Source organism: Flavobacterium crocinum, from assembly GCF_003122385.1.
Lineage (GTDB): Bacteria > Bacteroidota > Bacteroidia > Flavobacteriales > Flavobacteriaceae > Flavobacterium > Flavobacterium crocinum.
Map to the genome: position 1 here is coordinate 5,248,100 of NZ_CP029255.1, position 57,671 is coordinate 5,305,770.

Annotated in this window: 38 protein-coding genes, 2 tRNA genes and 3 rRNA genes (2 of these 43 running past the window's edge); 4 read left to right on the forward strand and 39 right to left on the reverse strand. The window is 34.2% G+C overall.

Annotated elements, in window-relative coordinates:
* From HYN56_RS22250 to HYN56_RS22365, 24 genes are all read right to left on the reverse strand, one after another.
* On the reverse strand, positions 1–1,028 hold the 5' portion of the coding sequence (locus HYN56_RS22250; protein WP_146194628.1) for an exopolysaccharide biosynthesis polyprenyl glycosylphosphotransferase. 373 nt of this gene lie to the left of the window's left edge; 1,028 of the gene's 1,401 nt are visible here — the first part of the coding sequence; it begins with the start codon at positions 1,026–1,028; its stop codon lies off the left edge, out of view.
* Positions 1,012–1,428, reverse strand: coding sequence for a hypothetical protein (locus tag HYN56_RS22255; RefSeq protein ID WP_109194208.1), 417 nt, complete (start codon positions 1,426–1,428; stop codon positions 1,012–1,014). Before HYN56_RS22255 ends, HYN56_RS22250 begins: the two co-directional genes overlap by 17 nt.
* Positions 1,429–1,466: 38 nt before the next feature.
* The gene (locus tag HYN56_RS22260) at positions 1,467–3,806 is read right to left on the reverse strand and encodes a polysaccharide biosynthesis tyrosine autokinase (protein WP_109194209.1); all 2,340 of its coding nucleotides are present in this window, start codon (positions 3,804–3,806) and stop codon (positions 1,467–1,469) included.
* A gap of 87 nt (positions 3,807–3,893) precedes the next feature.
* Positions 3,894–4,661 (reverse strand): polysaccharide biosynthesis/export family protein, encoded by a 768-nt coding sequence (locus tag HYN56_RS22265; protein WP_109194210.1) that lies wholly within the window; start codon positions 4,659–4,661, stop codon positions 3,894–3,896.
* Positions 4,662–4,894: 233 nt separating this feature from the next.
* On the reverse strand, positions 4,895–5,641 hold the full coding sequence (locus tag HYN56_RS22270) for a glycosyltransferase family 2 protein (protein WP_109194211.1): 747 nt from the start codon (positions 5,639–5,641) through the stop codon (positions 4,895–4,897).
* A gap of 239 nt (positions 5,642–5,880) precedes the next feature.
* The gene (locus HYN56_RS22275; RefSeq protein ID WP_109194212.1) at positions 5,881–6,825 is read right to left on the reverse strand and encodes a UDP-glucuronic acid decarboxylase family protein; all 945 of its coding nucleotides are present in this window, start codon (positions 6,823–6,825) and stop codon (positions 5,881–5,883) included.
* Positions 6,826–6,827: 2 nt separating this feature from the next.
* Positions 6,828–7,652, reverse strand: coding sequence for a glycosyltransferase family 2 protein (locus HYN56_RS22280; protein ID WP_109194213.1), 825 nt, complete (start codon positions 7,650–7,652; stop codon positions 6,828–6,830).
* A 49-nt stretch (positions 7,653–7,701) separates the two neighbouring features.
* The gene (locus tag HYN56_RS22285) at positions 7,702–8,730 is read right to left on the reverse strand and encodes a glycosyltransferase (protein ID WP_109194214.1); all 1,029 of its coding nucleotides are present in this window, start codon (positions 8,728–8,730) and stop codon (positions 7,702–7,704) included.
* 21 nt (positions 8,731–8,751) lie between these two features.
* A complete protein-coding gene (locus HYN56_RS22290) occupies positions 8,752–9,318 on the reverse strand; it encodes a putative colanic acid biosynthesis acetyltransferase (protein WP_240622616.1) in 567 nt (188 codons plus the stop codon).
* Between the two features lie 7 nt (positions 9,319–9,325).
* Positions 9,326–10,405, reverse strand: a complete 1,080-nt coding sequence (locus HYN56_RS22295) for a glycosyltransferase (protein WP_109194216.1) — start codon at positions 10,403–10,405, stop codon at positions 9,326–9,328.
* The gene (locus tag HYN56_RS22300; RefSeq protein ID WP_109194217.1) at positions 10,402–11,568 is read right to left on the reverse strand and encodes a glycosyltransferase; all 1,167 of its coding nucleotides are present in this window, start codon (positions 11,566–11,568) and stop codon (positions 10,402–10,404) included. Before HYN56_RS22300 ends, HYN56_RS22295 begins: the two co-directional genes overlap by 4 nt.
* Complete coding sequence (locus HYN56_RS22305; protein ID WP_109194218.1) at positions 11,568–12,860, reverse strand: hypothetical protein; 1,293 nt, start codon at positions 12,858–12,860, stop codon at positions 11,568–11,570. The genes HYN56_RS22300 and HYN56_RS22305 overlap by 1 nt, the downstream gene beginning before the upstream one ends.
* A gap of 22 nt (positions 12,861–12,882) precedes the next feature.
* A complete protein-coding gene (locus tag HYN56_RS22310) occupies positions 12,883–14,127 on the reverse strand; it encodes a glycosyltransferase family 4 protein (RefSeq protein WP_109194219.1) in 1,245 nt (414 codons plus the stop codon).
* Complete coding sequence (locus HYN56_RS22315; protein WP_109194220.1) at positions 14,124–15,206, reverse strand: glycosyltransferase family protein; 1,083 nt, start codon at positions 15,204–15,206, stop codon at positions 14,124–14,126. Before HYN56_RS22315 ends, HYN56_RS22310 begins: the two co-directional genes overlap by 4 nt.
* Positions 15,207–15,263: 57 nt before the next feature.
* Positions 15,264–16,355, reverse strand: coding sequence for an exostosin domain-containing protein (locus tag HYN56_RS22320; RefSeq protein WP_109194221.1), 1,092 nt, complete (start codon positions 16,353–16,355; stop codon positions 15,264–15,266).
* Positions 16,356–16,451: 96 nt separating this feature from the next.
* Positions 16,452–17,423, reverse strand: coding sequence for a hypothetical protein (locus HYN56_RS22325; protein WP_109194222.1), 972 nt, complete (start codon positions 17,421–17,423; stop codon positions 16,452–16,454).
* Between the two features lie 19 nt (positions 17,424–17,442).
* Positions 17,443–18,441 (reverse strand): alpha-mannosyltransferase, encoded by a 999-nt coding sequence (locus HYN56_RS22330; RefSeq protein WP_146194629.1) that lies wholly within the window; start codon positions 18,439–18,441, stop codon positions 17,443–17,445.
* 46 nt (positions 18,442–18,487) lie between these two features.
* Positions 18,488–19,276, reverse strand: a complete 789-nt coding sequence (locus HYN56_RS22335) for a glycosyltransferase family 2 protein (RefSeq protein ID WP_109194224.1) — start codon at positions 19,274–19,276, stop codon at positions 18,488–18,490.
* Positions 19,277–19,377: 101 nt separating this feature from the next.
* A complete protein-coding gene (locus HYN56_RS22340) occupies positions 19,378–20,667 on the reverse strand; it encodes an MATE family efflux transporter (protein WP_109194225.1) in 1,290 nt (429 codons plus the stop codon).
* 78 nt (positions 20,668–20,745) lie between these two features.
* Positions 20,746–22,158, reverse strand: coding sequence for a UDP-glucose 6-dehydrogenase (locus HYN56_RS22345; protein ID WP_109194226.1), 1,413 nt, complete (start codon positions 22,156–22,158; stop codon positions 20,746–20,748).
* 65 nt (positions 22,159–22,223) lie between these two features.
* Positions 22,224–23,351 (reverse strand): GDP-mannose 4,6-dehydratase, encoded by a 1,128-nt coding sequence (gene gmd, locus HYN56_RS22350; RefSeq protein ID WP_109194227.1) that lies wholly within the window; start codon positions 23,349–23,351, stop codon positions 22,224–22,226.
* Between the two features lie 80 nt (positions 23,352–23,431).
* The gene (locus HYN56_RS22355; RefSeq protein WP_109194228.1) at positions 23,432–24,385 is read right to left on the reverse strand and encodes a GDP-L-fucose synthase family protein; all 954 of its coding nucleotides are present in this window, start codon (positions 24,383–24,385) and stop codon (positions 23,432–23,434) included.
* A 19-nt stretch (positions 24,386–24,404) separates the two neighbouring features.
* A complete protein-coding gene (locus tag HYN56_RS22360) occupies positions 24,405–25,406 on the reverse strand; it encodes a mannose-1-phosphate guanylyltransferase (RefSeq protein WP_109194229.1) in 1,002 nt (333 codons plus the stop codon).
* Positions 25,396–25,830: an adenylyltransferase/cytidyltransferase family protein gene (locus HYN56_RS22365; RefSeq protein ID WP_109194230.1), complete on the reverse strand. Its 435-nt coding sequence runs from the start codon at positions 25,828–25,830 to the stop codon at positions 25,396–25,398. Before HYN56_RS22365 ends, HYN56_RS22360 begins: the two co-directional genes overlap by 11 nt.
* 607 nt (positions 25,831–26,437) lie before the next feature.
* On the opposite strand from HYN56_RS22365, the gene HYN56_RS22370 reads away from it, so the two are divergent.
* Positions 26,438–26,905 (forward strand): UpxY family transcription antiterminator, encoded by a 468-nt coding sequence (locus tag HYN56_RS22370; RefSeq protein WP_109194231.1) that lies wholly within the window; start codon positions 26,438–26,440, stop codon positions 26,903–26,905.
* A gap of 94 nt (positions 26,906–26,999) precedes the next feature.
* On the opposite strand, the gene HYN56_RS22375 is transcribed toward HYN56_RS22370, so the two are convergent.
* The 5 genes from HYN56_RS22375 to HYN56_RS22395 form a co-directional block, all read right to left on the reverse strand.
* Positions 27,000–27,203 carry a helix-turn-helix domain-containing protein gene (locus tag HYN56_RS22375; protein ID WP_167398341.1) on the reverse strand — a complete coding sequence of 68 codons (204 nt, stop codon included), beginning with the start codon at positions 27,201–27,203 and terminating at the stop codon, positions 27,000–27,002.
* Positions 27,204–27,280: 77 nt separating this feature from the next.
* Complete coding sequence (locus HYN56_RS22380) at positions 27,281–27,511, reverse strand: helix-turn-helix transcriptional regulator (protein WP_167398342.1); 231 nt, start codon at positions 27,509–27,511, stop codon at positions 27,281–27,283.
* Between the two features lie 626 nt (positions 27,512–28,137).
* Positions 28,138–30,312 carry a hypothetical protein gene (locus tag HYN56_RS22385; RefSeq protein ID WP_109194234.1) on the reverse strand — a complete coding sequence of 725 codons (2,175 nt, stop codon included), beginning with the start codon at positions 30,310–30,312 and terminating at the stop codon, positions 28,138–28,140.
* Positions 30,309–31,037, reverse strand: coding sequence for a hypothetical protein (locus HYN56_RS22390; RefSeq protein WP_109194235.1), 729 nt, complete (start codon positions 31,035–31,037; stop codon positions 30,309–30,311). The genes HYN56_RS22385 and HYN56_RS22390 overlap by 4 nt, the downstream gene beginning before the upstream one ends.
* A 14-nt stretch (positions 31,038–31,051) precedes the next feature.
* Complete coding sequence (locus HYN56_RS22395; RefSeq protein ID WP_205727641.1) at positions 31,052–31,528, reverse strand: T9SS type A sorting domain-containing protein; 477 nt, start codon at positions 31,526–31,528, stop codon at positions 31,052–31,054.
* A gap of 954 nt (positions 31,529–32,482) precedes the next feature.
* Here HYN56_RS22395 and HYN56_RS22400 point away from each other — a divergent pair.
* The 3 genes from HYN56_RS22400 (at position 32,483) to HYN56_RS22410 (ending at position 42,693) form a co-directional block, all read left to right on the forward strand.
* The gene (locus tag HYN56_RS22400; protein ID WP_109194237.1) at positions 32,483–37,828 is read left to right on the forward strand and encodes a polyketide synthase; all 5,346 of its coding nucleotides are present in this window, start codon (positions 32,483–32,485) and stop codon (positions 37,826–37,828) included.
* Positions 37,829–37,910: 82 nt separating this feature from the next.
* Positions 37,911–41,915: a non-ribosomal peptide synthetase gene (locus tag HYN56_RS22405; protein ID WP_109194238.1), complete on the forward strand. Its 4,005-nt coding sequence runs from the start codon at positions 37,911–37,913 to the stop codon at positions 41,913–41,915.
* Positions 41,902–42,693, forward strand: a complete 792-nt coding sequence (locus HYN56_RS22410) for a 4'-phosphopantetheinyl transferase family protein (protein ID WP_167398343.1) — start codon at positions 41,902–41,904, stop codon at positions 42,691–42,693. Before HYN56_RS22405 ends, HYN56_RS22410 begins: the two co-directional genes overlap by 14 nt.
* A gap of 311 nt (positions 42,694–43,004) precedes the next feature.
* Here the strand turns inward: HYN56_RS22410 and rrf are convergent.
* The 10 genes from rrf to HYN56_RS22470 all read right to left on the reverse strand — a co-directional run.
* A 5S ribosomal RNA gene (rrf, locus tag HYN56_RS22415) occupies positions 43,005–43,114 on the reverse strand.
* Between the two features lie 179 nt (positions 43,115–43,293).
* A 23S ribosomal RNA gene (locus HYN56_RS22420) occupies positions 43,294–46,174 on the reverse strand.
* A gap of 136 nt (positions 46,175–46,310) precedes the next feature.
* Positions 46,311–46,384 (reverse strand) — tRNA-Ala (locus tag HYN56_RS22425).
* 92 nt (positions 46,385–46,476) lie between these two features.
* Positions 46,477–46,550 (reverse strand) — tRNA-Ile (locus HYN56_RS22430).
* Positions 46,551–46,676: 126 nt separating this feature from the next.
* Positions 46,677–48,190, reverse strand: a 16S ribosomal RNA gene (locus tag HYN56_RS22435).
* The 16S, 23S and 5S rRNA genes sit together here with 2 tRNA genes alongside, the layout of an rRNA operon.
* Before the next feature lie 1,036 nt (positions 48,191–49,226).
* Positions 49,227–49,385, reverse strand: a complete 159-nt coding sequence (locus HYN56_RS22450; protein ID WP_240622617.1) for a hypothetical protein — start codon at positions 49,383–49,385, stop codon at positions 49,227–49,229.
* A gap of 10 nt (positions 49,386–49,395) precedes the next feature.
* A complete protein-coding gene (locus HYN56_RS22455) occupies positions 49,396–49,905 on the reverse strand; it encodes an ATP/GTP-binding protein (RefSeq protein WP_109194241.1) in 510 nt (169 codons plus the stop codon).
* A 188-nt stretch (positions 49,906–50,093) separates the two neighbouring features.
* A complete protein-coding gene (locus HYN56_RS22460; RefSeq protein ID WP_109194242.1) occupies positions 50,094–51,728 on the reverse strand; it encodes an OmpA family protein in 1,635 nt (544 codons plus the stop codon).
* Between the two features lie 14 nt (positions 51,729–51,742).
* Complete coding sequence (locus tag HYN56_RS22465) at positions 51,743–52,648, reverse strand: PorP/SprF family type IX secretion system membrane protein (protein WP_109194243.1); 906 nt, start codon at positions 52,646–52,648, stop codon at positions 51,743–51,745.
* Positions 52,649–52,713: 65 nt separating this feature from the next.
* A protein-coding gene (locus HYN56_RS22470) for a PKD domain-containing protein (RefSeq protein ID WP_109194244.1) crosses the window boundary here: on the reverse strand, positions 52,714–57,671 show its final stretch. Its footprint extends 8,086 nt past the window's final position; 4,958 of the gene's 13,044 nt are visible here — the last part of the coding sequence; its start codon lies off the right edge, out of view — the gene reads right to left on this strand; it ends in the stop codon at positions 52,714–52,716.

Sequence of the window (57,671 nt, forward strand, 5' to 3'; positions counted from 1 at the left end):
GCCTGTTGTGTTTCGTCACCCATATTTACGTACATGCTTCGAAACTTGTAGCACCAAAATTCCTGGTTCTTTTTTCCTGTTCGCATCTGTTTGTATAATACTGGTCCTTTGCTTTGTTTTTTAATTATAAAAGCCAATAAAGGATAAAGCCAGGACAAGACAAATACAATTACCAAAATGCTGAATGTAAGATCAAAAATTCTCTTTGCCAATCTATTATAAGCATTTTGCAATGGCTCAAAACGAGGCTTAATGACATGAAAATTATTTAAATGACTTGAGTTAAAATGCTTTTTTGATATGGATGAAAAATCGGGAACAAATTTCAAACGCATACAATGTTTATCGCCCAACTCAAAGAAATAATTCAGGTCTGAAATAAAGTCCGGTTTTGATACAATGTACAATTCGTTGATATCATTTCTTGACGCATCATTAATTGCTTCTGACAGTGCTAAAGTGAATTCCTCATTACTCCTATACTCTACAGAAGAATTCTCGTTAAGAATCCCCAGAAAGTTGATAAAAAAGGAATTACTTTCTAAATGAGAAGCCAACTCGATACTTGTTTTATTGAATCCCCAGATAGCAACTGTGTACTGTTTGAAAACCCAGCCCTTTATTTTTCCAATAACCAGCGTAAATAATATTCTGGATAACAGAAAATATGACAATAAAAAACTTAGTTGAAATAAATTTGCTTTACTTCCAAAGTTGTACAGCACATCATCCTGAAAAATAAAAATGTAACTGTGCCATAAAACTCTTTGTGTAAAAAAAGCTCTCCAGCTATTGCGGAAAAATTCATCCAGACTAAAAAGAACGTCTACTCTGTACAATTGAAAATAAGTAACTGAAAACAGCCAACTTAACATTGTAATTGGAATCATCTTATTGAGAAATAAACCATTCCAGCCAATACTTTCCTCAATAGCAAAATTCAAAAAAATCATTGTTCCTACTACCATTGCAATCATATCGGCAATGGCGCAACACATTATGAAAGTAAATTTATGTCTGTTTCGCATTTTTTATTTTTTTCAATAAATTGTAACCTAATGCTCCTATTAAACTTCCAACAATTCCATAAAAAATATCCATTAAATCCGGGCTTCTTCTCTGAATTAAAAACTGCCCTCCTTCGGCTACAGAAACTATTATCGCCGCAATAATTATGTTTTGTATGAAATTTAAATTTTTGTTATTATTTACTTCATTTATGTTATTCTGTTCTGTATACAATTCTAATAGAAAACCTACAGCGACAAAAGGAACAGCGGTACGCAAATTATAATAATGATTACTCCAGTTCAACAGCCATCCCGGTAAATAAGTCTCAGTAGATAAACTGGGATCTGAAAGCCAGGAAAAATAAAAGACCGCAGCAACGACAAAAAACAATAGCATCAGAACTATTTTATGAAACATTTTATATTATTTAATTAAAGTAAATGGCTTTGTATTTTTTAAGCTCCTTTTACAGCGAGGCCTTTTTTATACCAAGGTTTCTTTACTTTTTTTTCTTGATACTGGTAACCATAACTTACGCCATAACCATAGCCATATGCGTTTTTCATATTGACACCATTTATAACAATTCCAACGTTTTTAAGCTGTTCTTTTTTAATAAAATTACTTACCTGAACCAGATTGCTTTTATCTGTATAATCGTATTTTACAACAAACACTGTTACATCTGCCAAATGACTAAAATTCAATGTATCAGATACAATTTGTACCGGCGCCGTATCTAGTATGATAAAATCGTAGATTGTTTTTGCTTCTTCGATTAAGGCTTCAAAATTTGAATTAGTTATCAATTGAGAAGGATTTGGTGGCGCTTCTCCGGCAAACAATACATCCAGATTTTTAGAAAACTGATTGTCGTTTTGTAAAAATTCTTTCCAGTTGTCTGTTTTGTTAGCTAAGAAATCAGAAAGTCCAGATACATTTCGTTTTATATTAAAATAATCATGCAATTGCGGGTTTCTTAAATCAACACCAATAAGCAGTACTTTTTTATTAAGGTTGCTAATTGTTATGGCATTATGAAAGGCACAAAATGATTTTCCTTCTCCTTGGATAGAAGATGTAAACAAAATCACATTTCCTTTGCTTTCTTTCTTTCTAGGCAATAAATAGGATATGTTAGACATTAATGCTCGTGATGCTTCTGCAATTAATGATCGAGATGTTGCTGTATTATCCAACTTATCACTTACACTTATTTTAGGAATATGACCCAAAATTGGAACATCTGTAATTACTTTTTGGATATCTTCTTCGTTATGTATTTTAGTATCTAAAAACAAACGAACATAAGTGATTCCGAAAGGAAGTAATAAACCAAACAAAAATGCTCCTAACATAAATGCTTTTGGCTGTGGAAAAATTGCTGAATAATTGGTTTCTGGCGCATTCAAAGTTTTTAAGTTTGATTCTAGAATTGCACCGTTTAAAACCGCTTCTTCTTTCTTTTGCAATAATGCGACATAAGTTTCCTCTTTTGTAGTCAGATTACTGTTGATATTTCCTAGTATTTTATCTTTTGTAGGGATGCTTTTTACTTTTGCTTCGGCAATACTCTGCTCAGATCTATTGGCTTTACTTGTTTGAGTCAGAAAGTTTAAATAACCTTGCAGACTATTTAATATCTCTTGTTTTTGAGCTCTTAACTGGGTCATTAAACTAATGTAAGCCGGATTGTTACTTTGTGCTCTTTGTAAAATCATTTGGCTGTCCATCAATTTCGCGTTGTAGCTTACAAGCATTTGATTGACTGTTGTAGATTCCAAATTATAATCTGTACCCAAAGCTTGAGCCGGACCAGCTTGTTTAACATCATTAATGGCAAAGTTTGTCAGTGCAATTTGCTTGTCATTAAGCATTGAACTCTCCTTTTTTTGACTTCTATCGGCAGTTTGTTCTACAATGTAGTTTTCCATTACTCCGATATCATTACTCTGAAGATATTTCTCTTTTACACTTTCAATTGAATCCTTTTCTTTACTAAAGTTTTTAATTCTCTGATTCAAATAAGAAACCGTATTTCTATAAACTTTTTGTTTATTTATAACAATAGTTTTATCAAACTGATCAATAATCTCACTTAATATTTTTCTGGAACGATCAGGGCTTGAGCTTACGTGCTTCATCTCCAGGACCCCTTTTGCATTTTCATCAGACAAAACAACAAGAGATCCTTTTAAGTTTTTTAAAGCTACTCCAGTCGGTTCCAGATTTACTTTATATTCTTTTTCAAAATAAAACGATGGATTTTTCTTTGCTTTTGGAGATAGCTGGATTTTAAATGGTAAGCCTTCAATTGCTTCTTTTCCGTCGTATCCTTTGATATTATAAGTTTGCTCAGATTCTGGTTCTGTTATAAGAAACCCCTCTTGATTGACTTTAATTTCATAAGAAACAACAGGTAATGAATCTTTAGAAATAGTTGGTATTAAAACAAAAGGAACTTCATTTACGTTATTGTTTTTAACACTAAATACTTTTTCGTAGTAAGTAAAATTCAAATTCAATTTTTTAACAACTCCTAATAAAAATTCATTAGAGGTTATTAATCGAATTTCATCTTCTAATTTATCTTCACTGTTTTTTTTATCTGTGCTGATTGTAATGATTTTCGTTTGGTCTTCTTGTTTTTTGTCAATAAAGATCGAAGCAGAAGTTTCGTAAGTTGGCGGCGTTATTTTGATAAAAATAAAAGCTGCACCTACGAACACAATTAAGCTTAGCAAAAACCAAGGCCAATATTGAAAATACTTTAAAAATTCTTTTTTTAAATCCATAACTATTTAATTAATAAGATACAGTCACATTAATAACAATGAGTATATTTTTAAATCTAAGTGTAAAAACTTTTCTACTTCTTCAATTTATTTCGCAATTACAATAATCAGTGCAGCAACTGAAGCTACTATACCAATTAACTGTAATGGATCTTTAATTAATCCTCCACTATTAGCTTTTAATTTGTTTGGAGTTACTACAATTACATCGCCTTGTCTAATTCGGAAATTTGGATTAGACATCCAAGATGCGCTAGTTAAATCTATGTGATAAACCAAACGTTTTCCGTCAACTTCTCTAATCAATTTTATATCTGTACGAATTGCTGAGTAAGTCAAATCTCCCGCCAATCCGACAGCGTCAAGAAAACTGATTGATTCTTCGCTAAAATTTTTAACACCCGGCGCATTAACCTCTCCCAAAACGGTAAACTTATTATTAAGAACTCGAACTTGTACCGTAGGATTTACCAAGTAATTCTCGTTGATAAGACGTTCTTTTATTTTAGTTTCTACATTCGCAGGAGTTAAACCTCCAACTTTTACTTCATTTAAAATAGGCATCATAATAGTTCCCTGCGGATTAACCAAATAACCAGACAGACGCATCATATCTACCGAGCTTTGTGCAGCAGGATTCCCAGTCGAAATATTAAAAGGAGCAGCAACTAAAGGATTAAGATCGCCAACTTCAACTTTTAAGATGTCATTAGGCTGTATTTTTGGCGAAGTATAATTTATCGTCGAATTTGCATACTTATCTAAATCTTGTAGATACAACATTTGTTTTTTGGTCGTACAAGATTCCAGCATCAATAAAGGCAATAAAATTATCGAAAGGAAAATTTTCTTCATGTTAATTGTGGTATGTATTAGTATTCTATAATTACTCTAAATTTTATTGAAATAAAATGAAAACTATTTAGCGCTCCATAACTCCTCTACTATGTCTATCATCAAACTAAACCTGCATTCACTATATCTATTTATATTGGCTTTTCTTAAATTTTATCCTCTGTAGTTCTTTTGGAACTAAAATTTTACTGTTTTACTTATTTCAAAAATCAAAAGCTAAATGATCCTAATTCTTAATGAACGATATACTGTTTTAAAGCAATAGTTTTTTTTCTAAAAACAACTGAATAAGCAGTTAAACCATGATATTTATATATTCTGTAATCTTCTTTTAAAACTTCAAAAGCTCGTTTGAAACTGGTACTCATGCCGCCCATTCTCATTTTAACGATGTAGATATTGATATAACTCATCTTAATTTCATGTTTGTACAAATAGCGAAGTAAGAATTCCGTATCTGACGCAATTTTAAAATCAAGGTTGTATAATCCGTTTTTATCTATTACGCTTTTCTTCAAATATACCGTTGGATGTAATGGCAACCAGCCACTTTTAATTTTTTTAAGGTTGAAACCTCCTCCAATACGATTTCTAATCAAGCGCTCCTTTTGATCATTCGAAACATAGACTCCGTCGCCGTAAATTCCTTCTATATTGTGCGAATGCTTAAAACGCAAAGCTATTCTGGAAACTACATTATTATCATAAAACTCATCATCAGAATGCATTAATCCGATAACGTCTCCGGTTGCTAGTTTTAGTCCTTTGTTTATCGCATCGTACATTCCTTTATCAGGTTCAGAAATATAGTGGCTTATTCTGTCTTTATAAGACTCAATAATTTCTTTTGTGCCATCTTTTGAATTACCATCTATAACAATATATTCGATATCATCATAGTTTTGATCCAATACACTTTTGATCGCTTTTTCAATTGTGTTTTTGCGATTATAACACACTGTGATTATAGTAACTCTCATAATAATTATTTTTTTAACTTAAATATTCTTCAATAGTTAACTGCTTTCACAATTCTGAGTTAAAATTAAAACAAAGGCATTTTACTAAAAAAAGTTCTCGATGAAGCACCTCAAAACTCGTTAAAAGCACAAAAAAGCTAACTTGAAAATAAAGTGTGCCAAAATCTGTTTCCTGATTAAGGAAATCGAGAAAAAGCAGTTGATATAAATAATGGTGTTTTGTAAAAGAAAAAGTGCTTTTATTGATTTAATAAAAGCGTATCAAAATAACTTATAGTAGATAACAAACCTTCTCGAAGCTGTACTTTTGGTTCCCAGCCGTTCAGTTTATTCTTAGCCAAAGTGATATCTGGCTGTCTTTGTTTTGGATCATCCTGTGGTAAATCCATGTGAATGATTTTGGATTTTGAATCTGTCAGCTCAATAATTGCCTGTGCCAGCTCCAGCATTGTAAACTCATTTGGGTTTCCTAAATTGACCGGACCTAAAAATTGTGGATCTGAATTCATCATTCTTACCATACCTTCTACCAAATCATCTACATATTGAAAAGAACGCGTTTGTAAACCGTCTCCAAAAATGGTAATATCTTTACCTTGTAATGCTTGCACAATAAAGTTAGATACTACTCTTCCATCTGCCGGATTCATGTTTGGACCATAAGTATTAAAAATTCTGATGATTTTAATGGCTACTTTATTCTGATTGTGATAATCCATAAATAAAGTTTCTGCACAACGCTTTCCTTCATCATAACAAGAACGAATACCAATTGGATTTACATGTCCCCAATAATTTTCAGTTTGAGGGTGCACCAAAGGATCGCCATAAACTTCGCTGGTACTTGCCTGCAATACTTTAGCGTTAACACGTTTTGCCATACCTAAAACATTTATAGCTCCCATCACCGAAGTCTTTATTGTTTTGATCGGATTGTATTGGTAATGTACCGGAGATGCCGGACAAGCTAAATTGTAAATTTCGTCAACCTCAGCATAATATGGTTCTGTAATGTCGTGGCGTACCATTTCAAAATAAGGATTATCTAATAATTCGATAATATTAGATTTTGCTCCTGTAAAATAATTGTCAAGACAGATTACTTCATTGCCTTCATTTAATAATCTTTTGCACAAGTGCGAACCTACAAATCCAGCGCCGCCAGTTATCAATATTCTTTTCATATTTATTCTAAGTTGTTTTTGATTGAGTTTACTTTGGTTTGAATTTGAAAAAAGTAATGTGATTTAAAACGTGCCAGATAAAATCCTTCTTTTCCGTCTAAAAATCCTAATTTTAAAAAATAGGCTCCCATAAAATAAACTGCTGGAAGTAAACCTGTATTAAGAAGACTGTATTTGATTTTTTGATTAAGAGATAAATGTTCGTTCTTAGACTGTTTCAACTGCAAATATCTTTGTGCTTCCCAAGAAGAATAAGCATTGTGTTTGGCAATATAATGTTCTAAGTTTTTAAAATCTTTATGAACCACTTTAGATTTAATGATTCCAACTTTTCCTTCTATAATTGGATGTTCGTGAACTTCCATATCTAAATGGCTCCATAAATCTTCTTCGATTTTTTCATAAGCTCCTTTCGATTTTTTAAAAAGAGCCGACTTTTGAAAGCCATAACCATATTTAAGTTTGCGTCCCATAAAATAGTTTTCAAACTGTATGGTAAATCCGTTGTAGTTTGGGTCAAGCGTTTTAACAGCAACTTCATTAACAAACTCTTCAGTAACAAATTCATCTGCGTCTAAAAACAAAATCCATTCGTGACGCAAATCTGCATTTTGCAATGTCCAGTTTCTCTTTTTAGGAAACTTGCCATTCCATTGAAATTGTAAAACTTCAGCCCCCATATTGGCAGCAATAGTTGTTGTATCATCTGTACTTCCGGAATCTACTACAATTATTTGGTCAAATCGCTTTAATTTATCCAAACAAGAGGGTAAATTCAAGGCTTCGTTTTTTACAGAAACGACTACAGTAATTGGAATTTTATTCAAAGTTTCTAGTTTAAAAAATTAAATAATGTTTTTATCTTATAGATTTAAATCAAAGTACGTCAAGCATTTGTCGGCTTAGATCTTTCAGAATTATTTCTTTTGTTCTAATCTGGCGCCACTTTTCAAATTCGACAACATTATTGCTTAGGTATTCAATTGCCTTATCTATCGCTCTTTTAATATCCTCGATATTTTCATACGTTTCACCCACTTTCACAGGATTTGAAATTTGCTCCTTAAATAATGGATAATTAGGAACAATAACAAAACAACCACCGTTTACGGCATCATTAAGAACACCACTTGACCTGTGATAAAAGTGTTCTTTTTCATAATAATTAATCACGATATCCAGCGATTTAATAAAGGAGTTGTATTGCTCACTACTTGTTGTATCGGTTAGATTAATTGCCATTTTCTTTAATTCATCAGGCAATTGCCAAAATGGAGTTCCAATATGTGTTTCTACTTCGGCGTCATTACTGGAGTAGTTTTCTAGGATTTTTATTATTGGCATAATAGGTTTATCTGGTCTAATCATACCAACAATTCCAATTTTTAAAACCGAGTCAGCAGGTTTGGCTAATCTTTCATTAGAATCTTCAGGCAGTGGTGTTAACATATAAATGCCTGATTTGTAAAATTTCAAACAGTCATCATAATCATGATCTGTTTTTTCTAAATGGATAGGATAAAACTTAAATCTTTTTTCAAAAAATAGTAGAAGTTTAAAACCAAGCGTTCTGCTTGTACTCAATTTATAAGTTTGCTGAAATCCATGAACAATAAAAAAAGTTGGTTTTCTTTTTATTGCACAAACCAAGTACAATAAAATGGAGTACCAAGGTTTGTGTTCAAAAATAATAATGATATCATAAGGTTCTTTTGTCTTTACTATTGTCCAAGCCATATCAACCGCTTTCAAACCTTGATAGACCAATTGTTTTAATCCTTTAATAGGTATCCAGTTGTAAAACTTTGAGCGATCAGGAGTTATTTCAGATATAAATAATATTTTCTTTCCTAGATAAGCAGGTAAATCTAATAGTATATTAAAATTTGAATGTATAGAATTCATACTTATATGTTTATAATGGGTTTACAATTTGTCGTATTGTAATTTTTTGGTCGAAATCTCATCTCTGGAAATACTTGTTGCCGGGTTGCCTCTCACAATTGAATTCTTAAAAACTTTTTTATTTACTACTGCCCGAGCTGCAATTACTGAATTGTTTTCTATACATACTCCAGGGCCAATAAAAGCATCTGCAGCAACCCAAACTCCGTCTCCTATTGTTATGGGTTTAAGTATTAAAGGAAAATCTGGTTTTGTGTAATCATGTGAAGATGCACATAAATAGGATTTTTGAGAGATAATAGTATTAGATCCAATACTTATTTTTCCTTGATTATAACAATCGACTTTGGGACCCAAACTAGAATTTGCTCCAAGTTCTAAATTCCACGGTGCCCATATTTTTACCGACGCATATACATGCGATGACCATTCTATTTTTGCTCCAAAACATTTTAAAACCAAAATTCTCCATCTTCTAAATAATCGAGAGGCAAATGGTCGAAACAAAATTAGACTGCTGCAGTTCCATAGCAATCTGGAAATTTTATTCTTTAAACTAAAAGAATGACTGTAAGTAGATAAGTCCAAAATTTTATTAATTATAAGTTTCCTGATACAGTTCGTTTATCTGGTTTGCAACGGTTTTAATCTCATATTTTTCCTCTACCAGTTTTCGTCCTTTTCTGCCCATATTGGCAAGTTCATCGCTTGAGGAATTGATTACTCTTGTAATGCTTTTTTGTAATTCTAAAATAGATAGATTAATCCACCAGCCGCAGTTGTAGACTTCGAGATCATGCCAAGGTGTACCTCTTGTGGTAATCACTGGAACCCCAACAGCCAGTGCTTCTGCTATTACTATTCCGAAATTTTCGCTGTATGTTGGCAGTATCATAACATCTGCAGATCTCAAAAAGTCCCATTTTTCTTCGCCATATTTTGAACCTACAAAATGGACATTGTCTAAATCTTGGGCACTTCGAATTAGATTTGCTATATAATTTTCATCTCCATTTCCGGCAATTTCAAGCAACCAGCCATCTGTATTACAATTTTCCCAAGCTTGCAATAATAATTCGATTCCTTTTTTAGGATGAATTCGGGACAAAAACACTACTTTTTTGGTTCCAAAATTTTTCTTGATTTCTTTTACATCATTTAAATCAATACCATTCGGAATAATACTAATTGGAGAGGTAAAGCCTAAAGCTTCAATATTTAAGGCTTCCATTTCTGCAGTTGCATGTAAGCATAAAGCTCTTCGAATCGCTTTTTTTTGGTACAAAAACAAACCCAATTTTTTCTTCCAGGGATTTTGAGCCATTATCCAAGGTTCCAACATTCCGTGAGGAGATAGTATTACTTTAATTCCTAACTCCTGCGCTTTTTTTTGAAAACCCCAATTTTGCGGACTCCAAATACCATTTATATGAACAATGTCTGGTTTTTCTTGAAGTAAGAATATTCGAAACTCTTCTAATAAGGAAAACCATCGGAAAACACTTGTCTGAAAAAATTTAATTCTCACACCTTCAATGTCTATAGGATTAGAAGAAAATCCTGTTGCAACAATTAAATCGATATGATTTTTTAATTCTGAACCTAACAACCTCATATATTCTGCAGTTCCTCCTTCTTTCTTATCAATACCAGCAATAAAATGGACTACTTTCATAATTTTTGAGTGATTTCTTTATAAACAACTTCAATTGCGTTTAGGGAAAATTCTGCTGTAAATTTTTGGGATTGTTTTAATGAATTTTCAATCATTACGGCTCGTTGTATTTTATTGAGTGATACAACTTTTTCTAACATCTTGGCAGAATCCTCTTTCCATTTTTTAAAAAAAATATCGTCACTAGGTTTTTTGTCAATGTAAAAAGCTGCAGAACCACCAACTTCATTCATAGGAGATCTATTTGTTGTTATAACTAAACAACCCGATGCCATTGCTTCTATAATTGGCCATCCAAATCCTTCGTCAAGCGAAGGAAACAATAAACATTTGGCTCCTGAATAAGCAATATTGACATCTTCATCAGCTAAATTGGTAACAAAATGAATGTCATTTTTAACAGCTGATTTCTTTTGCAGTTCAAGCAATTCATTTGTTGGTTCTGATCCAATCATAAGAAGCGGAAAGTTTTTCTTGCTAATGCTTCTCCACGACTCATAAATTTCTATTACTCCTTTTCTATTTTTATAATATTGATTTCCACCAATATGCATAATATAGCCTTTGGATAATGATAGATTTAATTTGTTTCCCAGCATGGTACGAACTTCTGTAGGAGATAATGGATTGAAAGTGCGGTTTAATCCATTGTAACATACTGCTGAACTTTCAATTTTACCTAAATGCAATTCATGAAGATCTTGCTGTGTTTTTTGTGAGATTGAAATAAAATATTTCCCTTTTGAAAAACCATTTCTGATATAATTTTGATATTTCTTACCTGTTAATGAAGTAGGATTTTCAGGTATATTTCCTAATGCCGATTTTAAAGCTAAAAAATCATGGCAATGCACTACATGTTTTTTATTATTTACTAAAGGTACCCACGGACCTAAAGCCTGATCGGCAAATACAAAAAGAGCATCATCAGAATTACGAAGCAGTTTAAATTTGACTTCTATTGGAAAAACAATATATTGATCAATATAACCCAACCATTTTTTCAATGATTTCATCAATGGAAGCTTATAAAATCGAGCTTTAGGACTCCAAACTATTACTTCATGACCTCTTTCTCTCATTCCTGTTAAGAGCATATTTGCATATCGAGGCATGCTTTGATGTTCTAAAAATGAAGGATGAGTAAAAAGTACTATTTTCATCAATTTGTTTTCATTTTTATATTTATACTCGCCACCAATAAACCCGAAGCCATTATGGCGCAACCCAACATACTAGGCTGTGCCCACTGCCCTTGAGTAATTAAGAATAAGGCTGTTCCGCAAAATGTAACTGGCAGTAATTTGTATTTATTAGGTAATTTAATAGAACTGTAAAACAATCCTATTGCAAAAAATAATCTTAAAGCAATCATACCGCCACCCAAAATAAGACCTTGTTCTCCACCCACACGATTTAGCTCTCCTTCTGAAACCAGGAAAACTCTTTTTCCTGTTAGCAATTGTGCCCCTGCATTAGTCCCCATACCAAGGTTACCTACAAATAAAGGCGAATTTAACAATGTTGTTATTGGCTCTGTAAAGCCATTTAACGCTCTCATGAAAAAAGAATCTGTCAAACCTCCGTCTTGATCATTTGCAGTATCTACCCTACTCATAAAAACTTCTGTACCCACACTAAAAATTGGAGTAGTCTTTTGTAAAATCGTAAACAATGCGAAAATTGCAAATACTGTAATTACTAAACGTATAATTGATTTCATACTCGTCGAAGATCCAATAAAAGCAAATAAACCAACTAAAAGCACGCCTCCAACTGCTGTTCTACTTACTGTTATGGGCAAAGCAATTATAAGAGCAATGGTACTTGCATACAGTAAAATTTTTGAACAAGCTTCTTTAGACAACCAAAAATAAAATACAAATACAGAAACTAATATGTAATAAGATGATAATCCTGTAGTGAAAGAGAAAGTGCCTGAAGGTCTAAAATATCCCATTGAGCCGGAAAAACCAGCACTACCTTCTCCACCAATACCCGTATTTATAAAGGCAGTTTGCGGACTTATAAATTGAAAATAAACAATTATCGTGACCACAATATTTATTGCCAGCAGGACACGTCCCATTTTTAAAATATCCTCTTTTGTAAAAACAGCACCTATAACAAAAATTAAAGGAAAATGAACCAGCATAATTCGAGCCCCATAAAGACCTACAAATAGGTTTTCATGTCCAAAAGTCAAAGTAATAGCTAAACTAAGCAAGGTAAAAATGGCACTTAAAGTAACATAAGGATTAACAAATTTTACCTTCATATAAAAAGCTTTTACAATGATGTAAATAGCAATAGGATCTCTTACAACCAACAAAGGTGTAGCAAGACTAGGTAAAATCCATTTACGCAATGCCCCTTCAAAAATCCAAAGTAAAAAATAAAGCCAAATTGCTATTTTTATTGAATTATAATTAGGAATGCTCTCTTGTTCTTCCATGGAATGAAATAATATTGTTTCTTTAAAAATTATTTAGTGAAGAAAAAGCTTCGGCCATTTCCTGACCATATACAGACCACGGTCTAGTTTGAGCTTTGTTTTGTGCTGCAAGTCCGTATTGTTCTACTATTTCTGGTTTTTCCAGTATTTTAATAAATACTTCTTTAATTGCATTTGAAGAGCCAGCCGGCACAATCCAGCCATTCTTATCATGCTCAATTAGGTCTGGTCCTGCTGTTCTTTCTGTTGTAATAACAGGAACTCCCTGCGACATAGCTTCTGTAATTACCAATCCGAAACCTTCAAAAAGTGATGGAAAAACGAATACATCATGTTCTCGCATACATTTTAAAACCTGATCATGAGATAAAGATGGAATCCATGTATGTTTTTCTAAAGCTTTATTCAAAGCATCACAGTTTGCTACAGCTTTATGTCCTACAATTGTTAACTCTATTTTATCTTCTAATCCCGCTACAGCTTCAAATAAATATGAAAGTCCTTTTCGCTGCGATAAACCTCCGATAAATAAAATTTTAAGCTTACGGTTTACAAGAGGCACATATGTTTTTTTTTGTCTGACCTCTGGAAAACCATACGGAATCACTTTTATTTCGGGCAGGTTTCCTGAATATTCTTCCAAAGTTTTTTTTGTAAAACTACTCGCTACAAAAACGACATCGGCTAGAGCCAATTCTTGATCTTTTTGAGCCAATTTCTTGTTCGAATCATTAAATCCTGTTAGCGTACTTGACCATTGTGGATTGATTTCAAACTCTTTTTGCATTAGTAAACGAGCACTTTTCCAATACCCTATTGGTAAATCATAAATGCAATGAAGTCCTAATTGTTTTGCTTTTAGAAAAGTAGATAATGCACCGTCTTCATAAGCATATACTCCTAACAATCCGTTTCTTTTTGCTTTTGCCAAACTATTGGCAACCCATTTATCATGTTTTTGATATACTTTTTCTACGCAAAAAAAACCCGTTTCATGTTTAACCAAAGTATTAAAATGCAATCTAGAAGCTAATAAACGTCCAAACTCAAAAAAAGATTTTGATCTTGTATAGGGTTGCCAAGCACGTTCTAGACTTCTTCTTCGTAAATCTTTTAATTTCGGATTACTACTTATTTTATATAAAAACTGCTCTGGAAATATTGCAATTGAGGTAAAAAGTTTAAACAGAAGATTGTTTTTTAGTAAACCAACTACCAAATTTTTTGAATTTGCATTTAACGTCGGATGAGATACTAGTACCTTCATATTTTTGAAATTGAATTAATAAACTGATCCGTCATGCAATTCAAATCAAACACCTCAGCATCTATTGGAGTTATTTTTAAATTATTTTTTTCATATTTAATAATTTCTTTTATGTCATAATGCCCTTTTGCCGGAGTCCAATTTCTTGAAACTGAAATAGTATTTATTCGATGTTCCCTGTATGCTGCATACACCCCGCTTTTTTCAGTCTGCAAATAAGGCGTTGTAGAAATACCATAGTCACTATTAATCAAAACCTGGGAAATTTCGCTTTCAGATTGTATTCCTAAAACTTCATAAACAATATTATTATTTTCAAGTATGGAAAGATAATTATCCAGTTCTGAACCATTTTTACCTATAAAAACAAATTTTATTGGTTTAACAAACGTGTCTAAAGTTTGTAATAAATCGCCAATAAAATCTTCAAAAGGAGCTCCCGGATGAATTGTACCAAACAAAACAAATTGAGTAAATCCTATTTCTTGTTTTGTTACATTATTTAAAGGTATGTTCCCACAAATAGGTAAAACTTCGGAAGTGATATTATGCGAATGAAGAAAAAATTGATACAGCTGATTTTGTGTGGTAATAAAATGAGGTCTGTTTTTGGTAATTAATTGCTGAATGATTACTTGCTGCGCTTTTCCAATAATTTTATGTTTTATAGACGCTTCTAAATCAATTCCCAGCCATAATTCATGAAACATAATATGCCATTTATGATTTCCTTTTAATCTCTTTAAAAAAGATGGTATCCAGAAAGGAAGTCCTTTAGCATTAAAACTGTAAGGCACAAATTGCAGAGAAATCCAATCCGGCTGAAACTCTTTTAAAATATCTTGAGACCAAGTAAATCGTTGTGCATTTGAAATTTCGAGTGCTACACGGTGTACAACAATTTCGGTATGATCAAATTCCTGTTTTTCTGTAGAAAAAGTTTTGGAATGATAATCGTATAAACTCAATATTTGAGTTTGGTGACCTTTTTTTATTAACTCTCCACACAAACGTCTTGTATAATCTCCTACACCGTCATGTCCAGGCTCAAGTGAGCCACAAAGGAAGAGGATTTTCATAAGTTTTATTTTTTTCTTGTTTTTATTTTATAAAATACAATGCTATCAATCAGTAAATTATCTCTCTAGTGACATTTTAAATTGATTAAAAAAACCAACTGGAGATAAATAATCTTCCCATATTTTACGAAGCTGAACTTGTCTGTTTTTAAATTCACTTTCAGATAAATTATGGTGGTATTCATTTACGATTTCACCAATTTTATGAATATCTTTTTCTTCGACCCAAACGCACAACTTTTTCCAATCAATGGTATCTTCAAAAGGTAAAATGCAGTCTGTATTGACAAATATTGGAATTCGTCCACAGCAAAGAGTTTCATAAAACCTAATAGAATTATTTCCAATTCCGCGTACACAAACAGTATAATCGTTATCTACAATATTATTTATATAATTAAGACGGTAAATGTTACTATCTTCTTTGTGCGCTCCCGTATTTAAACCTCCCGGACCAAAACCAAAATTGCCTTTTATGATAAAATTTGTTTTGATTCTTTTTGCTCTATTCAGAACAATAAGAACTCGTGCTCGATAAGAATGCGATGAGTAATCTGGAAAATACTTCATTAGCCCTAAATAATTTGCCCACAGCTTTGCCAATGCAATAAATTTATCTTTTCGAAAAGGCAAATTTAATGGAGGAGCAAATCCGCAAAAGCCTATTTTTGGAATAACAGATTTATCTCTAATTTCCAAAGCACCATCTTTATATCTTTCCAGAAAATCTTCAAAAAAATGTGGAAAAGATAACAGGCCATTTGAATTTTTGGATTTATATGCTGCCCCCGAAAATACAATAGCATTTTTTATTTTAATTGCAACATTCCCCACATCGTGACCAGAGAATACAAGTATTTTTTTTCCATTTGCAACACATTTCTCTATAAATGCCACTAATTCTTTTGGAGTTTCATCTGAAGGATAACTGTAAGGCATATAGATTGGTACGACAGCAATATCAGCATCTTCCAAACTTGTAATGCTCATATTTTCTTTTGCGTATAGGCAGTAACTATCGAATCTTCCTTTTATAATTTCATTATCATCTCCTCTGGTAGCGGTATAATGTTCTGATGTATAAAATGGAAATAGCATATCTATGCCTTTGCCAAATTTTAGTAAAGAAAAATCTGTATATATTTTCATCTTTTAGTCAATTATGACAGTTTAAAAAACATTCAAATTATGGTAATTAGAAATAGTAAATGCCAATAAAACAAAGCTATTTTCTAAAGTAGAAAATCAAGATTTATAAAATCTTCCAATTAGTTTTGTCACTTTTATTATCATTCTTTTGGCTTTGACTGTTCGCTTAGAATGCGCGATAATAGGGTAACTTGTATTATTCCAGTAGCATTCATCTACCAATCTAGGCTGGCGTCCATCAAATGATTTCAGGGTATAATTGATGTTCCAGGGTTTATTTTCACCGAGTGCATGAAACATGATTGCTTTACCAGAAACAAAGCTCATTCCCTCTTTTCCGAGGTAACTAACTTTACCATCATAAGCTTCAATTGTAGCATTTAAAGCATCTTGATCTGATTTATCAAAAATCTGAAATCCGTCCAGCTTCAAAATTGTTGTGTTATAGGTTTGTTTATAAAAAATCGAATTTTCAAGCCCGCCAATTGCTTCGCCCATAAATAACTGCAGGTTAAGCCACAAAATTAAAAACGAAATATCTTTTTTTAGAACTCCAATAAAACCACCATTAACATAAGTTGGATTTTTAAATTCTAAATTGACATTGTAGTTTTTAAAATAATTTTTCCAGCCTTGTCTGCGAGGATGAAATTCCTGCAAAGGAGAATTTATATCTTCACACAATGCAACACCGCAATTGACCCATTGTTCAAAGCAAACCCAAGAATCGTCTACCACAATATCCGGATCAAAATAAAATAATGCTTCAGCATCTTTTGCAGGTCCTTCCCATAATTCCAACATAAAATCGGGCTTATAATTGGTTAGACTATAAGTAGTGCTGAGAGGCAAAAAAACAAGTTCAATTCCATCAACAGGATATAAAACAATGGCATTTTCCCATTTCCCAATTGTTTGTTTTTTGCCTTCTAAGGCCCAATTGGGTAATTTTCCTCGGTATCCCACGTAAATGGAACCTAGAAAACCTTGTTTATAAAGTGAATTAGAAAGTGTAGCCACACCATAATGGTAATGACCTTCAAATAGAGTACAAACGGCTGAATTCATAAGATTTATTTTGGACATTCTAGGCGGACAAATATCTTTTTAAACGCATTATTTTTCCTTTCACATAAGTTACATTAGATAAATCTGTGACTTGGATTTTAAAAAATTGCATCATTCTATTTTCGTCGGTTTGGTTCGAAAACATAAAGTCATCAATGGCTTCAGATCCTATGCGTCCTCGTCCAGAATAATGCAAATGACTTATTGTAATATTTTTATTTTCAAATGAAGGTTGTTGTTCGTATTGCTTTTTATCTTCTTCAGATAAAGTAGAAAACCAACTTTTAAACGATCTCGTTTTCTTTTGATTATTTCCTTGAACAGCTTGAAGTAAATCTAAACTGTTTTTATAATCTCCTGACCAGGAGCTCAACCAATTGTAAGGCGGTTTACAAAGATTAAGCATTTTCCAATCACCAATTAAAGAAGCAATGTGTAATAAAGACTGGTCATGTTTTTGAGGAATTTCAGGATTTTCTTTGAACCAATCGACAGCAGCATTCATATCGGTAATCATTTTATCACTCTTTTTTACCAACATATGCCCAGCTGTAAGCGCTGTAAGAAGACTATCTTTTCCAAAAATCTCTTCTATTTTATTTGGTTGCAGATAATTAAATCTTCCTTGCGTGGTATATTCTTCGTCTGCATGAACTAAATCATAGTCTGCTGAAAATTCAAACATACGTTCCCAATTCGTTAATGCAACAATATCATTATCAGCATATATAAATTCCTCCCAATCACAAAACCATGCTAAAAAGCGATACAAAAATCCCATAGGACAATCTGTCAATACGCTTCTTAAGTTGTTTATAAAAGTTATCGCCTCTTGTGGAAAGTCGTCTACAGTTAAAAATTCTACTTCATCTAAGATATTTTTTGAGTCAACTGGTTTACCACCAAAATGAATTAATCGAATAGGTAAAGTACAACCACTTTCTCTTATAGAATAAATTAAATTGTCGCAATAAATCTGGCTTTTATAATTGGCGACTAAAACAATTCCTTTTTTCATTTTTGATTTTTTATAAGATTTAAACAACACACTCCACTCGGAAATTTTAGGTTTTTCCAATTACCTCCTTAATCAGTTTTTTGCATTTACCAACAAAGAATTTTGTCCTATTTTTTATTTTGTTATTTTCTATTTGGTCGTATAACATGTAATCATCTACAAAGGCTGGAAATTCTTTTTCTAATATTCTTTTCCTTTCCTCTTTCATGGCATCAAAGTGAAGAGGATTACAAGTTAGTCCGTCAGCACTGCAAATTGCCATTTTGAAGTTTAAGTGAATGTAAGACGCATTGTATTTGCATACTGATAAAATAATAAAATGCCAATCTGCTCCATATTTTATGGTTTCGTCGTACAATCCAACAAGATCATGAAGTTTCTTTTTGAAGAAAACAGCTTGATGACTTATCATTCTATCTCTTAAAAAACCGAATGTCAATTTATCCGGAAAAATACTTTCTGCAAAGACAACTCCTTTACTTTCTCTGTCTACATCACCATAAATAATGTCTTGTGTATAATTTGTTTGGTCAAACACCTTACCCAGCACATCATTGTCATACAAAACATCACCAGCATTAAGCATTAGCAAATATTCTCCATTTGCTTTGGCAATACCTTTGTTCATTGCATTGTATATTCCTTTATCTGGTTCGCTTACAGAATAAGTAAAATAGTGCGCATTGTTTTTTATATACTCAGCACTTCCGTCAGTAGATCCTCCATCGATAATTATAAATTCAAAATCTTTCCAATCTTGATTGATCACTGTATTAACCGTATCAGTTAATCCATTTAAATCATTATAATTAATCGTGATAATAGATAATTTCATAGAACGGTTAAAAAAAAAACTTTTGATTTATTACTAATTTTGAATCAGAAAGATTGAAAAATAAAATTTAAAAAACGAGGTGATTAGCAAATAAAGAATGTTTATTTATACGAACTTATTCGATAAAAACTAAAACTATAATTTACTACTAATGATACACATTGGTATAAAATATTGTAATACAGAATTCCTTGCAGTGTTGACAAATCCCAAATGAAAAAAGACACCAATACTATACTTAAGTTCATTCCAATTACCAGTATCGGATTTAAAAAATGGCCTCTACTTCCAATTAAACTACTTGTCATAGAGGTTATAAGACCAATACAACTGGATAATAAAATCAAAAAAAGTTCTGAAGACAAACCGCTGTATGATGATCCCAAAATCCATAACATTTGTTGCGGAAAAAGAAAAACAACTAACATTACAAATCCTGTGAATAAGAAAAGTAATATTTGAAAAATAAAAAAGACTTTGATTATGGTTGACTTTTTATCCGGCAATCTAGAAAAACGTGGGACAAATACCGATCCCAAAACATTCGCGAAAAGCCCTATCAATACCGAAAATCTACCTAAAGCTCCAATACTTGCTAACTCATTTGAATTTCCAAAGACAGACAAAATCCAAATCATTATTTGTCCTGAAAACGCATAGAAAATAATATTCGGCAATAAAAGTGTTACTACTTTTAGAATTTTTTTTCTAATAATTGGATCCGGTTTCTGACTGGTATCAACAAATTTTTCATTAATTCTTTTTAACTTAAAATTCCCATATATTCTAGGAATTCCAGAGGCTAATAAAATGGCAAAAGTATAAGGAAAGATAAATATCGTTAATACTGTCAGCACTAATCTTCCCAAACCAACAGCCAATTGATTTTTTTGTATACTTGAAATATCCTGATGTAATTTTGGTGTTATTTCTAAGAGAGAATCAGACAAATCAGCATAAAATGCAGGAATTAAAGAAAGTAATATTAAAACAGCTGTTAACCAGCTTGCCTTATTGACCATTAATAAATAAATTATAATAGGTCCAACAATAAGCAATGTTACAAAAGCAAATTTTCTTCTTAATTCTAAACCAGTAGAAAATATAACTCCTAATTTTTTTGGATCTTGCCAAACTTTTCCACTCAGTGCCATAACACCATTAGAAATACCTGAATCAGTAAAAACAAGTAATGTTCCTACCATTGTATTGGCTAAAGTGTAAAATGCATATTCTTGAATTGGCAGTAATCTTACAATCAAAATTCCAGTAACAAATGCAATACCTTTTAATAAAATCTCTGTACTTCCTACTAATGACATTAACTTTACGATATTTAAACTTTTATCGTAATGTCTATGCTGTTTTATTTTAAGTAAAACTTTATTCATTGTTTGTAAACAAAAAAACTTATTATTGAAATTACTTCTTTTATGAAGTTTTTTTTTTAAGATTCAAAATTTCAAATCTTACCCTTTTCCGATTCCTTTAACTTTAAAACCAATTGAAATTAGTTTCTCCGTATCCAGAATGTTGCGACCGTCAAATACAAAAGCAGGCTTGTACATGTTAGCATAAATGGCATTCCAATCGTACATTTTAAACTCATCCCATTCTGTTAATACAGCAACGGCATGAGACTGATCAAGAGCATCTTCGTGAGATTGATATACAAAAATCTGACTCAATTTTGATTCAATCTTTTGGTCTGTATATCCTTTTAATCCCCATAAATAACGCATGTCTTCTACGATTTTTTCTTTTGAAACTTTCGGATCATAAACATGAATTTCTGCTCCATCTTCAATTAAATACTCTGCCACATAAATCGCAGCCGATTCTCGGGTATCATTAGTATCTTTTTTGAATGCCCAACCCAAAAATGCTATTTTCTTTCCGCTTACAGTATTGAATAAAGAAGTAATGATTTTTCTTGCAAAACGGTGCTTTTGATAATCATTTAGTACAATAATCTGCTCCCAATAATCTGCGACTTCTGGCAAATTAAAATAGCGACATAAATAAACTAAATTCAAAATGTCTTTCTGGAAACACGAACCTCCAAAACCTACCGAAGCTTTAAGAAACTTAGAGCCAATTCTACTATCGGTTCCAATAGCATTGGCAACCTCATCTACATCTGCTTCAGTAGCTTCACATAAAGCAGATAAGGCATTAATCGATGAAATTCTTTGTGCTAAAAAGGCGTTTGCAGTTAATTTTGATAATTCTGAAGACCAAACATTTGTGGTTAGAATTTGTTTTGGAGACAACCAGTGCGCGTAAATATCAACAAGAGATTGAATTGCGTTTTTACCGCTTTCCGTTTGTTTTCCTCCAATTAAAACTCTGTCAGCATTTAGCAGATCTTCAATTGCTGTTCCTTCGGCTAAAAATTCAGGATTAGAAAGTACTTCAAATTTTACGCCGTTTCCTGTATGATCTAAAATAGTCTGTAATGTTTCTGCAGTCCTTACCGGAAGAGTCGATTTTTCAACTATAATTTTATCATTTTTAGCAACTCTGGCAATTTGTCTGGCGCATAATTCTACAAATTTCAAATCTGCTGCCATTCCTTTTCCTTCACCATAATTTTTGGTTGGAGTATTTACGGCTATGAAAATCATATCAGCGTCTTCGATAGCTTGATCAGCATCTGAAGAAAAAAATAAATTACGTCCTCTAGCTTCCTGAACAACATCTGCAAGTCCAGGTTCATAAACGGGCAGATTATCTAAATCTTCATTATTCCAAGCTGCAATTCGACTTTCATTTAAATCGACAACAGTTACTTTTATTTCAGGACATTTTAGAGCGATAACAGACATGGTTGGACCACCTACGTAGCCCGCACCCAAGCAACAAATATTTTTGATTTTCATTTAAAAATATTTTTTTTAGAAGCAAAAAAAGTTTGTTCTTTAAATTAATTAGGATAATTAATCTCTTATTCGTAGTAGTTTAAAATAGTAAAACCGCATTCTTTTAAAAGCTGTTCTTTTCTCATCAGTTTTAGATCAGACTGCATCATTTCTTTTACTAATTCTGATAATTCATATTCGCATTCCCAGCCTAATTTTGTTTTAGCTTTTGTTGGATCACCAATAAGTAAATCTACTTCTGTTGGTCTAAAGTAATTTGGATCTACTGCCAATACTTCTTTTCCAATTGCAACCTGATATTCCGGATTACTGCTAGACACCACATAACCTTTTTCATCTACTCCTTCACCTTTAAATTCTAATTCAATTCCTACTTCAGCAAAACTCATACGAACAAATTCTCGTACCGTTGTTGTTTTTCCAGTAGCAATAACAAAATCCTCAGGTTCATCTGCTTGTAAAATCATCCACATCATTCGAACATAATCTTTAGCATGTCCCCAGTCACGTTGTGCATCTAAATTTCCTAAATGTAATTTATCTTGTAATCCTAAAGCTATTTTTGAAGTTGCTCTGGTAATTTTACGAGTTACAAAAGTTTCTCCACGAATTGGAGACTCATGGTTAAACAAAATACCATTACAAGCATACATACCATAAGCTTCTCTGTAATTTACTGTAATCCAAAAAGCATACATTTTTGCTACGGCATACGGTGATCTTGGATAAAAAGGAGTTGTTTCTGATTGCGGAACTTCCTGTACTTTACCATACAATTCTGATGTAGAAGCCTGATAGATTCTAGTCTTTTTTTCTAATCCCAGCAAACGTACAGCATCTAAAATCCTAAGAGTTCCTAGCGCATCTACATTTCCTGTATATTCAGGAGTTTCAAATGAAACCGCTACGTGGCTCATCGCAGCCAAATTATAAATTTCATCAGGTTGAATTTCCTGAATCAAACGAGTTAAATTGGTACTGTCACTCATGTCCCCATAATGCAAAATAAAATTTCTGTTTTTTTCATGAGGATCTTGATACAGGTGATCTATTCGATCTGTATTGAATAAAGAGGTACGTCTTTTTAATCCGTGAACTATATATCCTTTTTCTAATAAAAATTCACTTAGGTAGGCTCCATCTTGTCCTGTCACTCCAGTGATGAATGCTGTTTTTTGTGTTGGATTACTCATAATCTAATTATATGGTGCAAAGGCGTTATTTTGCAATGTTGCAAATTGTTTTTTTATCGCCAGATTAAACGCACTGGTTATTAATAGCTGTTTTGTTTTAAACTTTCGATGTTTTCAAGAAACCAATTATATGTTTTTTGTATTCCTTGTTCTAAATTCACATTATGTTTCCATCCTATGTTATGCATTTTAGAAACATCCATTAATTTTCTTGGTGTTCCGTCAGGCTTGCTGTCATCCCAGATAATTTCTCCAGTATGTCCTACAATTTTTTGTATTGTAGTTGCTAAATCTTTTATCGTTAAATCTTCACCTGTTCCAATGTTATAAAGATGTTCCGGAAGTTCGTTTTCTAAAGCAAAAACTACTGCTTCTGCCATATCATCTACAAAAAGAAACTCGCGCATTGGTGTGCCACTTCCCCATAGAATTACAGGAGCATTATTACTATCTTTTGCTTCATGAAACTTACGGATCATAGCAGGCAAAACATGTGAACTGCTTAAATCAAAATTATCATGTGTACCGTACAGATTTGTTGGCATTAAGCTGACAAAATCTTTTCCGAATTGTTTGCGTATAGCTTCACAAAGTTTTACACCCGTAATTTTTGCTAAAGCGTACCATTCATTTGTTTTTTCTAAAGAAGCAGTTAACAAATATTCCTCTTTTAATGGTTGTGGTGCTAATTTTGGATAAATGCAAGAACTTCCTAAAAAAATGAACTTTCCAACATCCAAATTATGTGCTTCATTAATCAGGTTATTTTGAATCTGCATGTTTTCCATTAGAAATTGATATGGAAAATCATTATTCGCCAAAATACCTCCCACTTTTGCAGCAGCATCTATAATAACATCTGGTTTTTCTTTTTGGATAAAATCTCTAACTGCATTTTGATCTCTTAAATCTAACTCTTTACTTGTAGCTCCAATAAGATTAGTATAGCCTTTTGATGTCAACGTTCTCCAGATGGCACTTCCTACCATTCCTTTATGTCCGGCGATATATATTACAGCATTTTTATCAATCATTGTGAGTATTTTAATTTAGTTATAATAATGGCGAAGCGATCAATTCTAATTGTTGATAAACTTCTTTTACTTCTTGCGAATTTTCTTTTTGCAAAACCATCAAAGCATCCACAGTGTAAATTAAAATGCAATTTTTAACTCCTATAAAAGTAGTATGCATCGAGGTTCCTATAACAATGTTTTTATTAGAATCTATGGGATGTCCTTTGTTAACCAAGTAATCATAAACCGATTCGAAAGAACCTAAATCAGACCAAGCAAATTGAGCCGGAACGACTTTAATCGCTGCACTACGTTCCATGACAGCATAATCGATACTTATAGAAGGAATGTTTAATGACAATTCGTAATCTAAAAAACCATTTTCATTTGCATTCCAGGCTGTTTTTGCTGTCCAATACACTTCAGGTTCTTGCTTTTCCAGCTCTGCTAAAAACTTTTCTGCTTTGAAACAAAAAAGACCGCTATTCCAGAAATAATTTCCTTTTTCTAAATAAGCATTAGCTGTTTTTAGATCAGGTTTTTCATGAAAAGCAATTACATTTTCATTCTCAAACTCAATATAACCATATCCCGTTTCTGGCTTCGTTGGTTTTATACCAAAAGTTATCAAATAATCTTGATTAGCGAGTTGAATGGCTTGTTTTAAAGCCTCGTTATACAAGTCTGCTTTTTCAATAATATGATCAGATGGTGTAATTAACAAAATATCCTCCGGATTTGATGCAAAAGCAGCAAATGCGATTGCAGCGGCAGTGTTACGAGGAACAGCTTCTACAATATGTGTAAAAGGCTTACGAAACTTTGCCATAATGGCATCGCTCATTTTGTAATTTTCAATGTTTCCTACCACAATCGTATTGGTAGCAACATTTTGATTTCGAGCCACTGTTTTTTCAAAGAGTGATTCTCCATCAAACAGCTCAAGATATTGCTTAGGCAATGTTTTTCTGGAAAGAGGCCACAATCTACTACCAATCCCTCCCGTTAAAACTACGTGTGTTACTGTACTAATTGCCATTGGAGTGCATTAAAACTTCTTTTTGATAAACCTCGTTACGAAGGTTAGTACTCGAAAAACGGTGATCTCTAGTATTAAAATACAATTCGATTCCTTTTTCTTCACAATATTTTCTACCAGTAAAATCTCTATCTTTATATTCGTCACCTAAAATGCGTACGTCTAAAGCAAAGGCTTTCAAAATATCTTCCAAATCCTGCTCTGTAGCATAAGGTACAATTTCATCAACAAACTTACACGCCTTTAACTGTATGTAGCGCTCTACTACAGTTTGTGTTGGTTTATTTTTTGTTGGGCGATCTAATGTTGGATCTGTTTGTAAGCCAACAATTAAATAATCACAATGTTGTTTTGCTTCTTCAAGCATCTTAACGTGCCCCGCATGTAACAAATCAAAAGCACTAAATGTTATTCCAGTTCTCATCTGCTTAATGTTTTTAAATTAAAAAATATGTTTGTTAATGTGTATGATTTTCAAAAATTTGATTCAACCATTTTACTGGGGTTTCGAAGCTTTTTTTAAAATTTTAAAAAAGGGTTCCCCGTGAATAGTTACATTATAACTACTCAAAAAAGAAAATATAAATGGTAAAAAAAATCTAAAATTATGCTGTCTGAAATCTGTCTAAAGTGTTCTAAATTTCATTTTTTTTAATGCGAAAATTAGAGCGATAAAAACAGAATATCTATCATAATAATTTAAGATAAAATTATACTAATACGGCTGATGTGAAATTTGATTTTTGTTGCTAAATGTCCTTATTAAGGAAATTTTACTATAAAAAGCATAACTGTTTTTTGAATGTTGGTTTTAAATTTACCACTTAGTTTATTGTTAAAATGTAGAAATGCATTAAAGAGAATTTTTTGAAGCTTTGTTGGTAATTGATTTGAAAATTTTTCTTTAAAACAAGAATAAAAATCTCAAGATTAATTTATCAATAATACTGTTTTTTCTGAAAAATTGAATCGACATAAAGAGCAAATCTTTTTTAATAACTATTTAAAAATACATAAATACAGTTACAATTATGAAATGGTATGTAGTATACACCAAACCTAAATGGGAAAAAAGAGCCGCAGAACAATTAAGCAAGTTTAATATAAACTGTTATTGCCCTGTTATAAAAAAGGTACAGCAAAGATCAGATAGGAAAGTGAAGGTAGAAGTGCCATTGTTTAATCATTACATATTTGTACAATTAGCAGAAAAAGATAGAAATCTTGTATTTCATTCTCCCGGTGTTGTTCGGTTTTTATTTTGGCTGGGAAGACATGCCGTTGTAAAAGACCAGGAAATTGAGACGATAAAAGAATGGTTAAATACAGGAGATACCGCTTCTGAAATATCTGTTATGCAATATCAAATTGGAGATAAGATACATTTAAATTCTGGTCCGTTTTGTGATCAAAATGCAGTTGTAAAAGACATTACAAAAACGCACTATGTTTTAATTTTAGAATCTTTAGGATATGTTTTAAAAGTAAAACATAAATAATATAAAACGAAAAAAAAGAGTTTTTCAAGAAATTACATCTTACTTGAGACTCTTCTTTTTCATGAAGGAAGCAGATGGATTATTAGTCAGATTATTAATTTTCCAATTCGAAAATTTGACTTTTTTTGATGCCTAGAATTTTAACTAATCGATCTAATTTTGACAGTTTGAGATCAATCATTCCATTTTCAATTTTCTCATATGTTTTTACGCTCATTTCCATTTGAATAGCTACATATTCTGGAGTATGATTATTTTGCAACCGATACTCTTTTATTCTTAAGTAGTAATTTTCCATGACCATATTATTTTATTATTTTTTAAACTTTTAAGTTTCTTTTTTATAATATTCAACAAACTATGGGAAGAGATTTTTTATCTGGTTTCACTAAAAAAAATAGATACATCGAATTTGAAAATGAACTCAATCGAGACTTCTAAAACTTTTGAAATTTCAATCAATTTAGAAACCGTTAAATCAACATCACCTCTTTCAATTTTACCATAACCGCTGGTACTCATTTTTAGTTCAGCAGCGACATATTCTCTAGTCAAATTTTTTAATTCTCTTATCTTTCTAATATTTTCGTATACACTATATCTCATAAAAAATAAAAAATATAAACAATTCATATTTTGAAGTTGCCATTAAAAATTTTAAGAATTTCATAAATAAGGCAATAATCCATTTTTTAAAAATTATTTTACAAAAAAATCATCTTATCGCAACAACTATTAAATTATTAATAAGGTTTAAAGCTAAATAACGACTTTTCTTTATGATTCATTTTAATTTTCGATCAAAAATATAGAATGTTTCTAGTTTATAATAATAAATCTGTTCAACGGATTTTAAAATCCGATGAAATACAATATGTGCCTTATTAAGGCCATCTAATCGCTTTAATGATGATCAAAAGATGTGATTATAAGATCTTATTTTAGTACTACTCACACAAGATTTACTGAATTTACACGCGAAAAAACGGTTTATTAGAACGGTTTATTAGGATTTTAATTAACACGACTAAATGACCTTGTTTGATTAAACTTGAGATACAATAAATGAGTATAAAAAATTGAAGAGAAATTGTCAAAAAAAGAAAATCCGACGTTCCGATTTATTAAAAAACGAGTCAGAAAATCATTTACTTTTATCAAGTAGTATTAGATAAAAAAAAGAGATTCAGAAGTTCTCTGAATCTCTTTATATATAAAAGTATTTTATTTTACTATTGTGATACTAAAAATTGAGGATAAGGATTTACCGCAGCATTTAATATAACCGTTGGAACTCCTCCATTTACATTAACCAATAATTTACTAAATGTAGGATTTGCAAGCAAGTTACTATTCATGGCTATAATGTATTGTGGCTTAAACTGACTATTTGCCAATACATTTCCTGTTACAGTTGAATTAATAATGTAATTGGTTAGATTTTGCCCTGTATAAGGTGTAAACAAATTAGCTTTATCTAAGAAATTACAACCTTCAATATTAGCACTTAATACTGATAAAGTAGGACCGCTTGTATTATTTCCAGAGAAATTTGAGCTATAAATTGAAAAAGCATTTGCACTAATAACATTTGTACCAGTATAATTAGTAAAATCGCAATTAGCAATTACTGTTGCATCTGCTGCAATATTAAGAGCTGTTCCTCCTCCACTAAATTTACAATCTATCCAAGCATCCAAGTTATCTGCTCTTGTTGCCAACATAGAAACCCCTGTTTGACAATTTAAAAACTGACTTTGATAAAAAACAGTTTTATCTACGTAACTACTTCCGTTAACATCTGTATAAGGTTGCATTGGATCCTGAAAAAATCCTTTATTACAATTTACAAACGCTATATGCTCAAAAAAGCAATTGTCTAAACCAAATATTTGACGCAACTGTATTCCATGATTTTGATCTCTAAAAACCACATACTTCAAATCCTGATAAGCAACCATCATTGTAGTTGTAGTAAAATAAACACCAACACTTCCACCCTGAAGTGTAATATTTGATAGTACAATGTTTCCATATTTGTTAGCACCCTGACTGCCCACACTAATTAGTGGAAAATCATCTTTTAAACCAACAATTACAGTTTTTCCTGTTCCTTTTCCTATTATACCATGATTAGAGTCTAAAGGTACATGTAAGGTTGAACTTATGTAAAAAACACCTTCTGGGAGGTCTGCAATACCATTTGTATTAATTAAATTCTGAATGTATGCTGTCTGATCAGGTTTTCCTACTCTTTCTGTTTTCCAATTAGCACCCAAAGGATCCGGCAGTGTTTCTAAATTTGGTCTTGCCCAAGGAGTTTTTTTAGTTCCTAAAATAAAATCACTCAGTTTTGTTATTGTGCCTGCATCTGTAATTGTACCAGTTTGAGCAGCTTTATTATACACAAGATCATTTGTTTTTGTATCTAAATGTAAATCAAAACCGGTTACAGTTCCACTTCCTCTTAAAGGTTGTGCATAAGCAAATAAACTAAAGAAATTTGTTCTGGGACTAATAACAGACTTCTCTATTGTATTACCACCATTATATATGTTATAAAAATTAGCGGCATCAATATCAAAATAACCATAGGGAGTAGTAAACTGTAATCCTCCTGATATACTGGCAAGTTTAAGATCACCAATATTCTGAGCATAGAACAAAGCGCGATCAGTACCCGCATAAGTCTCTGAATCTAATCCTATAAATGTTGCTGATTTTAAATTATTTAAATCTGAAGTATTACCAATAGATCCTAAATAGTTAGTATGAACAACCACATTCTCATAGCTGGGAGTTGCATTATTCCCCCTCATTACAAGCATATTTGCACTACCTTGTGATTGATGTTTGATTATTTTATTATTTCTAAAATATCCGGAAGAAGTACAATCAAAATTAATTTGACCCGTAATATTGATAAAATTATTATTCTCTAATGTAGCATTTACTGCACTTATTTTACAATTTTTTATTGTTTTTAATGTGCTGTTAGAAATCAAAGCTCCAGCTTGTAATGTGATGTTCAACCATTGATCTTTTAAAGGTCTTAAAGATTGTAAAACTACATTAGTACTTCCTGAAGCAATTGTTATATAAGGCACTCCAGTTGTTGCTGGATGACCATATAGTCTGTAATTACTTTTCATTGTAATTGCGGTACCTGTGTAATCACCGCTTTCTAATCGTACAGAACCATATTTATCTAAGGCTGCCTGAAGTGTTGCCTTTTGAGCAATTGGCAGTAGATAGGCATTAAAATAATCAATCTCTTCCTGCTGATTATTTACCCCCCCAGGTGGTGTCACCGGCGGAGTTTGAACTGGAGCTTCATCAAGCGCATAATGATAATTTTGCGAGAAAACAGCGCTTGTAAAAAGCAAAAAGTAAATTAGATGTTTCATTGTCCTGAAATAATATAGGAGTTTGTTCCTGTTTTTCTAAGAAACCCAAACCTCACATTTCCTGCAGCACTTGTAAACTTTGCGCTTCCAGCAGCATTATAATTAATCGCTACCCCAGAAGCAGCTTGAATTGTAAGTGTAGCACCATTGTGAGCTTCTAAATTAATAGTTTCTCCTACAACCATACTTCCAAAATCAGCAGTTAACGTTAAAGTAGATGACGTTGTACATTCTATTGTATTGTTTACATCTGAAACTGCAATATTTCTTGACGAAGTAAAGGAAACAATTGCAGCTCTAGTAGCTGTAGCTGTTGTTGAACCAGCAGTTTTAGCATATAAAGCAAAAGGCACACTCAAAAGCTGAGTAACTCCTGTAATATTATAGTTTGTTCCTCCTTTAACATCGACTTGAGTTTCTATAAAATAAGGACCTTTATCCCAAGCAATTTTACTAAAATCACCCGTAACAATTGTACCGGTTCCTATTTCAAGAGAAACCAAACCGTTTGCGTTTGTATTTACAGAATGTGTTTCCTGATAAACATTAGTTCCAGTTGCAGTACCTTGATGCACTATAATCTTAAGACTAATTCTAGAGTTAACTACTAAACTATTATCCTGTGCTCGAATAATAGCTTGATAACTCATTTTTTCCGGTGACTGTGCAAATACCTTAAACGTAACAGACACAAAAAATAACAAAAGGATATGTGCAAGTTTCATTATATTTTATTTTTTTAATTTTTAATTATTTTAAATGATTTCAAAATTTGGCTGTTATTATATACTACTAATATATAGATAGACGGACTTAGATAATTGAAGCTGACTTGTGCTTCTGTTTGATTTATTACATTTTGTTTCAAAAGTCTGCCCTGTATATCGTAAAGCTTATAAGATTTTTGTCCTTCGAGCTCCAGACCGGTCATACTTATGTTAACATAATCAATTGTAGGATTTGGGAAAGCAACTATTTGTGTTGTAGGTTTTTCGATATCTGGGGTATCTAACGAACTGTCTTTTTCCTGATGTTGTATACCTTGCGCTACATTGTAAACAGATTCTACACCTATATAGGTATAAAAAACTTGTCCTATAGAATAAGTTACCGTTCCGGAGCTACCCGTTGCACTGCTTCCAGACGGAATAATCGTTTCCATTATTTCATTAGAACTAGGGGGAGTGGTTTGGCAAATTCCTACAAAAGGAATCAATAACATAGTTACTATTAGTAGGTTGATATTTTTTAATTTCAGATACTTCACAGTTGTATTTTATTCGCTATTTGTTTAATACTGCAAAATTATTTAATTTCAAAAAATAATCGATAAAAATAATAATAATTCCGATTAACTACCTGAATTACATTGTTTTAATAACTTTTTACTTACATTTAAAATGTTAAATTTATTTTTTAATTCTTAATAAGAACTTAAAATAGATCTATAGTATATTTTTATTTTAAAGTGTAAAGATTAAATATTTTTGGCTTAGGTCTAAACTGGTTTGTACTACTAAAATAACGCCTGTTTATTTTATAAATTATAATACGATAAGTTTTTTATTTAATCTTTAATACGGGGCTGTATATTTTTTCTATTTCTCAATTATAAGGGGCTTTAATAATTGATTCTTCATTCAAACAACAAAATTATATCTTGTTATTAGTCAAAGACATAGAGATTGCAAAATTAATTAAATATTTTACAATGCCTAAACTTAGCAAAACTTATTTCGCTAAAAAATAAACTTTACAGAACAGATTTGTATAAAAAATCTAAAAAAAAGCGATTGATAAATCAAAAACAAGTTTCAAAATTCTTTGTCAATTTTTTAATAAAATTTGCCTTATACAATTTAAAATATGCTATTCATCGAGAATAATAGCTTTATATAGAATATGCAAGATTTACTGAAAAAAAATTCCTTTTTTTGATCATCTTATTGAAGAATAAGCGATAAATACCATTTTAATACCGAGCCAAAATAAAAGCCAAAACCAATTAAAATTCTTATACCTATTTATTGACAAAGCTGTTAATTGTAAATAAAAATACAATTATCCATAATTAAAAAGCTAAATAACAAAACCTTGCAGTAGATTCTGTTTTTAGTTTAAACGCTGATTTTATCACATTATTTTGCTCAACAATTTTAACACCCTTAAAATGAAAAGACCTAATAAAAATAGTTTAGACAACGAGGTAAATTGGAAAAACATGAGTTATCCTCAAAATGCATTGCACGAGCTTTTTACAAAACAAGCTGAAACAACTCCAAATTCAATAGCACTTGAATTTGAAAATGTAAAATTTACCTATAAAGAATTGTCTCAGACAGTAAATCAAATAGCTAATTATTTCTTAGTTAAAGGTTTATCTTCCGGACAAGTAGTTGCTGTATCTATGGAACGTGGTTCCAATTTAATTGCTTCTTTATTAGCAATTTTGCAATGTGGAGCTACTTACTTACCATTAGATCCAAAATTTCCAAGCGAACGTTTAGAATTTATGCTTGAAGATTCTGAAACTAGTTTTTTACTAACTACAAGATCCCTTTCAGATTCATTACCAAAAAGTTCTTCAACTATACTTATAGAAGATATATTGTCTTCACTCAATCAATATCCGGTTACACCATTATCTATTTCAGTTGCAAATAATTCTGCAGCTTATATGATGTATACGTCAGGATCAACTGGAAAACCTAAAGGAGTAACTGTTACACATAAAAATTTAGTAAACTTTCTATACAGCATGGCAATTGAGCCAGGCATCAATCCAGAAGATAAGTTATTATCAATTACTACAATTTCTTTTGATATTGCTGGTTTAGAATTATTTCTACCTTTAATTACTGGCGCAACAGTGCTTTTTGCAGATTATGAAACCACTCGTGATGGACAACTTTTACTGAAGCTTTTACAAGAAAAAGAAATTACAATACTACAAGCCACTCCTACTACATGGCAAATGCTGCTTGATTCGGGATGGGAAAAACGTTTACCTTTAAAAGCTCTTTGCGGAGGCGAAGCAATGCCTTTAAACCTTGCTCGTCAATTAACTTTAAAATGTGAATCGCTTTGGAATATGTACGGTCCAACTGAAACTACAATTTGGTCTGCCGTTAAAGAGGTTAAAAATGATGATGAATTAATTACAATTGGCCTTCCTATTGCAAATACTCAAATTTATTTATTAGACGAAAATGGTCAAAGTGTCGAATCTGGAGCTATAGGTGAAATTGTTATTGGCGGAGACGGAGTCGCAGAAGGTTACTGGAAACGTCCGGAACTTACAGCTGAAAAATTTATTCCTGATACATTTTCAACAAATCCAAACGCTATCCTTTACCGCACAGGTGACTTAGGCAAATTATTGTCAAATGGAGAATTTCAATGTTTAGGCCGTATAGATCATCAAGTAAAAATTAGAGGCCATCGTATTGAATTGGGTGAAATTGAATCAACACTAAATACCCTTTCAGGAATTAAACAATCTGCTGTTATTGTAAGTAATCATCTTGGAAATGAAGATAAACTTGTAGCTTACCTAAAATCCGGGGAGCAATTTCAGGATGAAAAACAAATTCATGAGGCACTTTCCAAAATATTGCCAGAAATATTACTGCCTTCAAAATATATTTGGGTAGATGAATTTCCAATAACGCCAAATGGAAAAATTGACAAAAAGAACTTACCAGTTCCTGAATACAATAGACCAGATTCTGCACCTCTTTTCAAAAAACCAACAACAGAATTAGAAAAAGAAATTGCTAAAATCTGGAGCGAAGAATTAAAAATAGCAAGCATTGGTATTGATGATGATTTTTTCGATTTAGGAGGAAGCTCTGTTCTTGCACAAAAAGTAACGACTTTAATGAGGCAGCAATTATCTAAAGAAGTACCTGTTTCAAAAATTTATATTCATCCAACTATTAAAGAATTGGCAGCAACTCTAGAAGACAACAATAACGAAAACAATAATAATGAAGAACCATTTACATTAAAAAATACAAATGATAAAACAGCTTCATCAGACATTGCAATAATTGGTATGGCGGGAAGATTTCCCGGCTCTGATACAATTGATGAATTATGGGAAAATCTTAGAGATGGAAAAGAAACAATCTCTTTATTTACCAAAGAAGAATTAGATATTAGTTTACCCGAAAGCCTTCGCAATGATCCTTTATATATAGCTGCAAGAGGGATTCTGCCTTCTGCTAAAACATTTGACGCTGCTTTCTTCGGATTAAATCCACAATTGGCTGCCGCAATGGATCCGCAAATAAGAATATTTTTAGAGATTTCTTACGAAGCTTTAGAACAATCTGGTCACTTGCCTAAACATTATAAAGGAACTATTGGAGTATATTCAGGAAGTGAAATTAATTCTTATTATGAAAATAATATTTTTTCCAACAACGAATTAAAAAGTGCAGTAGGTGAATTACAAATCTATACTGTAAATGGTAAAGATTTTATTGCGCCCCGAACCTCTTATCATTTAAATCTAAAAGGACCTTCTGTTAGTGTTCACTCCGCTTGCTCAACTTCACTTTTAGCAATTGCAGAAGCTGTTAAAGCTATTCGTGCCGGAATGTGCGATGTTGCACTTGCTGGAGGATCAAGCGTTACAGCTCCTTTAAATAGCGGTCATCTATATGATGACGGTTTCATCAAGAGTCCGGATGGGTCTACAAGATCTTTTGAGGCTTCAGGAAAGGGGACTGTTTTTAGCGACGGAGCCGGAGTTGTTGTACTTAAAAGACTAGAAGATGCTGAAAAAGATGGCGATATTATTTACGGACTTATTAAAGGAGTTGGAGTAAACAATGACGGAGGTGACAAAGGAAGTTTTATGGCTCCAAGTGCTAAAGGACAAGCCGGTGCAATTATTAATGCTTTTAATGACGCTCAAATATCTCCTTCTACAATTAGCTACATGGAGGCACACGGAACCGCCACTCCAATTGGTGACCCTATAGAAATTGAAGGTCTTAAAATAGCTTACGGCAAACAAGAAAAAAACAACTTTTGTGCACTAGGTTCTATAAAAAGCAACATGGGGCATACCACAGCAGCAGCTGGAGTTGCAGGATTGATTAAGATATTGCTGGCAATGCGTTATAAAAAAATTCCGCCAATGGTAAATTTCTCAAAACCAAATCCAAATATAGATTTTGACAACAGTCCATTTTTCATCAACAATACCTTAATAGATTGGAACGCAGAAGGTAAAAGAAGAGCTGGTGTAAGTTCATTCGGAATTGGAAGTACAAATGTTCATGCCATTGTAGAAGAATACGAAGCAAAACCAATTCCATCTTCAACTTCGCGTCCATTTCAACTTTTAATGTGGTCTGCAAAAAACCAAAATAGTTTACTTGGTTATGAAAATGCTCTTGGTCATTTTATAGATAAATCAAGAGATCTTTCTTTGGCAGATATTGCTTATTCATTAAATACAACAAGAGACGAGTTTAACCACCGAAGCTTTTTAATCTCAAATTCTACAGATGATGCCGCTGAAAAATTACTTTGTTTAAAAGCAAAAACTACCAAATCATCCGTTTTAAAAAATGTACCTTCTGAAATAGGATTTTTGTTTCCAGGCCAAGGATCTCAATATGTGCAAATGGGTAAAACGCTTTACGATAACGAAAAAGTATATCGCGATGCTGTAGACAAATGTGCCGAATTACTGATGGACGAATTAAAATTAGACATTCGTGATATCATCTATCCAAAGGTTAAATGTAATGAAGCCGAGGAACAGTTGAAGAATACTCGATTAACACAACCTTCATTATTTGTGACAGAATATGCTTTGTCTCAATTATGGATGAGCTGGGGAATAAAACCAACTTTTCTTTGTGGTCATAGTATTGGTGAATTTGCTGCTGCACATTTAGCCGGAATTTTAAGTTTAAAAGATGCATTACATATAGTAACAGTTAGAGGAAAATTAATTAGTGAACTGCCTAGTGGATCTATGTTGATCGTTCGCGTACCAGTAAATCAGTTAAAAGAGTTAATGCCAGGCACACTTTCAATTGCTGCAATAAATTCAACTCAATTTTGTGTTGTTTCTGGAACCAAAGAAGATATTTCAGCTTTCAACCAAGAACTTGACGCTAAAGAGATTCCTAATAAATTACTGAATACAAGTCATGCTTTTCACTCTTTTATGATGGAACCAATTTTAGATGACTTTAAAAAAGAATTAGAAAAAGTAAAACTAAACATTCCAAGATTGCCAATTATTTCGACAGCATCTGGTACATGGCTTACAGATACTGAAGCAACAAGTACAACATATTGGGTAAATCAATTAAAAAGTACGGTACGATTTGCAGACGCAATGGATACTGCCTTTGAATTAGATGATTTTATATTATTAGAAGTGGGTCCAGGACAAACTCTTACTACTTTAGCTCGTCAACAAGCTGCAGGCAAAATCATACCTGCTTTTACAAGTTTAAATTTTCCTAAAGACGAAAAAGATAGTGAATATTCTACGCTATTAAATGCTTTAGGAGATTTATGGAGCAGAGGTGTTAATCCTGACTGGAAAGCTTTCTATGGCGAACAAAAAAGACAAAAAATAGAATTACCAAGTTATGTTTTTGATCGTAAACATTGCTGGATTGATCCTGTAGAAACAATTCAAACAATAGCTATACAAAAATCAATTGTTACCGATGCTATTGCAGCTCCGGTCCAAATTGAGAATAATAGTGTTGAAACAAATGATTCGAGAAAAGATTCCATTTTACTTGAAATCTCAGAAATCATCAAAAATGCTTCAGGGATAATTTACGAATCTGATGCAATTGAAAATACTTTCTTAGAATTAGGATTAGATTCATTATCGCTTACACAATTATCTGGAAAACTAAAAAAAGAATTCAATTTACCAATTACTTTTAGACAATTGAATGAAGCTTATTCAACACCATCTCTTTTAGCTGATTATATTGAATTAAACCTTCCTGAAGAGCAATTAACTGCTAAAACAAAAGTGCTTGAAACAGTTCAAAGTCAAATCATTAATTCAAATATTACGTCAGCTGAAATTCAACTAGCCTCTCCTCAAAATCAAGTCTCATTAGAACAAATTGTACATCAAATTCAGCTTTTAAGTCAAAAAGTAGATCAATTACAAAATTACCAGACAGCTTCAGTAAACGGAAATGCTTCATTTGCAAATTTAAAAGTAGAACATTTTGATACGGTTAAATTTAATAATGAATCACTAACGGAAAAAAATGGTTCTAACGGACATGTTAATGGAACCAATGGTTCTCATAAAAAAGAAAAAAACTTTGATATGTCAAAATTCAACGATAACGAAACATACCAAAACAATTCTTTTGAAAAAAAATACATTATTAAAGCAGATGAACCGCCTGTACAAGGAAGTAAACTAGGACGAGATGAAAATGGAAATCCAGCATGGTTTATTGAAGACCCCAATCAAAATGGAAATTTTGTAAAAATCAAACTGTAAAATCAGATCAGCAAAAGACATAACTAATAGTATAAATTGTCAATTCAAAATTGTTCAATTATCTTTTTAAAATGGAATAATAATGAAAAATCAATCTCAAATACAAACAGAAATGGAAACTGAAATTCAATTTAATCCATTTTCACCTGAAATCGAACGAGTGATACATACAACGAATTCACAACAGGAAATATGGTCAGATTGTATTTTTGGAGGCAGTGATGCTAACAAAGCCTACAACCTGTCGGTATCTATCAAATTTAAAGGAAACTTAGTAACAGATATTTTTGAACGGGCTGTAAAAACTTTGATTCAGCGTCACGAAGGATTAAGATCTGTATTTAGTCCAGATGCGCGTTTTATGTGCATCTATAAGGATTATCCTTTAGAGATTTCTCACAATGATTTTTCTGATCTTCCAGCTGCTGAAAAACAACCTGCAATAGAAAATTTAGTAAAAGAAGAAGTTAACAAACTTTTCGATCTTGTCAACGGACCTTTATTTAGAGTGAACCTGCTTAAAATTGATGATTTCGAATATCTGGCGATTTTAACCATTCATCATATTATTGGCGATGGATTGAGTATTGATGTTATTCTAGAAGAACTTGGCACAATTTATTCTGCCTATATCGAAAATAAAGAACCAGTATTACCTAAAGCCGAAAAATTTAGTGAATTTGCCGAAAAGGTAAATTCATTTATGGAGAGTAAAGAGTATAAATCTGTAGAAGACTTTTGGATCAATATCTATAAAGAATCAGTACCGACAATGGAACTCCCTTTAGATTATAAAAGACCTTCTTTAAGAACCTACAATAGTAACAGAATTGATTTTCCTTTAGAGGACAGCATTATTAATGACTTAAAAAATGTTGGTTTAAATTCAGGATGCAGTTTAGTTACTACTTTACTGGCAGCATTTGAAGTTTTTCTATCCAAAATTACTGGTCAAAATGATTTAGTAGTAGGTTTTCCTTCATCAGGAAATACTTTATACGACATGAGACAATTGATTGGGGATTGTGCAAATCTTCTTCCCTTGCGCACTAAAATAAATCCTGATATTAGTTTTACAGAATATTTAAAACAGCGAAATTTTGAGTTATTTGATGCCTATGAACATCAACAAGTTAGCTTTGGACATCTTTTAAAAAATTTTGGTGTAGCAAGAGATCCTTCAAGAATTCCGTTAGTACCTGTTGTATTTACAGTTGATTTGGCTCGAACAATAGAAAATGAATTTTCGTATACAGGCCTAACACATAGCTTTAAACCAAATCCGAGACAATATGGAACTTTTGAAATTCAACTTCATATTTTTAGAGCCAAAGATGGCCCGTCATTTCAATGGCTATATAATACGACACTATTTAAATCAGAAACGATAAATCAAATGATGAATTCTTTTAAAGAAATAATTCAAAAAGTAACATCAAATGCAAATAACCCTCTATCCGATTTAATTGGTGGTAATTATTCAGCAGAATATAATGAGTTAAACAGTACAGAAATGTCATATCCAAATGTAACCCTAACAGAGTTGTTAAGTATACAAGCGGAATCTACACCTAACAATATAGCCTTACAATTTCATGAAGCAAAAACTACTTATTTTGAATTAAGCCAAAAGGTAAATCAATTAGCCCACTATCTCAAAGCTCAAGACGTTAAACCTGGCGATTTTATTGCAGTATCTTTTCCAAGAAGCCCAGAACTTCTTTATACTTTATTAGCAATAATGCAATGTGGCGCAGCTTATTTGCCATTAGATCCCGAATATCCTAAAGATCGTTTGGAATTTATGCTAAATGACTCCGACGCAAAAATTTTATTAACCAGTAAAGAATTATTTGCACACTTACCATCGTGGTCTAAAATGTTATTTATAGAAGATGCAATGGACACCTTAAAGGAATATTCTACAGCACCTCTTCCTTTTATTGATAACACAGAAAGTAACGCCTATATACTTTATACATCTGGATCAACAGGTAATCCAAAAGGAGTTCCTATCACTCATAAAAACCTGGTTAATTTTCTATGCAGTATGGCAATAGAACCAGGTCTAAATGAGAACGACAGATTACTTTCTATCACAACAATCTCATTTGATATCGCAGGTTTAGAATTATATCTTCCTTTAATTAAAGGAGCTACATTAATCTTAGCCGATCAAGAAACAGCTAGAGATGGAAGACTTCTATTAGACTTAGTAAAAACAGAAAAAATTAACTTCTTACAAGCTACACCAACAACATGGTCAATGCTTCTTGATTCCGGATGGTCTGAAAAATTACCTATAAAAGCATTATGTGGTGGCGAAGCAATGCCGGTAGATCTTGCTCGAGAACTTATAGCTAAATGTGACACTCTTTGGAACGTATATGGACCAACAGAAACTACAGTCTGGTCTTCATTAAAACAAATAAAAAATGCTGGTGAAATCATAACCATAGGAAAACCAATAGCTAACACACAAATCTATTTAATTGATGAACAAAGTCAGCTTGTTGCACCGGGAAACATCGGAGAAATTATAATTGGCGGTGATGGTGTTGCAAAAGGGTATTGGAACAGACCTGAACTAACAGCTGAAAAATTTATCAAAAACAATATTACTGCCAATGAACAAGAAATACTTTATCGTACAGGAGATTTAGGAAAATTACTTCCTAATAACGAAATAGAATGTCTAGGACGTTTAGACCAGCAAGTAAAGATCAGAGGGCATCGTATTGAACCGGGCGAAGTAGAACAAGCACTTCTGTCTCTTGATGGCATAAAATCAGCTGTAGTACTGGCTGATGAAAATTTTCTAATTGCCCATATTGTACCTGATTCAGAAATAGAAGAAGCACAAACTAAAATTCCTTTATGGCGTGAAAGTTTAGCAGCAAAACTACCGGTACAATTAATTCCTCATGATTTTAATTTAATAGAAAAGATTCCAACAACTCTTAACGGAAAAATAGACCGAAAAGCACTATCACAATATAAAGTCAATAAAAAAATAACATATACTGCACCACGTACTGAGGAAGAAAATATAGTCGCAACTATTTGGAAAGAAAGTCTAAACATTGAAAATATCGATATTTTTAGTGATTTCTTCGAAATGGGCGGTCATTCAATCAAAGGTGTAAAAGTGATGATTGAGATAGAAAAACATACTGGTAAGCGAATTCCACTATCAGCACTGTTCAAATATTCTACTGTCGAAAAATTTGCTAAATTATTAAATACAGGTACAGAAATTTATTCCGATTGTTTAGTTCCGATAAAACCAACAGGAAACAAACCACCTCTTTTTATCGTTCATGGCGCAGGACTCAATGTATTAAATTTCATAAATCTGAGTAAACACTTCGACGAAGATCAGCCAGTTTATGGCATCCAAGGCACTAAACCAAAAGGTTTTGACGGATGGTACGAATCAATAGAAGCAATGGCAGCACATTACATTGATGCTATTATCAAAGTAAATCCGAAAGGCCCTTATGCATTGGCAGGTTTCTCTTTTGGTGGAATCGTAGCTTTTGAAATGACACGCCAGCTAAAAGCAAAAGGTAAAACAGTAAGTTTAACAGCATTATTAGATTCTTACTTAGATTCTTCTTATTACTACGGAAATTATCGACGTAAACAGCTCGTACGCTACATGGATGTTACTTACAGAAGATTAGATTTCCTAAAAGAAATGTTATTAAGCTGGAAAGCTTTTAAAATGCGAATCAATGGTAAAAAAGAATACATCTTGCAAAGACATTTTGGAAAGAAAAAAATAATGACCGAACAAGAAGAACTGGCACTTCAGCAATTTATAGAAGCTGATAAGATGGTCAAAAAAATTGTTGACCTTTACCATCTTAAACCGCAAAGTTTTCAGGTTGATTTATTTCGATCAAAAGACGATGACAACTATAAATTAGACCCTACACATTTAGGCTGGAAAAAAGCAGCATTAGGAGGTGTTAATATTCATAACATCTCCGGTAACCATTTAAATATTGTAGCGCCGCCAAATGACAAGGTATTAGCACGTTTAATTCAAGATATTTTAGATGAGAAACATGAAAACATCTAAGCTCTCCATCTCTTTTTCTGATGTAAAAAGTGCAGAATCGATCCCTGATAAAAAGTTTTTTTTAGACAGTAATGATATTATTATATATACCATTTATTTACCCAATTTCACAGACTTAAAATCTGATCTTTCTAAATACCTAAGTGATAAAGAAATAAAAAAATCACAGCGTTATTATAAAGAATCAGATACTAATCGTTTTATCACCTATAGGGCTATTTTAAAGTTCATTTTAGCCGCATATAGTAAATTACGCATAAAAGATATTTACTTTGACTATAATTTCAATAAAAAGCCTTATTTAATATCTCATCCTTGGCTCCATTTTAATGTTTCTCATTCTGAAGATTTTGCTGCTATAGCCATTTCCCGAAAAAAAGTTGGATTAGATATCGAGTATATGTCAAATGATTTCAAATTTACCACTTTGCTTCCTGATGTTTTTGAAGATAAAGAGGCTTTACAAATTCAAAACTCATCTGATATAAAACACGCCTTTTACACTTCATGGACCCGAAAAGAAGCTTTTGTAAAAGCATTAGGAAAAGGAATTGATGAGGATTTTAAAAACCTCCCTAGTTTAGACGGACAGTACAATATAGATTCAACGTTATTACAAAACACACAAAACTGGCAGGTCTATAGTTTTGATTTTGCAGAAAATTATTTGGGAGCAGTTGCCTTTGAAGATATACCGGCAATTTCTAAAAACATCTCGTTATATACGATTCCAAACAACATGGATGAACTTCTTGAAATGCTTCCAAAAAAGGATTAACAGTTATAAGTATTTTGTATTTCAGAATAATTTATGGCGTTTCCCTCCGGGCCGGGCTGTGCGCTGTATCTTTTGCTTTTTAAAGAAAAAAGCAAAAGGATGCCGCTCCCATCCCTAACGCAATCGTACTTTAAGAACGATTTTTTCCTATTCAGATTATCGAATCTTTTTGCTTAATCCCCAACTTTTGAACCTGATCCCTTAAAGAAAGGCGACAGACCCCGATGGCTATCGGGGCTCCCGCAAAACTGCAGACTTGAATATTTTATAAAACAAAAAACCCCGTTTCGTAAGAAACAGGGTTTTCAAAAGAAAGGCGACGACATACTCTCCCACAATGATGCAGTACCATCTGCGCAGGCGGGCTTAACTTCTCTGTTCGGGATGGGAAGAGGTGAGCCCCGCCGCAATAACCACCTTAAGGTTTTCAGTCTAGGGTTTGTTGTTTTGAGTTTATCGTTTCCAACGCTCAACTCATAACATATAACCTTTAACTTTCCGCGTGCGGACAATATTTTAACATACTGAGATAAAGAAATGTAATAGTTTTATTTAGAAAGTTCTCTCCTCTCTGGTCTGGGACCAGAGAGGGAAAAGTTCGTACATAAGCTTACGGATTATTAGTACTACTCGACTATGACATTACTGCCTTTACATCTATAGCCTATCAACGTGGTCATCTTCCACGATCCTTAAAAGAAATCTCATCTTGTGGTGGGTTTCGCGCTTATATGCTTTCAGCGCTTATCCCTTCCAAACGTAGCTACTCTGCGGTGCCCCTGGCGGGACAACAGATACACTAGAGGTTTGTCCAATTCGGTCCTCTCGTACTAGAATCAGATCCACTCAAATTTCTAACGCCCGCAGTAGATAGAGACCGAACTGTCTCACGACGTTCTGAACCCAGCTCGCGTGCCACTTTAATGGGCGAACAGCCCAACCCTTGGGACCTTCTCCAGCCCCAGGATGTGACGAGCCGACATCGAGGTGCCAAACCCCCCCGTCGATATGAGCTCTTGGGGGAGATCAGCCTGTTATCCCCGGCGTACCTTTTATCCTTTGAGCGATGGCCCTTCCATGCGGAACCACCGGATCACTATGCTCTACTTTCGTACCTGATCGACCTGTATGTCTCTCAGTCAAGCTCCCTTATGCCATTGCACTCTACGCACGGTTACCAAGCGTACTGAGGGAACCTTTAGAAGCCTCCGTTACTCTTTTGGAGGCGACCACCCCAGTCAAACTACCCACCAAGCAATGTCCCCCGCAACGCGGGGTTAGGCCTCAGATAAACAAAGGGTTGTATTTCAACAATGACTCCACAACGCCTGGCGACGCCGCTTCACAGTCTCCAACCTATCCTACACATCATTTATCCAAGGTCAATACTAAGCTATAGTAAAGGTGCACAGGGTCTTTTCGTCCCACTGCGGGTAAACGGCATCTTCACCGTTACTACAATTTCACCGAGCTCATGGCTGAGACAGTGTCCAGATCGTTACACCATTCGTGCAGGTCGGAACTTACCCGACAAGGAATTTCGCTACCTTAGGACCGTTATAGTTACGGCCGCCGTTTACTGGGGCTTCAATTCAATGCTTCTCCGAAGATAACATCTCCTCTTAACCTTCCAGCACCGGGCAGGTGTCAGGCCCTATACTTCATCTTACGATTTTGCAGAGCCCTGTGTTTTTGATAAACAGTCGCCTGGACCTCTTCACTGCGGCCCTGATTGCTCAGGGCGACCTTTCTCCCGAAGTTACAGGTCTATTTTGCCTAATTCCTTAGCCATGAATCTCTCGAGCACCTTAGGATTCTCTCCTCAACTACCTGTGTCGGTTTACGGTACTGGTACTTATTGCCTGAAGTTTAGAGGTTTTTCTTGGAAGCCCTTAGGCGCACTATCTCTTTGTCCGAAGACTCCGAGTACTATCGTATTTCACCAGTTCCTGCGCATTTCACTACAGGACCTATAGCTAGGTACTTCAACGAACTATTCCGTCAGTTCGCGGCGCTTTCATCACTCCGTCACCCCATCACAGCAATAAGTAGTACGGGAATATTAACCCGTTGGCCATCGACTGTCCCTTTCGGGTTCGCCTTAGGACCAGACTAACCCACAGCTGATTAGCATAGCTGTGGAAACCTTAGTTTTTCGGTGTGCGGGTTTCTCGCCCGCATTATCGTTACTTATGCCTACATTTTCTTTTCCAGCCGGTCCAGAATACCTTACGATACACCTTCAACCCTGCTGGAATGCTCCCCTACCACTTACAATTGCTTGCAAATCCATAGCTTCGGTAATATGTTTATGCCCGATTATTATCCATGCTCGTCCGCTCGACTAGTGAGCTGTTACGCACTCTTTAAATGAATGGCTGCTTCCAAGCCAACATCCTAGCTGTCTGGGCAGACAAACCTCGTTCTTTCAACTTAACATATATTTGGGGACCTTAGCTGATGGTCTGGGTTCTTTCCCTCTCGGACTTGGACCTTAGCACCCAAGCCCTCACTGTTATCAATCATTATATAGCATTCGGAGTTTGTCAGGAATTGGTAGGCGGTGAAGCCCCCGCATCCAATCAGTAGCTCTACCTCTATATAACTAAAATAACGCTGCACCTAAATGCATTTCGGGGAGTACGAGCTATTTCCGAGTTTGATTGGCCTTTCACCCCTACCCACAGGTCATCCGAAGACTTTTCAACGTCAACCGGTTCGGTCCTCCACTGTGTGTTACCACAGCTTCAACCTGCCCATGGGTAGATCACACGGTTTCGCGTCTAACACTACTGACTAAAGCGCCCTATTCAGACTCGCTTTCGCTACGGATCCATGTCTTAAACACTTATCCTTGCCAGCAACGTTAACTCGTAGGCTCATTATGCAAAAGGCACGCCGTCACCCCACTTAAGGGCTCCGACCGCTTGTAGGCGTATGGTTTCAGGATCTATTTCACTCCGTTATTCACGGTTCTTTTCACCTTTCCCTCACGGTACTGGTTCACTATCGGTCTCTCAGGAGTATTTAGCCTTAGCGGATGGTCCCGCCAAATTCAGACAGGGTTTCACGTGCCCCGCCCTACTCAGGATACCACTATTCATTACATTTATTACCCATACGGGGCTATCACCCTCTGTGGCCCGACTTTCCAGCCGGTTCCGGTTCTGCATGCATAAAATGTCGTGGTCCTACAACCCCAACTATGCCGTAACATAATTGGTTTGGGCTAATCCGCGTTCGCTCGCCACTACTTACGGAATCACTTTTGTTTTCTTCTCCTCCGCCTACTTAGATGTTTCAGTTCAGCGGGTTTGCCCACCTATCGGTGTACTATGTCTTCAACATAGTGGGTTGCCCCATTCGGATATCTGCGGATCGATCGATGTGTGCTCGTCCCCGCAGCTTTTCGCAGCTTATCACGTCCTTCTTCGCCTCTGAGAGCCTAGGCATTCCCCATACGCCCTTATTTTGCTTATTGTACCAATCTTGTTACTTAAAACAAGACCGTTTTTTTTTTGTTTTTGTTACTTATAACAAAAACGCTTTCTACTTTCTTATTATTTTCTTATCTCAATATGTCAATGAACTTTTATCTACTCCTTGGAGCAAATCAGTGGAGAATAACGGAGTCGAACCGTTGACCTCCTGCGTGCAAGGCAGGCGCTCTAGCCAGCTGAGCTAATCCCCCATTTCTTTAGTGATGAGTTATTAGTTATGAGTTATGAATTATTGCTCATAAGGTCTCAACCCCTAAAATTTCCTTTTAATTAAGTCAAATAGTAGTCCCGGGCAGACTCGAACTGCCGACCCCTACATTATCAGTGTAGTACTCTAACCAGCTGAGCTACGAGACTCTGTTTTACTTAATTGTTTATCATTTTTTAAATCAACAGCAAGAGTAATACAATCTAAAATTCCAAACCTGTAGAGTGGCATCTTGTTTCCCATTCGTGCCCTGAGGCTAACAAAATGGGCTCTAGAAAGGAGGTGTTCCAGCCGCACCTTCCGGTACGGCTACCTTGTTACGACTTAGCCCTAGTTACCAGTTTTACCCTAGGCAGCTCCTTGCGGTCACCGACTTCAGGCACCCCCAGCTTCCATGGCTTGACGGGCGGTGTGTACAAGGCCCGGGAACGTATTCACCGGATCATGGCTGATATCCGATTACTAGCGATTCCAGCTTCACGGAGTCGAGTTGCAGACTCCGATCCGAACTGTGACCGGCTTTATAGATTCGCTCCCCCTCGCGAGGTGGCTGCTCTCTGTACCGGCCATTGTAGCACGTGTGTAGCCCAAGGCGTAAGGGCCGTGATGATTTGACGTCATCCCCACCTTCCTCACAGTTTGCACTGGCAGTCTTGTTAGAGTTCCCGACACTACTCGCTGGCAACTAACAACAGGGGTTGCGCTCGTTATAGGACTTAACCTGACACCTCACGGCACGAGCTGACGACAACCATGCAGCACCTTGTAAACTGTCTTGCGAAAGATCTGTTTCCAAATCGGTCAGTCTGCATTTAAGCCTTGGTAAGGTTCCTCGCGTATCATCGAATTAAACCACATGCTCCACCGCTTGTGCGGGCCCCCGTCAATTCCTTTGAGTTTCAAACTTGCGTTCGTACTCCCCAGGTGGGATACTTATCACTTTCGCTTAGCCACTGAAGTTGCCCCCAACAGCTAGTATCCATCGTTTACGGCGTGGACTACCAGGGTATCTAATCCTGTTCGCTACCCACGCTTTCGTCCATCAGCGTCAATCAACCAGTAGTAACCTGCCTTCGCAATTGGTATTCCATGTAATCTCTAAGCATTTCACCGCTACACTACATATTCTAGTTACTTCCTGGTAATTCAAGTCCTGCAGTATCAATGGCCGTTCCATCGTTGAGCGATGGGCTTTCACCACTGACTTACAGGACCGCCTACGGACCCTTTAAACCCAATGATTCCGGATAACGCTTGGATCCTCCGTATTACCGCGGCTGCTGGCACGGAGTTAGCCGATCCTTATTCTTACGATACCGTCAAGCTCCTTCACGAAGGAGTGTTTCTTCTCGTACAAAAGCAGTTTACAATCCATAGGACCGTCATCCTGCACGCGGCATGGCTGGTTCAGGCTTGCGCCCATTGACCAATATTCCTCACTGCTGCCTCCCGTAGGAGTCTGGTCCGTGTCTCAGTACCAGTGTGGGGGATCTCCCTCTCAGGACCCCTACCCATCGTTGCCTTGGTAAGCCGTTACCTTACCAACTAGCTAATGGGACGCATGCTCATCTTTCACCGTTGTGACTTTAATTATAAAGTGATGCCACCCTATAATACCATGAGGTATTAATCCAAATTTCTCTGGGCTATCCCTCTGTGAAAGGTAGATTGCATACGCGTTACGCACCCGTGCGCCGGTCTCTATCTCCGAAGAAATATACCCCTCGACTTGCATGTGTTAAGCCTGCCGCTAGCGTTCATCCTGAGCCAGGATCAAACTCTTCATCGTATATTTTAATATTATTATTCGATGCCTTATTCCAGTCGGTTCTTTTCGAATCTATCGATTCTATTACTCTTATTCTTTATTTGTCTTGTCTTTTGGACAAGACGGCTGTCAATTCAATATGTCTACGAACGTAATTTTGTTTCCTTCGCTTGTTTCTCAAAGCGGGTGCAAAACTAGAAATTCTTTTTGTTTCTCGCAAGAAAAATTTAAAAAAAAATGAAACTTTTTTTCGTCTCAGTTTTTCAACCTTTCCTTCCAATCCCTCAATGAACTTCCCGTATTTGCGGGGTGCAAATGTAAAAGCATTTTTCAAATCTCACAAGCTTTTCCGAATCTTTTTTTTGAAAATCTCTTCTCTTTTGATCCTTGTTTCCTGTCAGTATTTCTGTGAACGTTTTCGCTGTTGCGGGTGCAAAAGTAGCACCTTTTTCCGCTTTCGCAAGCTTTTTCTTGATGTTTTTTCAATTTTTTTTTGCCCTTTTTCTTAACTTGCTGGTAACGGCTTGTTTACATCTTGAAGTTTTTTCTTCTCCTGTGGGGTTTTTCCTTGTTTTGCCGTTCTTTGGTCTGTTTTGCCGCGAAGGCACCAAGACACAAAGCTTTCTTTTACGCTGTTTTTAATCTCGAAAAGACGCTGAGACGCTGAGTTTTTTCCTTTCTGCTTCCTTATTCCTTCCCAAAACACACTTCTTTGCTCGGAATTTCTTCTGAAAACCTATCCCATAGCCCCGATAGAAGCGGAAATCCTTTTTGTGGTGGGGTTCACCATAAAAAGATTGCAGCGGATAGCGGGAAATTGCTCCTCAAAATTTAAATCCCAAATCCTGAAACTCCAAACTCCAAACTCCAAATTCCAAATTCCAAATTCCAATTTACAATCTCTTAAATCTCATCTGTCTTTCATGTCCTTTATACGCATTAGACGCACTGCGGTGCGTCTCTACCGAAAATTGGAATTACACTATTATATATACGTATAAAAAACAAACCCGACAGGTTTTGAAAAACTGTCGGGTTGTGGGAATAGAATCTACTCTTATATATGTATACTTTCGTTTAAGTTATCGATAGCTTCTTTTGTGATTTGAATTCCTTTTAGTTTTGCCTGATGATCAAAGATTGGGCTTGTTACCATTAGTTCGTCTATTCCGTAGTAGTTCACAAAACTTTCGTCCTTCCTTATAATAAAAAACATATAATATTAATTACTTTATTCTATTTTCAATCTTATTCAGTCTTTGAGATAGATCCCCTTTAACCTCAATCACCTTTAAATCGAAATCATTAATTAGTTCAATAATAATATCATTAACGTAATATCTAAGCTCGGGTAAATTCGAGTCTGAGCATGAAATTCTATCGCGATCTTCAATTGGAACAAACACAAAAACATCAATTTTATTAATCGCGTCTTGAATTTTATTAAACACTGACTGAAAATTTACGGAATCATCAACTGCTAAAGCATAAGCTAAAAGATCAAGCGGACAACGGTCGAAAATAGCATTTTTATCACTTCTCAGAATTTGTTTTAAAGAATAGTCTAACTGCGACATATAATCATCTGCAGTTGGTGTTTCAGAAAAAGCAAAACCCATTTCCTGCATTTCAAAATAAGGCTCCGGATAAAGCTCGTAATTAGAAAAAGATTCTTGTAGTTTTTCTGCTAATGTAGTCTTACCTACTAAATGTGCTCCTAGTATTGCTATTCTCATATCATTGATATAATTAAGACAAGTAAATTATTATCTCTAAAATTAACTAAAACATAATAATTTTAAACATTTAAAAGAATAAATACATGAACATCCAAGAAACTGATTCATACTTTCAGAGTACATGCAAAAAACAAAAAAGTCTATTTCGCAATGAAATAGACTTTTTAATTATTGTATAGCTTTGATTAACGTATATCGTTACTTTTTGTAGAAACCAAATCTACTGCACCGTCAACTTCTTTTATGACTTCAGGATTCACGATAACAAATTCGGTTCTTCTGTTTAATTGGTGATCTTCTTCTGAGCAATTTACACCGTTTGAACATTTATTGACCAATTCCGTTTCACCAAAACCTTCAGCTTTGATTCTAGCCGGATCAATTCCCTGTCTAACAATCCAGTTTTTAGTTGACCTTGCTCTTCTGTTAGACAGAGACCAGTTGTAATCATCATGTGCTCTACTATCTGTATGTGAACCTAAATTAATTTTAAGTTTTGGATATTTCTCCATAATTCTTACTACTCGCTCAAGTTCAATCTGTGCATCAGGTCGAATAAACGACTTATCTAAGTCAAAATATATTGGTTTAATTTTAACCATTAGTTTACCTCTTACATAAACAAATTCACCAGAAGTTAAATCCAGATTAAGCGCGAGCTCCAAATTGGCTTCGTTTGATGAGGCAAAAGTCTTTTCGTCCATATCATAGTAATCTTTAACAGCGGTTACTTTGTACGAAGAATCACAATTTACTTTAAAATTAAAAACAGCAAATTGATCTGCAATTGTGCTTTCAACTTTATCTCCTTTTGCATCATATAGAGTTACTAAAGCTCCAGGCAAAAGTGCTTGAGATTCTTTTTCACGAACAGTCCCTTGAACGAACTGCTTACATTTTGCAGCAATTGGACTAACTAATTCTTCGAAAAAGTAGATATCATCGTCTCCTTTTCCGCCTTCTCTGTTAGAAGAAAAGTGACCTGTTTTTTTTCCGTTTTGGAAAACTAAAGAGAAATCGTCTTTTGCACTGTTTATTGGAAAACCTAAGTTAACTGCTTCTCCTACTCCTTTTTTATTTTGAATTTCTATAGCATAGATATCTAAACCGCCATTTCCATCTTTTTTACCATTTGAAGAGTAATAAAGTACATCATCAGCATCGATGTGAGGAAACATTTCGCTTTTTACGGTATTTACCTGCGGTCCTAAATTATAAGGTTCGCCATAAGTTCCATCTTTATTGATATCTACTGCCCAAATATCTGTAAGTCCCAATGAACCTGGTCTGTTTGATGCAAAATACAATTTAGTATCATTAGAATTTAATGAAGGATGTCCCGTATCAAACTGATCGCTGTTGAATGGCAGTTTTGTTATATTTTTCCAATTCCCTTCAGCATCGATATCCGCTTTATACAATTGAATTAAAACCCATCCTTTATCATCGGTCTTATATTTTTTGCTATTGTAATTATCTCTTGAAAAATAAACTGTTTTTAAATCTTTTGTAAAGGTTACATTAGATTCATGCATTTTAGTATTCAGGTCTTTTGAAAACAATTCTGATCCTGTAAATTCACCTGTATTGGTTACAGTCGCTTTATATAAATCTAAAAAAGGCTGATTGTTTAAATACCATTTTTTATTTCTGGACTGTTTGGTCTTTTTTGATGACGCATAAATTGCCGTGTTTTCACCATAATAGGTTACGCCAAAATCAGAGTATTTAGTATTGGCTTCTATATTTTTGATATTGTAATTTTGAGAATAAACGCCAGCTCCAAATAACAATACTATAATTAAAGTAATTTTTTTCATATCTTATTTTTTATCTAGAAGAAACGAGGACTTTTTATTTTTTTCTTGTACAAATCAAATAGTATCATAATCTCATGAGAACCTGAATTAAACACTCCATAATTAGAAGTCGTATAATCATAAGCATATCCAATTCTCATATCCTGACTTATATTGTAACCCACCATAGCGCTTACAGAGTCATCTAATCTCATTGAAAGTCCAAACTCTACTTTTTCCTGTACTAATAAATTTAAAGACAAATCAACTGAAAGAGGTGCTCCTGACGCTGCTTTTAACATAGTAGAAGGTTTCAATTTTAAGTCTTCATCCAAATCAAACACATATCCTGAAGTAAAGAAAATGTGTGCTTTTTCTGAAGCAGACGAATAGATTCCGTTTTTCTGGTCCAAATATCTTGATTCGATAAAATTCGGCACAGATAAACCGGCATAAAAACGCTCATTATAGTACATTAAACCCACACCAAAGTTAGGTGCAACCTGATTTATTGGTGCGTTTAACGGATCCGGATCTACTGTCGTAAATTCCCTAATATTCAAAAAAGTTGCTCCGGCTTTAATACCAAATGCCAATTTATCTTCTTCAGAAAGATTTAAAGTATAGGAGAAATCAACGTATGCATTATCTTCTTTAACAGGTCCAATTTCATCGTGAATAACAGAGAATCCTAATCCCACATTTTTTCCTACAGGACCATTGATAGACAATGTCGCTGTTTGAGGTGCACCATCAACTCCAACCCACTGCGTTCTTCCTAGGATACCGATACTTGTAAATCCTTTTGAACCTGCATAAGCCGGGTTTATAATGTTCATGTTATACATGTATTGTGTATACTGAGGATCTTGTTGAGCAAAAACAGTACTAGTGGAAAATATCAAAACAAAAAATCCAATTAGTATTTTAATTTTTTTCATAAAAATGAGTTTAATTTTTGAAAGGAGAGAAGATTTTTAACCTCTTCTCTCCTTAAAGAATAGTTTTATTTTTTTAAATATACCCAGCCTGTTTGTGGCTTTCTTTCGTTGTTGTTGAAGTGAATAGTATAGAAATAAGTTCCTGCTGGAAGCGTCTCTCCAGAGACATTAAGTCTTCCTGTTGAATGACCATCCCACCATAATGGCGTTGTAAACTTGTCTCCATTATGTTTGTATTTGTACACAAGATTTCCATATCTATTTACAATCTCCATACTAAAGTTTGGATACAATACTTGTAAATGTTCTATTTCAAAAACATCATTTATACCATCACCGTTTGGAGTGAATCCTTCCGGGATGTTTAAAGGAACTGTAGGCTCTAATGTTACAGCATCCTGATCGTCTTCCTGTAATTTATTATTTCCAGGAGTAGAATCGATATCAACTTCATTTGCCGCAATCACTTCTGCAATATTGGTGAAATCACCTGCCGGTAACACATAAGCTGTTACTTTTAATGTTTCTACTCCGTTGATGTCAATATTTCCAACGTTCCATATTCCTGTAACCGCATCGTAAGTTCCAATTGTTGTAGAAGCGCTTAAGAATTTAAATCCTGACGGAAGTAAATCTTTCACTACTACACCTGTTCCTCTGCTAGGTCCTTTGTTTGATAATGTTATCGTAAATTCAACATTAGTTTCAGCAATTGGCTTTAAGATATCTGCTTCTTTAGTCAATTCTAAATCTATGAGAGCTATTGGTGCAGCCGTAATACAGCTTAGATTGTTAGCCGGATTGATATCTGTCTGGTGCATTGCTTTTATACTTGCACAATTTTGATAATCTCCAGATTCGTTAACAATTACGTCAACAATCAAAATCTCTGTTTCTCCATTCAGTATCTTACCTACTTTCCAGTCTCCTGTTACATAATCATAAACTCCTCTAGTAGAACTATAATTTACGAACGTATAGCCAGAAGGAAGCATATCTGATAATACAACACCTGTTGCATCTATATCTCCATTGTTTGTTAACTGAATCTCGAATGAAATCTCAGAATTTACTTTTGGATTCATCGTATTCTTCAAGATCGTCTTAACAACAGCTAAGTCCACTGATTGATTAGGCGCTGCTGCAGCACAAGCATAATCATCTTCTGAATCATTACCATTACCTGGAGTAGAATCAATATCTGGTTCGTTGGCTTTTGTAATCTCTGCACAGTTCATGTAATTTCCATTATCCAGAACTCTAACATCTACTAATAAAACTGCTGTGTTTCCAGGTTCTACAAAACCTACTTTCCAAAGACCTGTTGAAGGGCTGTATGTTCCAATAGTCGAACTATACGTTATAAATTTATATCCGGAAGGAATTAAATCTACTACTTCTACTCCTGTTGCTTTTGTAGGTCCATCGTTCATCACTCTTACTTCAAAAGTGATTACATCGCCTACAGCTGGATTGGTAACATTTCCAACAATTTCTTTTGATAAACTCAAATCAATGTAAGCCGTTGGCACAATTGCTACAGTACCAATATTATTTGCCGGATTAGAATCTGCCTGATCCGCTTTTACGGCACTGGTTGTATTGGTAATTGTTGTACCATAAGTTCCTGTATTGACTCTTGCATCAATTGTAAGAGTTGCAACCGCACCGTTTACCAAATTACCAATTGTCCATAATCCAGAACCATTGTTATAATTTCCTGCTGAAACTACATCACTTACATAAGTAACTCCTACAGGTAATTTATCTACTAAACTCACATTGGTTGCATCACTAGCACCATTGTTTGTTACCCTGATAGTATATCTAATAACCTCACCTTCATTCGGTGTCGCGTTATTTACTGTTTTAACAACGGCTAAATCTAAATTCGTAACCGTTATCGTTTCAGTAGGATCATCAGGAGTTCTGTTGGTATCAAACTGATCCTGTGTATTAGATACTGTATTGGTTAATACATTCCCTCCCTGATCTAAACCAACAAGTGCTTTAATCTCGATAGATCCTTCTTCTCCCGGTTGTAATGTACCTACTGTCCAGTTTGGAGTTGTCCATACCCCTTTTCCTGGAGTAGCTGAAACAAAGGTTAAACCAGCTGGCAGATCATCTTTTACTACCAAGTTCGTTACTAATGTTGTTCCTTTATTGGTTACCGTCACAGTATAAGTTACCGTTTCTCCAATGTTAGGTGTACTATTATTCACTACTTTCTTCAATACGACATCGGCACCGTTTTGAACAATTATTGTTTCTGTTAAATCATCGCCAGCCGTAGTTGGATCTGATTGATCTCCTTTGGCAGCAGTCGTTGTATTGACAATCGTTTTTCCTGCTGATCCGGAATTAATTACAACATTAATATCTAAAACTTTGGTTACTCCGTTTGCAAGATTACCTATCGTCCAGATACCAGAACCATAATTATAGTCAGCTCCCTGATTGTTGCTCACGTAAGTAACTCCAATTGGAAGAATATCGGTTAAACGAACTCCCGTTGCATCACTTGGACCGTTATTCGTAACCCTAATACTGTAAGTAATCGTTTCGCCTTCGCTTGGGTTTGATTTACTTACTGTTTTTTCGGTAACTAAGTCTGAACTCGTCACAATAATTGGCTCTGTTAAATCGTCTCCAGCAGTTGTTGGATCCGACTCATTTCCTGCTGCAGGTGTAACTGTATTTACAATAGGCGTTTGACTAACCGTTCCTGCCGCAGTAACTCTTGCATTGATTAATAATGTCGCAGAAGATCCAATGTTGATATTTCCAATATTCCAAAGTCCACCAGCATACGTATTGATCGTTCCTCCAGTTGCTACATGCGATACATAAGCTAATCCTGCAGGTAAATTATCTGTTAGATTTACTCCAGTCGCTGTGCTTGGACCATTGTTTACAACAGTAATCGTATACTGTACAATGTCGCCTTGATTTGGATTTGATTTATCAACTGTTTTTGTGGTAACCAAATCAACTATTTTAACCGGAACAACAGTTACATCTGACTGATCAATTTCGTTAGGCGTGTTATTTCCGTGGATAACTCCATTTGGATCTAATTGATCTACTTTAGTAACCTCAGCAACATTTGTATAATTTCCTGTCGCATTAATTCTTGCAATCACAGTTAATGTAGCATTAGAAGTATTAGTTAAACCTCCTAAATTCCATAAACCATTCGATGCATTATAAGTTCCGCTGCTTGGTGTCGCACTAACTAAAGTGTAACCACTTGGCAGTTTATCTACAATGTTTATTCCTGTAGCATCACTTGGTCCATTGTTTACTGCTGTGATTAAAAACTCAACATTATCTCCTATTCTATGAGGAGCTGCAGTTGCAATTGCTTTGGTAAGTTCTATCTCTGCTAGTGCATTTACAGTATCAATATCCGTTTGAGAATTATTATTAACATTAGGATCTTGAACAGCCGATGTTGCACTTGCTGTATTCACAATCTGACCAGTATAGTTACTTGGAACTGCAATTGTTACAGTATAGGTAACTGTTTCTCCTACATTAATACTGCTGATTGTTGCGTTACCAGCATTTATATCTCCAGTTCCATTTGTATTTGAAAGTATTGTACCTCCTGTACCAACAGCTGTCCATGTTGTCGCAGCTTCCAATATTGGATCTGTAATATCATCCAACACCACTACATTTGTAGCTGTCGATGGACCATTATTTTTAACTGTTATCGTGTAAACACTGTTTGTTCCAGGAACATATTTCTCTTTATTATCTGTTTTAGTAACTACTAAATCAGCTTGAGGTATCACTCTAATAGTAATCAAACTATTATTAGACAGATTGCCTTCGTGATCTTTAATAGTATAATTAATCGGAGTCGGATCTGTAATGAAACCAGGATTTGGCGTAAATGTTACTCTTCCGGTTACTAAATCTACATTCCATCTTCCTTCTCCAGGAATTGTGATGCTGGTAATATCTCCCGTTGGATCCTGTACAATGTTGGTTCCATTTCCAGGATTAACCAAACTTACTGTCGTTGGATCAACTAAATCTCCTGTCGTATCATTAGCTGTAACATCAACAACTACCGGCGTATTAATTGGATTTCCAATTGATAAATCAGGCGAAGTGATTGGAGCATAATCTATTGTGATAGTAGCTGTATTCGAACTATTCCCTTGATTATCTCTTATTGTATAGCTAATTACCGGAGGGTCAATTGTGTATCCTGCTTCCGGAGTAAATGTTACATTTCCAAGAGCATCAGCTATCCAGTTACCAACTCCTGCTACAGAAACTTCTTGAGGAGATACCTGAATTCCTCCAAAAACACTTGACGCATTTAATACTACTGTCGATACATTAACTGTATCTCCTGCTGTATCGTTTCCAGAAACATTTAATGTAACTGGTAAACCTGGAGTTCCCGGTGTTGTATTTCTGTCATTGGCTGCAACTGGTACATAATCTATAGTTACTGTTGCATTATTAGATACATTGCCATCATTATCTTTTACATTATATTGAATAGGCGTTGGATCTTTATGGAACGTTGGCAGTGGCGTAAATGTAATTGCACCAGTTACCGGATTAACACTCCATTTTCCTTCATTTGGAACATCAAAACTTGTAATTCCTTTTGAATCTGTTACGATAGCTGTTGCTCCTGATGGACTCAACAAACGAACCGTTGAAGGATCTATAGTTCCATCCGGGTCTGCATCTATTCCAGAACCGTTGTTTGCTAATGGATTTACTGTTACTGCTGTATTTACAGGATTTCCACTGCTTAAATCGTTATAGGCTATTGGTGCCTGAGCCACATAAGTAACTGTTATAGTCGCAGTGTCACTTAAGCCCGTTTGTGTTTCTGTTAATTTATAAACTAATGGCGTTGGGTCTGATGTAAATCCTGCCTCTGGTGTAAATACAATTAAACCAGTTGCTGGATCATAATTCCAAGTTCCTTCTCCTGGTACTATAATTGTTGTTTCTACTCCTGGTGTACTAGGGTTTAAATCAACAA

Excerpts from the sequence above, each read along its gene's own strand:
- HYN56_RS22255 (WP_109194208.1), bottom strand. The coding sequence starts at position 1,428 with ATGTTTCATAAAATAGTTCTGATGCTATTGTTTTTTGTCGTTGCTGCG.
- HYN56_RS22275 (WP_109194212.1), bottom strand. The coding sequence starts at position 6,825 with ATGAAAAGAATATTGATAACTGGCGGCGCTGGATTTGTAGGTTCGCAC.
- HYN56_RS22305 (WP_109194218.1), bottom strand. The coding sequence starts at position 12,860 with ATGGAAGAACAAGAGAGCATTCCTAATTATAATTCAATAAAAATAGCA.
- HYN56_RS22410 (WP_167398343.1), top strand. The coding sequence starts at position 41,902 with ATGAAAACATCTAAGCTCTCCATCTCTTTTTCTGATGTAAAAAGTGCA.
- HYN56_RS22360 (WP_109194229.1), bottom strand. The coding sequence starts at position 25,406 with ATGGCAATTAGTACAGTAACACACGTAGTTTTAACGGGAGGGATTGGT.
- HYN56_RS22330 (WP_146194629.1), bottom strand. The coding sequence starts at position 18,441 with ATGAAAAAAGGAATTGTTTTAGTCGCCAATTATAAAAGCCAGATTTAT.
- HYN56_RS22455 (WP_109194241.1), bottom strand. The coding sequence starts at position 49,905 with ATGAGAATAGCAATACTAGGAGCACATTTAGTAGGTAAGACTACATTA.
- HYN56_RS22375 (WP_167398341.1), bottom strand. The coding sequence starts at position 27,203 with ATGGAAAATTACTACTTAAGAATAAAAGAGTATCGGTTGCAAAATAAT.
- HYN56_RS22380 (WP_167398342.1), bottom strand. The coding sequence starts at position 27,511 with ATGAGATATAGTGTATACGAAAATATTAGAAAGATAAGAGAATTAAAA.
- HYN56_RS22355 (WP_109194228.1), bottom strand. The coding sequence starts at position 24,385 with ATGATTGATAAAAATGCTGTAATATATATCGCCGGACATAAAGGAATG.
- HYN56_RS22370 (WP_109194231.1), top strand. The coding sequence starts at position 26,438 with ATGAAATGGTATGTAGTATACACCAAACCTAAATGGGAAAAAAGAGCC.
- gmd (WP_109194227.1), bottom strand. The coding sequence starts at position 23,351 with ATGAGTAATCCAACACAAAAAACAGCATTCATCACTGGAGTGACAGGA.
- HYN56_RS22335 (WP_109194224.1), bottom strand. The coding sequence starts at position 19,276 with ATGAAATTATCTATTATCACGATTAATTATAATGATTTAAATGGATTA.
- HYN56_RS22270 (WP_109194211.1), bottom strand. The coding sequence starts at position 5,641 with ATGAGAGTTACTATAATCACAGTGTGTTATAATCGCAAAAACACAATT.
- HYN56_RS22320 (WP_109194221.1), bottom strand. The coding sequence starts at position 16,355 with ATGAAAATATATACAGATTTTTCTTTACTAAAATTTGGCAAAGGCATA.
- HYN56_RS22365 (WP_109194230.1), bottom strand. The coding sequence starts at position 25,830 with ATGAGAACTGGAATAACATTTAGTGCTTTTGATTTGTTACATGCGGGG.
- HYN56_RS22315 (WP_109194220.1), bottom strand. The coding sequence starts at position 15,206 with ATGAAAATCCTCTTCCTTTGTGGCTCACTTGAGCCTGGACATGACGGT.
- HYN56_RS22400 (WP_109194237.1), top strand. The coding sequence starts at position 32,483 with ATGAAAAGACCTAATAAAAATAGTTTAGACAACGAGGTAAATTGGAAA.
- HYN56_RS22260 (WP_109194209.1), bottom strand. The coding sequence starts at position 3,806 with ATGGATTTAAAAAAAGAATTTTTAAAGTATTTTCAATATTGGCCTTGG.
- HYN56_RS22460 (WP_109194242.1), bottom strand. The coding sequence starts at position 51,728 with ATGAAAAAAATTACTTTAATTATAGTATTGTTATTTGGAGCTGGCGTT.
- HYN56_RS22385 (WP_109194234.1), bottom strand. The coding sequence starts at position 30,312 with ATGAAACATCTAATTTACTTTTTGCTTTTTACAAGCGCTGTTTTCTCG.
- HYN56_RS22340 (WP_109194225.1), bottom strand. The coding sequence starts at position 20,667 with ATGAATAAAGTTTTACTTAAAATAAAACAGCATAGACATTACGATAAA.
- HYN56_RS22345 (WP_109194226.1), bottom strand. The coding sequence starts at position 22,158 with ATGAAAATCAAAAATATTTGTTGCTTGGGTGCGGGCTACGTAGGTGGT.
- HYN56_RS22300 (WP_109194217.1), bottom strand. The coding sequence starts at position 11,568 with ATGAAAATAGTACTTTTTACTCATCCTTCATTTTTAGAACATCAAAGC.
- HYN56_RS22405 (WP_109194238.1), top strand. The coding sequence starts at position 37,911 with ATGAAAAATCAATCTCAAATACAAACAGAAATGGAAACTGAAATTCAA.
- HYN56_RS22295 (WP_109194216.1), bottom strand. The coding sequence starts at position 10,405 with ATGAAAGTAGTCCATTTTATTGCTGGTATTGATAAGAAAGAAGGAGGA.
- HYN56_RS22325 (WP_109194222.1), bottom strand. The coding sequence starts at position 17,423 with ATGAATTCAGCCGTTTGTACTCTATTTGAAGGTCATTACCATTATGGT.
- HYN56_RS22450 (WP_240622617.1), bottom strand. The coding sequence starts at position 49,385 with ATGTTTTTTATTATAAGGAAGGACGAAAGTTTTGTGAACTACTACGGA.
- HYN56_RS22285 (WP_109194214.1), bottom strand. The coding sequence starts at position 8,730 with ATGAATTCTATACATTCAAATTTTAATATACTATTAGATTTACCTGCT.
- HYN56_RS22465 (WP_109194243.1), bottom strand. The coding sequence starts at position 52,648 with ATGAAAAAAATTAAAATACTAATTGGATTTTTTGTTTTGATATTTTCC.
- HYN56_RS22310 (WP_109194219.1), bottom strand. The coding sequence starts at position 14,127 with ATGAAGGTACTAGTATCTCATCCGACGTTAAATGCAAATTCAAAAAAT.
- HYN56_RS22390 (WP_109194235.1), bottom strand. The coding sequence starts at position 31,037 with ATGAAACTTGCACATATCCTTTTGTTATTTTTTGTGTCTGTTACGTTT.
- HYN56_RS22265 (WP_109194210.1), bottom strand. The coding sequence starts at position 4,661 with ATGAAGAAAATTTTCCTTTCGATAATTTTATTGCCTTTATTGATGCTG.